This window comes from Salinimicrobium flavum (assembly GCF_042684505.1).
Classification (GTDB): Bacteria; Bacteroidota; Bacteroidia; order Flavobacteriales; family Flavobacteriaceae; genus Salinimicrobium; species Salinimicrobium flavum.
Genome location: NZ_JBHULT010000006.1, coordinates 748,234 through 805,904 on the forward strand (window position 1 = coordinate 748,234; position 57,671 = coordinate 805,904).

The window sequence follows — 57,671 nt, forward strand, 5'->3', positions numbered from 1 at the left end:
TTTCATAAACCTTTATTGTTCCTTTTGTGAAAACTTCTTTTAATTCTGGTGTCGGAACGTGAACCTTAATATTTATATCAGGAAAAAAAGCATCTAGTTTACCATTTACTTGTTCGTCAAAAGTTGTAAGTTCAGGTGCTCTGTGTTGTCCATCTGCATCTAAAATATCCTTAAGCCCGTTAAGAGCATTCCTGACTTGGTCTCCATATTGTTCTTCAATCGGACCAATTTTCTGAAAGTAATTTTCCGATTGTTGAGCTAGTTTTATATTTACTCACATCTTCCTCTGAATTTTCCATTGCTCCAATATGAATGGGGTCAGGAAACAAGGCTTTTATGGCGTTGTCAATTCCAGCTGGATTTGGTTGCCATTTTTCAGCCTCATCTTCTACTTTTGGGTTTAGAACTTCAAGTCTTATTTGTCCAGCAGACGAAGTAGGTAATGGCTGTATTCTTCTAACAGATAGAGTTTCTTGGTCAAGGAATGGTTCTATTCTATTTCTGTGACTTTGATTTAAATTTTCAAGCAATTCTTCTGTTATTCCATCTATTTTGGCAGTAACAATGACTGGAAGTTCAGGGTTATTAAAATCACCGATTTTCAAGGTGCTTTTTTGAAGTACCCACTTAATTGATTCGAGTATGTTAGTTTTACCAGCATTGTTATATCCAACCATTGGTGTGTAATCTGATATATCAAATTCCTCTGATTTAATTGATTTGAAATTTTCAACTTTTAATTCGGTTAGTTTGTGTCCCATTTGTTTGGTTTACATTATGCACAACGTCTTACATATAATATTTCACTTGTCTTTATCATCCCCAGCGGCGGGATAAGACGAGTTTTTGACCTGCAACAGCGGTAGGAAGAAGGAGCAGGATCTTCCTGCTAATATAATGTTAATTTCCTACAAGGAAAGAAATTCCAAGCACCAATTTCCAAATTCCAAAAGGGTTAAATGGGGATTGGTTAATTAGGGATTGGAGAATAATTGTTCTGCGAAGATCTGTGTGATCTGCGGGAAACCTTTTGAGAAAATTCCAAATTCTAAGCACCAAATTCCAAATTCCAAAAAGGTTTATTGGGGATTGGTTAAATCGGGATTGGAGAATGGTTGTTCTGCGAAGATCGGCGTGATCTGCGGGAAACCTTTTCAGAAAATTCCAAATTCTAATCACCAAATTCCAAACTCCAAAAAGGTTTATTGGGGATTGGTTAATTAGAGATTGGGGAATAGTTGTTCTGCGAAGATCTGCGTGATCTGCGGGAAACCTTTTAAACGATCCCCGCTGCCAGCAGCACCGAGAACAGGAGCAGCATAATGCCCACGGCCCGGTGCAGGGTCTCTATGGTCATTTTCTTCAGAATCTTGTTGCCAAGAACCGCCCCAACAAAAGCCGATAAAGTAGCGGCAATGAGCAGGGAGTAATTGATCTCCGAGCTTATTTTCAGGATATCTGTAGCATAGACCGTGAGCCTGGAGATGTCGATAAATACAGAAATCACGATCCCGGTGCCTATAAATACTTCCTTCGTCAACCCTGCCCTTATGAGGAAGGCCGTGCGCAACGCTCCCTGGTGTCCTGAGAGTCCGCCGAAGAAGCCGCTCAGTACCCCGCCAAGGGGCAGGTACCTGGGATCGAAATTCAGCTTCATCAGTTTGGGAACAATATCGAACAGCGCGAACACGAACAACAGCAGGGCGATGATCAGTTTTAGCGGTGTGATGTAAAAGATCTTTCCTGCCAGGGAATAACTTGTTAAAGCTTCAGTTTCAGACAGCAGGGTGAGCAGGTAAGCCCCTGCCAAGGCAGCGAGAATGGCCGGAAGTCCGAACTTTAGAACGACCTTTTTATTGGCTTTCCTGCCAATGAGGCTGAGCTTGAAAAGATTGTTCAGGAAATGCACGATGGCCACCAGGGCTATGGAGATTTCCAGGGGAAAGAACAACGCGAAAACCGGCAAAAGGATGGTGCCCAGCCCAAACCCGGAGAAGAAGGTTAACCCTGATGCCAGCAGGGCGAACAGGCAGATGATAATGTATTCCCACATACGGATCCTAAATTATAAAAGATCCTCGAAAATTGAGATTCTTTTCTTCTTGACTTCGTTTCAGTTTTGTTTTCAAAATTGAACGCTGATCCACGGCAGTAACAGGACTTAAATTTTTTTGTGAAAGGGAAGTGTTAACTAAGGAAGAAGGTTTTTCTCCTTTTCAAAAGAACTCCAGAACTGTTCATCATATTCCACCCGGTCCAGCGCAGCATTCTTTTTCCAGTCTTCCCGAACCAGGACTTCCAGGTTCTCAAACCTGTAATCATATAAAAGGAAATTCTTCTCATAAATAGAATTCCTGAATTCTCCCTGCATATCAAATTTATCATGGTAATTTCTTTCAAAAAAACTACTGGCATAATACTTTCCATCCGACTGTTGGGAATAAGTAATCACCCTGTCCTGGGTCCATTTGAGATCACCCGTATATTCCCCATGCCAGTATTTATAGTCTTCCATTTTCTCCTCCGGAAGGGTGGATTCCCATTTTTCCATCATTTTCACCACGGCAAAATCTTTCTTATTAATGTAGATTTCTCCCGAATAGGTTGAAGGAAACCAGTAGTTGGTAAACCCAAACCTGGTCTTGTCTGTGCTGAATTTTATCACGTAGAGTCCTTCATTCTCAGGTTTCCCTGAAGTGATGAATTCAAGATCAAATTTTTTGTATTTCCTTTTATGGAGCAGGCTGGAGAATTGAATTGGATTTCCTCTGAAAATGTCCATTCTTGTTGAGTATTCCGGGGATTTTGCACTGTTGGATCTGTGGTTCCATTTCACCTGCTCCAGCTTTTGTTCGGGAAAGTACTTTTGCCGGTAACCCTGGTAATATTCTTTAGTGACAAATTCAATATCTCTTAGCAGGGTATCATTTAGAAACAATACCACCTGTCCATACTTTTTGTAATTAAAGGGATCTGTGGGATGATTTTTTTCTATCTCCTTTATGACTCTCTTCATTACTTTTTTTGGCGTAGTGCCGAAGCCGTTTAAGACCACCTCATTCAGCTGTTCAAAGGCCGGAACGAGGGTTATGGTTCCATTAAGATCATTAACAGGAATTTCTTTTGACTCATAACCCAAGGCGGTAATACTCGCCTGGATGCCTGTAGAAGTTGCCTGGGGGATTTTAAGCTGAAAACGACCCTCCTTATCAGAAATTCTGTAGATCCCCTGTTCCTTCAGGTTGATGTTGACAAATGGTATCGGCTGTTTGGTTTCGGAATCAACGATAAGACCCTGTATGCCAGAAGCGGCACTTTCTTCGGCTGAAAGTTTTTCAGAAACTTCCGGGAATTCCTTTTCTTCCGAAACAATGATCTCAAAAGCCTCTTTCTTCGGGATTGTCGCTTTCCGCAGAAAAATATAGCCATCATGCAGCTGATCCATCCGGGCTTCAGAAAAATATTGAAAGTTTAAAAGCCGGTGCTGCTGTGGCTCCCGAAGTGCCTCCTGGGAGGAGCTTATAAATAGGTAAGGTTCCCCGATGGCAGCCAGCCTGTCCTCAAAAGAACCTTTTAAGACAGGGGTTTGATGCCAGGTTGTATTCTCCAACAGGGAATCGTTCGCGTGAATGGTAGCGAGACTGTAAACTTTATCTCCCATCGCCTTCTTAATATGACTTCCCATGGGAGCGAATTCCCGGAGCACAGGATCTTTCACGCTTGACATGTCATTAACCACATGAATATTGTCTGCCCAGGCCACCACTTTCTCATCAGGGTTTCTCGCCAGATAGGTCAGCAGGTTATCGGCCATTTGTTCATCCCTGAAGTTATGATTCTTATTCGCCATTTCTGATTTGTACGGAATCTCCTTACTGTAGAAAGCATCCCTGGAGGAGGCAAGCATGCCTTTTGTGCATTGCAGCCAGTAATAATTACTTTCTGTCTCTTCCAGCTCCTGCATCTCCTTAATGATACGTTTCAGTTCCTTTTCAAAGGCTTTAAACGTGATGTCATCCCCGGAGTATTCAACCTCGTCAAGCACCTCTTCCATGGCGATCCCCATATCGTCCTCATCAAGCTTTATCCCGATATTCTGCTCCCCGCAGTATTCGAAAAACCCATCAATGAATTCCGGGACATTATTTATGATCTGGGAATCAAAACCTACGACCTTAAGATCATTTTGTTCTATGTAGTTCACAAGTCTCTGGAACTCGGAAGTATTGGACCAAACATTAAAAACAGCCTCATTGAAAGCTTCCGGATCAAATTCCACATGTTCAGAATTCATCAGCCACAAGTCGTACATTGAAGATTCCATGGCAATTGTGATATATCCAAGTTCCTTATGCAGATATTCTATTACCCTGGTCTTCATTTCGAAGATATTGCCGTACATGTGGGTCAACTCTCCCAACATCACCAATTGCTTCCCTTCCAATTCTTCTTTCAGAAAATGAAGATCTGAATGATCCTGTGATTCAGGAGGCAATAATGAATGTGTTTTGATCTCCTGGGATTGCAGTAGCTGGAACGATAAGAAAGTGAACAGGAGAAAAAGGTTTCGGGTCATAGAATTCATATTAGAAAAAATACATCTCGCCAATTAAGACTTGTTTTCAAGAACTGCCAACACCTACTGGCTACCATCTTCCTCATTTTTTAAAGCACAGGATATATAATGGCACTGCCAAAAAGTATGGAGAATGGTGATATCAGCCTGATATATCCTGGTGTTAGAATGTCAGCCCACCACAGGGCATATCTGTGATGAATTTTTCGAGGCACAAAATAAAGTATGAGAGAGGTTGTTACATAAACCATCCAAGAACCCTGAAAATTTCAGGATACTTCGAAAATTCTGCATAGATGACCAGTCCTGCCGCAGGGATCATACGGATGGTTATTTCAGCGTAGTTGATAAAGTTGGTGCTTCCTGCCTTTCTCAAAAACTCCCGTGCTTTTGCCGGATTAAAAAGCATTAGAATACCTGCACCAATGAGAAAAATCCCGAAAAGGATCACGATATATTTGGCGATGATTGTCATATTTACTGATTTGAAATGCCAGGAGCTTAAAGTTTATTTTCCATAGTCGTAAAAGAGGTTTTTCCGGTTCAGGAACTACCTGCCTATCTATTCAATGGTTCCACCTCAACCGCAGTTTCTTTTTTTTCCGATATTTTGATTACAGTTGTTCCGGCCCACAGATCTCCCAATCTCTGATTTCTTTCTGTGGATTGAATAGCAATAATCGCAGGAATTCCGAAAAAGAATAGGTCAATCGGGTCCAGTAAATGCCTTTTAAGAGAATGTTTAACATCGATTTCACGGCCATTCAATTGCACCACTTTTAAATAAAATAGCTGATGACCCGGGGTTGCAGAAGATGAATAGAATCCTTCCTGAAAGACGAAGTAAAAAAACCAGAATATAATAACCGGCAAAGTTAAAAGTCCGGTTACTTCCTGACCTCCGTCTGGAGTTGGTTCGCCAAAAAACATTAAATAAGTATAGATGATCAGATAAAATAACCCATAATCAACCAAAGTGGCTAAAACCCTTTTTATCAGATTGGAGTTGGTATTGTTTACTACTATCATTCCGGGGTAGTATTTAGTCCAGAGCCTGATAAATTGTTCTTGCTATTTGATCCTGTCCTGCCTCACTGTTTAAAATTTCCCTGTCGTTTTCATTGGTTAGAAATCCCAGCTCGATCATCACTGCAGGACAATTGCTGTTTTTCAATACCAGGAAATTTGCATTTTTAATATCAGAGACTGAATAATTTGTTGATAACAGGTTTTTAATGCTTTCTGCTACTGCAGAAGATCTTTCAGACATCTTGTTTTCATTGCTGACAAAGATTTGATGTCCGCCTGGTGTGCTGGTTTGATGGGCATTTGAATGGAGAGAGATCATAAGATCTGCATCTAAGGAATTAATGAATTTAACCCTGTCTTCCAGGGAAATGAATTGATCTGTATTTCTGGTGAGGATTATTTCAAGATCCTCATTTGTATTCAGCTCTTTGATTTTTTTCGCGATGCTTAAAACAATTTCTTTTTCAGTCATACCATTGACAGTATTTCCTGCGTCATGACCTCCGTGACCCACGTCAATAATGACCGTTTTTTTATCGGGATTTGTAAATGACAGGCTGATGGTTATTAAAAGCAATCCGAGAATTTTCATTAGGTGTCTCATAAATATCCGGTTTTAATTATCAATCTTTTTCAACAGGAATTCTCCTAAACCTAGTTTCAGAACTAATTCATTTTCGGTGGAGCTTAAAATCTTTAATTCCATGGGACTTTCCTCCATGCCGGTTAAAACTATAGACTTAGAATCTGAGGTTAATTTCCATTTTCCCGTTCCTTTTTCATCCATTATGTAGGTTTCAAATTCCCCATTGGGTTTAAACACAAATTTCCATTTGTCTATTACCTCTGCCTTAATCTGAGCTAATCCTGCTTCATCAATATTTTCATTCAATGCTTTTTTAAAGATCCAGTCGCCAACGATAAGGTCTGTGGATTGAGCATTGCTGTTAATGGCTACCAATAAAAAAAGTAAAGTAATTAATGTTTTCATTTTTGTTTTTCCTTCGTTAGACGTAACGGTCTTGTATATTCGTTGGCGGAGTAGAAACGCGGACTTTTCAGCTTAGACCTGATATCCTGATCTATCTGCGAGATATGCTGTTGTTTCAGGATTTCATTAAACGTCATACAAATTAAGCCTTATTTACTTCGAAAAGGAGATAGGATTGACTGGTAATTTGTTCAGCTTCTGTGGATGGGTCTACTTCGAAAGTAACGTGAATCTGACCTTGATTCCTGTAAACTTTGTTTATTTTAATCTCTTTACAACAAGTATAATCATACTCTGAGGTAATTATCAGTAAAGTTTTATCGGTGAAGTTAAAATCCAGATTTTCGAATTCTTTACCTTTTTCAGGACTTTTAAATTCCATTAGACTCAAAAAAACTGACCACTCTTCCTGATTTTTAAAAACCAAATACTGTTCATTTATAGTATTATCATCTGATACTCTAAAACTTCCGCTTTCCAGGATGTTATACTGGATTTCAGTTTCTTCCAGAGTTATGGGATCTTTATCCTCTTCACAGCCATAAAATGGTATTATCAAAATTAGTACGATTAGAAATTTTTTAAAGCTCATTAGATTGTTGATGTTTGGTTACTAATATTCTGATTAAAATTTGCTGTAAGGTGTTATATCAATACTGACTCTGCAGGTTCGCTGATAACAGATCTTCAATTTTCTGAATAGTTTCCTCGGGGTATTCCCTTAATGTCATGATATGTTTGGTGTCAGTTTCCCAGAATTCTTTGGGCTCCTTTGCAGCTTCAAATAGGTTCTGTCCTTGTTTAAAGGACACATCCCGATCTACCTTGCTGTGAATGATCAATTTTGGAATATCCTTAATGGCCCTGATATCTTCGAGTGCTACATAATCCTGATTGAAGTTCCCGGGGTGGTCCCTGGTTTTCTCTTTGAGGAAATCCATGGGTGCATAATCAATCGCCATCTGTTGAGCAGATTGTATACTTCCGTCGAGAACCAGTGCGTCTACTTTGGTTTGATTATCCCTGGTGATCTTTACGGCAAGTTGCCCACCAAGGGACAAGCCGTAAACTATTGTTTTAAGACTGTCTGCCCGGGTTCGGCTTAGGAAGTCCTTAAAACCAGCCTCAGTATCTTTTAAGACCCCTTTGTAGTTCGGCCTTCCACCAGATTTTCCGTAGCCCCGCCAATCCACAGCATAGACTCCGTACCCATTTTCGACAAGCGGTATAATCAAAGATTTATATTTACTCACATTTCCCCCTGCACCATGAAGTAAGAAAATGTTTCCTTTAGGTTCTATTGTTGCCGATGGAAAATAGTAAGTGTATATATCCAGGGAATCTTCTACTGTGAGAACAGTTTCCGAATATTGAAGATCATCCATACTATCCATCTCCTTTACCGGATAATAATAAAGCCTGGATTCATCATTATTCACCATGGCTTTTATCATAGGATCGGTTTGATAGAAGTAAAAACCTGTACCAACTAAGACCAGGATCAATAAGAGAATGAACGATCCGAAAATTTTAAGTGCTTTTTTCATTTTTCTAAGGCTGGCGGGCTATTATGCCAAAATTAGTTTTGATGTTACTCAACCATGCGATGGAAGTAACAAACTATTTATTTCTACCGCCTGAAGTAGGGAAGGAGCGGCAGGTTTCGCTAATATATTAATAATATTTTAACAGCTTTACACGGACTTTAGAAACGACAGCCAAATAGCATAAAAACCGAACGCCACTAATATCAGCGATAGCATTAGCCAGTCTATTTTGTAATCGAAATGGGTATGCTTCAATTGATTAAAGTTTTTCTGCTTCCAGTTCGGCAGTTCTCTCTTTATGCTTTTCTACATCCCAGGTCATATCCCAGTTGGAGATATAATCGGCGATGGGACCGAGGCCCACTTCAGCACGTCTTTTATCCACATTTTCAGGATCTACCATTGGCGAAACATAGAATTCCCCCGTTACCTGGTCCCTTCCTATCTGGCTTCCGTAGATCTGCCGGTTTCCTTTTCTTAAAGCCACCCGGTCTTCCAGTAAAGCCAAAGCAGAGGCATCTGCATTTCCTTTGGAGACAGCTTCGCGCATCATGGGAAGGTATTTTTCCTGTACTTCCAGGGGCGAATGCTGGATCACTAAAAACAGGGTCATATTGCCTCTTCTGCCAATGACATCTTCCCCTAACCAGCCGTGCTCATCAAGTATGGCCTGGATCTTTATGAGGTTGACAGAATCCTTTTCAGCAATGGTTTTCCAGTGCGCCTTCATTTCAGCCGACTCCCGGCCATACTTTTCTTCAACTTCATTAATCTGCCTTCTTAATCCCTGATCTTCTTCATAGATAGTATCAAGGATAGCTACCAAAGGTTTATTGAGGTGAGCCTCCTTCTTCTCTTTATTTTCCCTCACTATTTCAAGCACTTCCTCCCATCTGCTATCTGAATGTAAACCTGCAAGATCCGGGTCTCTGGTAATATGACCGTAGTTGGAGTAATTTGCTTCCTCAGCAGCTTTGAATAGCTGGACGAAAGAGGAGTCGATCTCCTTTGCCAAAGCCCAGGAACAGGCGGCATTGTACCGGTCTGTAGCACCGGCTTTTCCTCCCGTGGCTTTAAAAGCTTCGGAATATTTCTGTGCAGAACTTAAATAGTCTCCGGATTCATATAACTTCCAGGCCTCATTCTTTAATGCGGAATATTCCGCTTTTTGTTCAGCGGAAGGCTCCTTTGAACCGGTCTCTTTTTGGGCGTGGGCGTTGTGAAAGGAGGCAAGAACTATGAGCAGTGCCAGAAGAAGATGTTTTTTCATTTGATTTTTAATTACTGTATTAATGAATCAGGCAACTTTGAGGAAAATCAAGGTTCCTCAAGTGCCACTTTTTTATTTTTTTAATCCGAAGCCGAAAGGTGCTTTTAACTTGCCGGAATCGTACATATTGATGAAAATGGAAACGGTATCTTTTGAATTTTCCCAGGAAACCCTGTAGTTATCCAACATAGCCTTTCCCATAAATCCGTTCTCACTATTGACCGGGCAGCAACTTCCAGCTCTGAAATAGGAGATTTTTTCCCCATTCGGGCCGGTTAGGGCATTCAAATATCTTCTCTCGTTCAGGGGGCCTTCAGAATCTTTAACCCCACCAACTTCCACAGGATTTTCGGGGGTCAATCCATAGGTTTTATCATTTGAAATTTCAGTTATCAGGAATGTATTATAGTCTCTGAGTATTTGTGGCTGAGCAATGGCAGTTTCTTTAGTTGTTCCGCAGGAGGTAAAAATAAACAGTACTCCAAGAAGTGTAATTGTAATTTGTTTTTTCATCTGATTAGTTATTGCCGACGTTCCCGATTAACGCATGTGGCCGGGGACGTGATAGTTTTTAGCCTCAAATACCTTTATTTCAGTAGTTCTGTCAATTTTTCGTCGAGTTTTTCTCCACGTAAATTGCGTCCTATAATAAATCCTTTTTCATTTATTAAAAAGTTATCCGGAATACCGTGAACACCATAAATAAGTTTCGCTTCGTTAGCGCTACCTGCCAGATCACTCACGTGTTCCCAATTTAAGCTATCTGTTTCCACGGCCTTTTTCCAACTGGTTTCGTCTTCATCTAATGAGACTGCGAAAATCTCAAAGCCTTTGGGATTGAACTCCTCATAGGTTTTCACCAGGTTAGGATTTTCCTTTCGACAGGGACCACACCAGGATGCCCAAAATTCAAGAAGTACAGCTTTTCCCTTTAAATCAGAAAGCTTTTGAAGATTTCCATTTATGTCTTTCATTTCAAAGTCTGCAAATTGTTCTCCAATGTCCGGATCTTTATTGAGCTCAATGTATTTTGAGATCTTCTTCCCGTATTCTGAATTTCTATTCTCTTCAGAAAAATTATCAAACAATTCTTTTGTTTTTTCTTTTCCCCAGGTGGTAACATAAACTGCCAGCATTTTTGCACTGACAATACTGTTTGGGTTATCTTCTACAAATTCCATTTCCCTTTTTTGGTGTTCTTGCCTTGGAAGAGAATCCAGGCCTTTCTGTAAATTTTGTGCCAGATTTTCAGTTTCAGAACCTGTGACATTTGCCCGTCTAAAATCAGATTGAGTTTGATTGAATAACATTGGATTGTTCTCTAACCATAAGAACCGGTAATGAGAATAGTCTTTAGTGCGCAACACAACCTGATCTGGTGAACTGGTTAGTCTTGTATTGAAACTGAAAGTGTTATTTTGTACTACTGCTGAATCAATAAGGCTATTGGTGGAAACATGATCTAAATAAAGTACAGTTCCGTTATCAATACCACTGGTGGTGCCCGTTAACTCAAATTCTCCTTGTGGTTTTTCATCGCAGGAAACCAACAATACTGTGAGTATTCCAAAAAATAATTTTTTCATCATGTTTGTTTAGCTTGTTGCCGATGTGTTATATCAATACTGATTTAATTGATCATTATTCCTCAATATGGGATAATAACAACTAATTCTACCCGCGAGGTGTAGGGAAGGAGCAGCGGGTTCGGCTAATATACTGTTAATTTTTTAACAGATTTACGGGAAGCCATAAAAAAGTCTCCTGCATGGGAAGAGATTTTAAGCCGGACAATCAGAGATCAATGGAAGTTATCTTCTTTCCAATTCACCGGATTGTTTTTAATATAATTGGAAATATTATAATATGAAATGTCATTTCTGATTATATGATCATGAAAACGGGTTTGCCATTCAAATTCATATCCAAGTCGATGGGCATGTTTGGTAGTGGCAGATTTATATGATCTTATAATGGTGGAAATGGAATTGGCTTTAGGGGATATTTTTGCCATTTGGGGATTTTTTGGGGGATTTTGCAGGTCCTGTGGAGATTGTGGAGACGTTGCATGCAACGTCTGTACATTCTCCTTCCCATCTTTCTCCTTCCCATCTTTCTCCTTCTCATCTTTCTCCTTCCCTTCTTTATTCTTCAGATCATTTCCATTTTCATTATCTTCAATGGGAATTTCAGGATTATTTAAAATGAGGATGCCATGAATGTGATTGGGCATCACCACAAAAGCTCCCAATTGAACATGTGAAGTGTGGTGAGTGATTTCATGCCACATGATATCTGCAATTATGCCCACAGGAGAAAATTCCATTTTGCCTTTAATGATCTCGCCAAAATAATGCTTTCTATGGGCAGTGCAGATAGTAATAAAATAGGCAGCATTCCATCTGTAATCCCAGTTTTCCAGCCGGGCTGATTTTATGCGGTATTTATTTTTGAAACGATCAGCCATTCTTATTGGTTCTCCCTTCCGAAGGAAGAGTTTTCAATCATCTATTTCATTTTCAATAGTAGCAATGATATCTTTTATCTTTTGTTTTACACCTTCGGACTGCTCATTGGTATAGGCGGTATAACTGATCATTTGCAAGAGGTAATCTTCAAAATCGGGATGTTCTAAAAGAGGTCTGAAGTCGGCCTCGGGCACCAGGGCCTTCATGTTTTCGTATTCCTTCAAGGCGCCCATGGTAAGTTTGGCCCTCAATTCATCATCGTCCAGAAGCACCATCATCATGCGCCCCACCTGGTAATGCTCGGTAAGGAATGGGATGAGACGTTCTTCGGTCAGATTAAATATGGCCACTTCCTCTTCCTTTAATTCACTTAGGGAACTCGAGAAGGCCGAGACTTTATTCCTCAGCTCGAGGTTCTCCAGTAAATACAGTTTACCCGAATTTATCAATTCATTACTAACGCTGAGTTCGGGGTCAAAGGTGGGCCTAATAGAGATCCTGAAAAGATGCGCATCAAGACTGTCAACAGATATAGTGGCCGGATCTTTCTTTTTATATTGCAGCAGACTGAAGCAGGAATTAAGCACCTCATTCCTTATTTCTATCTTGTCCTCGATCTGAGAGAGGTTACTCCTGTACTCTTTTGACAGCTGCGACAGGATTTGCTGCTCCTGCCTTCGATTCTGCCGATCCTGGTTCCAGCTATTGATCTGTAAAGCGATAAGGATCCCAATGACCACAAGGAGTATTTCCCCAACAGCGTACAGCAGGTAAGCGGTGAATTTATTTCGGGTCAATAAGGCCTGTCGAACCTTTCTAAAGATAGTTAGCACGCTTCCAATAGATTGATCCTTTTAAAGATAGAACATAAAATTTAATTGATAATCAGGTTTTTACAAGAACAAAAAAGCCCCTTCATAAGAAGAGGCTTTCAGTATTATATGAGATTCCTCTCCCTACGGGAATCAGATTAAAAATGAAATTAACAGATCTTCATCTCGCATCCATTATTGCAGGTTGAACGGGAAAACAGGTCCTTTCTTTTCAGAAACTGAAACCATAATTCTTTCCGATATCTATACTTTGATTTTTTCTTTATGGATAATCATATTTCAAAACATGTGTGCCCAGGCCCGTCAAATATACCTGCTCCCGATCATGGGACCAGAATATTCCGGTTAAAGGATCGGCCAAAGGTTTCCACATATCTGGGTGATATGCCTCGCCTACAGTTTTCCCTTGATGATTATTTTCAGTCCATTTCATTTGCATTTGCGCATTTATTTCTCCAGGGGCATTAAAGACGGTATGGATGCTTTTGTCAATTTTATCGATTGCAAAGATCTTATTCTGCAAAAGTGAAGCGACCCATATATTTCCATTTTTATCTCTTTCAAGATTATCGGGAGTCAGGATATATGCATAGGGCTTTTTCTCCACGAGCTTATCTTCTTCCCGATCTACCTTAAAACTTGTAATTCTATCCATACGATATTCTGAAATCAACAAATGCTCTTCTTCGGCATCCATGGTTATTCCATTTGCAAAATAAAGACTGTCTGCCATCAACCGGACTTCTTTTTCTGCCCCGTCTGTATTAGATTTTAACCTGTAAACTGCGCCTGAAGGAGTTGAATGATAAAATGCAGCATCTAAAGCCTCGGTTGTGCCCGACTGGTTATTTGCAGACTGTGAGATCCAGATGTCCCCCCGCCTGTCTCGATAAATATTATTGATGCCGTAAGGATGATTGTAAATAAGTTCTGCTTTTTCGGTCTCTGTATTGACGCGGAATAATTCGCCGGAATAAATACAGGATACAAGGACATACTTTTTGTCATCTTCCAGAAAAACCCCTCTAGCCCCGCCGTCTGTATATCCAGCTTCCCTCATGTTACCGAATGGACGGTGTTTACCGTCTTTCCCGATAAGTTGCAAACCATATTCATCATGGGATACAAGAATATTTCCGTCTGGAAGGCCTACTCCATCCTCAGGTACTAAAAGAGAGTCTGATGGGAAGATATGTTCAGATCCATAGGAATAATTCGGAAATGAGGTCTGGTCTGATTGAGGTTTTACCTCAGATTCAGTCTTGGGTTGAGGTTGAGATTCTAAACAAGAAAAGTGAACAAAGAAGGAAAGGAATAAAAAATTTCTTACAATTATTTTCATAAAAAGCTTGTTAGTTTGGTTAGTAAAAAGCCTGTCAACCAATAGATATTCATGAAAAAATAATGAAGGTCAACAAAAGATATATTCAATTCCGGATAGGCATAGAAGGGAGAAAGCCTGGTAGGGAATGTCCGGATACTTTCAATATAATGTTAAATTCTTACAAATAAAAATTTAAAGATTACAAATAAAAAAACCCCTCCAAAAGAGGGGCCTAAAAATTTTGTTCTATTAAAGATTCCTCTCCCGAAGTCTCGGGGTCGGAATGACTGGAGAAAGTCTTACCAGATCTTCACCCGGTTCTCAGGCTTCACATACATTGGGTCACCTTGTTGAATATTGAAAGCTTCGTAGAAAGCATCAATGTTCTGGAGTGGCACGTAAGCTCTGTATTCTCCCGGAGAGTGTGGATCTGTCTTGATCCTGTTCCTTAGGGCTTCTTCCCTCATCTTGGTTCTCCAAACGGTAGCCCAACTCATAAAGAAGCGCTGCTCGGGCGTAAAGCCGTCGATCTCGCCCGGGTTTCCGTGCTCTTCAAGGTGGATCTGAAGTCCGTCGTAGGCGGCATTCACGCCTCCAAGGTCTCCAATGTTCTCACCTAAGGTGAATTTTCCGTTGATATAAACTGAATCCAGCACTTCAATGGCGCTGTATTGGTCGGCCAGTCTTCCGCCCAAACCTTCGAACTGCTCAAGATCCTTGTCAGACCACCAGTTGTTCAGGTTACCTTCAGCATCAAAGCGTGAACCGCTGTCATCGAAACCGTGAGAGATCTCGTGACCTATCACTGCTCCAATTCCGCCGTAATTTACGGCAGCATCAGCCTTATAATCATAGAAAGGTGGCTGCAGAATGGCTGCGGGGAACACGATCTCGTTATAGCTTGGGTTGTAATAGGCGTTCACAATTTGCGGGGCCATGAACCACTCGCTCTTGTCAACCGGCTCTCCCAGCTTCGCCATGTTCTCCTCCACGTTCCATTTGCCGGCATTCAGCATATTCTGGAAGTATGATCCGCCGTCTTCCGGCTTTTCCACCACAAGGCTGCTATAGTCCTTCCATTCATCCGGATATCCAACCTTGATGGTAGTGGTGTTTAGTTTTTGTTTTGCCTTCACTTTAGTGCTGTCGCTCATCCAGCTAAGGTTGTCGATCCTGTTCTCAAAGGCTTTGACCACATTCGCGATCATTTCTTCAGCCTTTTCTTTGGCTTCTGCCGGGAAATGCTCCTCTACATACAGCTTACCAAGGGCTTCCCCAATGGTACCGTTGATGGTAGCCAATGCACGTTCGTTGCGTGGAAGTTGTTCCTGCGCCCCGCGAAGGGTTTGCTCATAGAATTCCCAGTTGGCTCTTTCGATCTCTGTGGTCAACAGGCCTGCGGCGCTATTGAACAGGGTCCATCTAAGGTATTCTTTCCAGGCCTCTACATTATTTTGGGCAAGTACTGTCTGCATGGCTTCCATGTATTTTGGCTGGCTCACGATAATAGTGTCGACCTCTTTGGCGCCTATCTCATTAAAGAAGGTATCCCATTTTACTGCGGGTACTTTTTGTTGCAGTTGGGTAACCGTCATAGGGTTATAAGTTTTACGTGCATCGCGACGCTCTACTTTGTCAAGCCTTGGCTGTGCCATTTTTGTCTCCAAAGCAAGGATGGTCTTCGCGCTCTTTGCAGCATCTTCAGGGGTATCTCCAAGGTACTGAAGCATCCTGGTAATATGAGCCTCGTATTTTTCACGTTTTTCTTTTGAATCGGCATCTTCAGCGACGTAGTAATCCCTGTCTGGCATTCCCAATCTTCCCGGAGAAAGATAAGCTGCGTTCATATTGGAATTCTTGGCATCTGCGCCTACGCCAAAGCTAAAGAATCCGCCGCCGCCATACATATGCATTTCGGTAAGGTATTGCTGCAGGTCTTCTTTGGATTGGATCGCTTCGATCTTTTCAAGGTAAGGCCTCATGGGTTCGATGCCCTGTTCGTTACGGGTCACGGTATCCATAATGGTCTTGTACAGATACACGGCCTTGGCCTGGTCACCCGAAAGGTCTTCACTGGTAGAAGCACTTTCCAGAAGGGCAAGGGCATCGGCATCGGTCTTTTCCCTTAATTCATTGAAACTTCCCCACACCGTCTTATCGGCGGGGATCTCGTTGGTATCCAGCCAGCGCCCGTTAACGTATCTAAAAAAATCTGTACGTGGGGTTACGGTGGTATCCATATTGGCAAGGTTGATCCCCCTGCTTTCATCAGCCTGGGCTATCTCCTTGTCATCTTTGCAACTTGTAACAACAGCGGTTGCTACCAAAGAAACGAGGATCGTTTTGGTCATTCTCTTCATAGTAGTATTAAAAATTAATTGTTTTAAAATAGAAATTTAGGATGGGTTTATTCTTTTTGGGATCTTATTCCGGAGATAAATTTCTCGTCGAATTCCTTTTTCAGGAGGGTAACCTCATCCACATTCTCATTGGGGATCTGGATGGAGAGCACATAATGCCTGATCTTCCAGCTTCCGTTTTCCCAGGTCACTACTCCGGAACCGCGGCAGATACCCATCTGGGTGTCCAGCAATTCATCAAACCAGCCGATCTCCCCATCTTCAGAAAGGAAAATATTTCTTTCAAGAGTAGAAAAGCTCCAGGCTTTTCCCTTCTCAAAATAGGGTTTTGACCACTCCATGAAAGCAGGTTTTTCCCAATTTTCGGTTGGGTCCGTACCAATGAAAACAGATTCTTCGGCCATCATGCCAAAGTAATCTTCATAGTCTGCGCGGGCCGCGGCATCATGCCAGTCGTTAAGCAGGCTGTTGATCTCTTTTTGCTCTGTCTGGGCAAGAGCGATATTTCCGAAGAAAAGGGCGATAAATAATATTCTCAGGGTCTGCATATTAGAAATTTTGCCTAAGATACGCTTTTTCAGGATGTAGAAAACCGTCAGTTCACCGCAATCAGGAAATCATTTATAAGGCTTTTTCCTATCTTATTTTTGGGCACCTTCCTCGGGCTCATCAGGTTGCAGGGAGGTAAATTTTTTGATCGCTGCATTGGGTTCCATGATGTTGTTCCCCTGCCAGAAGTTGGGATTATAGACCCTGAATGTCTCATACTGAAAGTTTCCTGATGCTGTCATTGCCTGGAAAGCTGCATTATCAAGCGGTTGGTTCTCATACACTACCAGCTGGACCTTTTCGACCTGGCTCATGTTTAGACGAAGGTCCAGGTCAAGCTCATTTTGTTTGCGCCTGCCTTTGACGTGCTTGTTCTTTTCAATGATGGTGAGCGGCCGGTCAAGCCCGAAGCTCTCCCCGCGCTCCTGCTCCAGGTAGTTAAGGGTATACTTGTTATTCACGTCCTTTACAAAGATCATCTTGCCGCGGTGTACGTCATCTGCGGTACTTATGCCAAAAAGTTTGAATTTCTTAAGCGGTTTCACATTGCTGAATTCCAGGCGGTGAACCCCGTAATCCAGGGTGTTCACATAGATCTTTCCCTTATAGTCTGCCCCTCGCTTTGGCTCAAAGCTCAACACATAAACAGTGGAATTATCAAGCCAGGCATAACCGTCCAGGCTGAAATTGTACTTGTTGGACTTCTCAAAAAGGTTGAAAGTGATATCCTCTTTCCAAAACATACTACCCAACAGGGAATTTATTTTTTTGGTGGTTCTCTTCTGAAGGTTCTCCTGGTCTTTCGCATGCTCTTCCTCCTTTTCGGCCGGGGTTTTTTCTTTTTTTTCTGCGGAAGATTCTGCAAGTCCCTCCTGAAGTTCTTTGGAATCTACCTTCACCCCGATGATCCCCGAACGTATTTTGAGGTAGGATTTCTCCTTAAGGCTTTGTTTGAAATGCATCTCCAATTGGTCTGTAAGTTCTTCCAGGGAGCGGGTGCTTTGCGGATCATAAAGGTTGGCCGCTTTGATGATCTCCAGTTTCTGACTGTCGTAATTACCATAAAGATCAGCCAGCACCTCCTTATAGGAATCAGACACCTTGGGGATCTTTTGGGAGATCTGGTCCATAAGGTTCTGGTCAATTCCTTCAATGGTGCTTTTATCCACCTCCAGGTCAAACTTTTTTACATAGCTGGTATTGGATTCCCGGTAAAAGACCCTTTTTTTGCTGAGGTCCAGGTCGTAGTTGTTATCGATCTCTTCTTTCACCTTTGCGATGATCTCTTTTGGCGACAGGTTCTTGTTGCTTAGGTAGACTTCCCTGAGCTCAATAGAAGCCGGCTTCAGGTAGACAGTGCCATTGATGATCTCTTCGGGCTTCAGCTCTACCGTCTCATAACCCATAGAAGATATCTTAAGGGAGGATGGTGGGTTTTCCGCAGTAAAACTAAAAACGCCTTCTTCATTGGTGACCACGCCACGATTTTCACCAAAAAGCACGCTCGCATAGGGGATAGGCTGTTTATTCCCGCTATCAAGGACCTGCCCCCTTACCTCCTGTGCATTTACTGCATATATTCCGAAGATGAAAAAAGCCAACAACATTAAAAATCTCATGAAAACAATTTTAAGTTTAGACGTTTTGATTGACATTCTGTTACATTATAGGTAAAAAATAGCCATTGATTAACAAAATACTAACGTAACGGCTTTGGCTGCTCCCTCTTAGATTGTTTAATTTTAGGTAAAAAGCTCATGTTATGACGACATCTATCTGGAAAGCCACTGCTCAAAAATCGAATTTTCCACCTCTGCAAGGTGACATAACTACAGACATTGCCATTGTTGGTGGTGGAATAACCGGGATCACCAGTGCGTACCTACTGGCCCGCTCTGGTCGCAAAGTAGTGGTGCTTGAAAGCGGCGAAGTAGGTGGGGGGACTACCGGTGATTCAACGGGGAACCTCTATTCCATGATAGATAAGCGGCTTCACCATATACAGTCAAAGTGGGACAAAGAAACCGCGGGCAAGGTGGCGCGATCACGTACCGCCGCAGTTGACCTCATCGGGGAGCTGGTGAGAAAGTACAGTATAGATTGTGATTTTAAAAGAGTGCCCTGGTACCTCTTCAGTGAAACCAATAAAAAGGATGAAACCATTGAAAAAGAGATCAAGGCAGCAACAGATTATGGGTTGCAGGTAGAAGAGTTGCAGGAGCTTCCCCTTCCGTTCAGTGTGAGTAAGGCGATTAAAGTTGAAGGGCAGGCGCAATTTAATCCGGCGGCTTTTGTAAAAGGACTTTCTCAAAATATTAATTCAGGAAATTGCAGCATTTACGAGCAATCCCCGGTGCACCATATTGAAAAGGGGGACAAACTGGTACTTTCTACCCCGGCAGGAAAAGTGACTGCCAATAAAGTGATCATGGCCACGCATACCCCCAAAGGTATTTACGCGCTTCAAACTGCCCTATATCCTTACCGGGAATATGCTATCGCTGCCAAATTGCGCTCAGGAGATTTCCCTGACGGGATCTTTTGGGATACCGAGGCTGAAAACCACCAGTCTATGCGGGTTTACCGTAAAAACGGTGAAAATTACCTGCTGTTACTGGGAGGCCACCACAAGGTGGGGCAGGAAGATCATTATGAGAAATTTTTCCAGAGGCTGGAGCAAAAAGCCCGCAAATATTTTGATATTGACCGCATAGACTACAAATGGTCAGCACAGCATTACAAACCTTCAGATGGGTTACCATTCATAGGTGAAAGTGCAGATGACAATATCTTTGTCGCAACGGGTTTCTCTACAGACGGACTTACCTACGGGGTACTTTCAGCAATGATCTTTGATGACCTGCTCAACGACAGGGGGAACAGATGGGCAAAGACCTACGATGCCGGCAGGTTCACTCCCATAAAATCTGCCAAAACCTTTATTAAGGAGAATATCAATGTCGCCAAACAGTACCTTAAAGATCTTCCCGGTAAAAGTGAAGTTGATTCTTTAACTGAGGTAAAACCCGGGGAAGGCAAGGTGATAGAAATAGATAATGAGAAATGGGCGGTGTACCGGGATGATGAAGGTAAAGTTCACAGCCATTCTGCCGTTTGTACTCACATGGACTGTATCGTAGACTGGAATGATGCAGAAAGGACTTGGGACTGCCCCTGCCACGGTAGCAGGTTCAAAACAACCGGGGAAGTGATCGAAGGCCCTGCTTACTCGCCGCTTGACAAAAGGAAAATGATATCAAAAGAATAGCCATGTTAATAACTGCTGTAGTTCTAATATGTATTGCTGTTTTCCTGGGAGCTTATCTGCTCAGTTATGTTTTAAAACAAAAGATACCCCCTAAGGCCATAGTTTTTGCACATGGTGGAGCCGCGGTAATTGGGTTATTGGTTTTATTGACCTATGCCCTTACCACAGCAAGACACCATAAGCACTGGGATAGTATCATTGTGTTCTCCATAGCTGCTATTGCAGGATTATATCTTTTCTCCCGCGATATAAGACATAAAAATGTTCCCAGGTGGCTGGCTGTCGTACACGGAGGGGTAGGACTGGGAGGTTTTACCTGGCTCCTTATTCATGTTCTTAATTAATCAACCTGTTATGATTTTGGTCTTATCCTGTACGGATTGCACTGGGTGGCCTGACTTTAGCACCGGAAGGGCTGCATCGTATGTTAAAAAACCGGCCGAATAAACACGATCTTTAAAAAACTCATTGCCGGGCAGGCATTGCGGGAAGGGTATCCTCTGAACGGGCTCTTTCAAATTCTTCATCAAGTTCCATTTCAAAATCTCCGGGAGCTTTCAGGTAAAGTTCGTTGAGCTGCAGTTTAAAATTATCCCACTCCACGATGAGCTCATTAGCCACCTGGAAAACCTCTGATGCATCCTTTTCTTTTTTTGTGGCGTGCTGGTGCAAGACGTGTGCCTTGGTAAGCAACACATTGGCCCTGGCTTCCACAGCCGGACTCCTCAGGGTGTCTGGAAGTGTGGTATTCAGAGATTCCATGATTTGTAACAGGCTGTTTGAAGTGTCGAGGATATCATTGCCGGTGCCCTTCTTCAGGGATTCCATTTCGTTTTGAGCCGTAATATAAGCCAGCCATTGACTCACCTCGGTCTGGGCTTCAGGCAGGAGGCTGACCCTTCTGTTTGAGGTTACCTGTATTTCTTCGGCAAAACTCATACGACCGGCTTCAGAGTTCTGTTCCCGGTCTGCGGTTTTCTCCTGGCAGCTTATGAAAGCCAATGAAACCGATAATATCAGGAGTATTTTTTTCATTTTTTAAAGGTATGATTTTGTGACATATAAAACTGAAGACCTCCGGATTTTTGAGGAGAAGAAAATCCCTGTTTTTCCAACGGATTTTACAGCTCCTTAATTTCTCAGCCTTTCCTGAATTAGATATCTTTGCCTAACTTAAATTTGACATACTTATGGCTTCAAAGATATTGATTATTGGTGCTTGTGGACAAATAGGCACAGAACTTACCATGGCACTGCGTGAAAAGGTTGGAAGGAATAATGTAATTGCCAGTGATATTAGGGAAGGAAATGAAGAACTTATGGCTTCCGGCCCTTTTGAGATCGCAGATGCCACCAGCTTTGAACAAATAAAAGAATTGGTTGAGAAGTATGGGGTAGACGAGATCTACCTAATGGCCGCCATGCTTAGTGCCACTGCAGAGAAACACCCAATGAAAGGTTGGGCCCTAAACATGGAATCCCTTTTTCATGTTCTGAATCTTGCAAAGGATAAAAAAGTTTCAAAAGTTTTCTGGCCATCGAGTATCGCCGTTTTTGGACCTACTACCCCAAAACAGAACACTCCCCAGACAACCGTTATGGAACCTTCCACGGTTTATGGAATTAGTAAGCAGGCAGGGGAGAGGTGGTGTGAATATTACTTCAATAAATATGGAGTTGATGTAAGGAGTATACGCTATCCCGGTCTAATCAGCTATAAAACGCTGCCCGGTGGCGGAACAACAGATTATGCGATAGAGATCTATCACGAAGCCCTTAAGAACCATAAGTACACCTCCTTTTTAAAGAAAGATGCTGAGCTGCCCATGATGTTCATGGATGACGCTATTAGAGCTACTATCAGTCTCATGGAGGCACCGGCAAAATCGGTGAAGATTCGTTCTTCCTATAACCTCTCAGCCCTTAGTTTCACGCCACATACCCTGGCTGAGTCAATTAAAGCTCACATCCCGGAATTCGAGATAGATTACGCACCCGATTTCAGGCAGGAGATCGCAGATTCATGGCCTTCAAGTATAGATGACTCCCGTGCGCGTGAGGATTGGGGCTGGAAACCTGAATTCGACCTCAGGAAGATGACCTCTGCCATGCTTGAAGGAATAAAAGATGTACATCATGTCTAAAAGGCAAATTAGAGCATAAAAAAAGGTCCTGCATTGCAGGACCTTTTTAATTCGAATAAGAACTCTTTATTATCCATTGATAACACGCACCTGAGCTGCGGTCAATCCTTTTCTTCCTTCTTCTTCAACGTACTCCACTTTGTCACCTTCATTAAGAGTTTCCCCATTTAATCCGGTAACGTGAACGAAGATGTCTCTTCCTGTTTCGTCGTTTGTGATGAATCCGTAACCTTTAGACTCATTGAAAAATTTAACTGTACCTTCCATTGTAAAAAAAATAATAATTAATAAAGTACAAACATACTGGATTATTTGAAACGGTTGTTAATGAAAGTGTTATTTATTTCTAAAAATTTTATTTGGTGATAGTTAGTGTTTATTTCTCTCTTTCATTTTTTTCAAATTTTCATCTGAAAGGGTGTAATCTTTTAATCTTTTTCCTTTCCAGCGATGGTACAGGAACAGGGGCATGAGGATAAAGGTACTTGCCAGTACCGAAATCCCGATTATGCGGTCTCCCAAGGGGAGATTGTCATTCAACCTGTAATAAAAACCAATGGCTATGGCTATGGCTATCAGGAGGGCTATAATTTTAATTATATTACTCATAATTATACGGTTACTTCAATTATCTTTTTCTTACCCGGCATACGGTCTAAGATAAATAAAAAGATCCTGCATGGCAGGATCTTAAGGTTATGATTGAGAAGTGATCTTTAAATTCAACTCTTTTAGCTGCTCATCGTCAATTTTGGAAGGAGCATCTATCATCACATCCCGCCCTGCATTGTTCTTTGGAAAGGCAATGTAATCCCTTATAGTTTCCTGTCCGCCTAAAATTGCAACCAACCTGTCGAAACCGAATGCGATCCCTCCGTGAGGTGGGGCTCCATATTTAAAGGCATCCATAAGGAAACCGAATTGAGCTTTTGCTTCCTCGGGGGTAAAGCCCAGCTGCTTGAACATCATGGACTGGGTTCCTTCATCATGGATCCTGATAGAACCCCCGCCAATTTCATTTCCGTTCAACACAAGGTCATAGGCGTTTGCCCGTACTTTTCCCGGCTCTGTGTCCAAAAGTTTGATGTCCTCAGGTTTTGGAGAGGTGAACGGGTGGTGCATGGCATGGTAACGGTTGGTTTCCTCATCCCATTCCAGCAGAGGGAAATCTACTACCCATAATGGGGCGAATTCGTCTGCTTTTCGCAACCCCATTTCGTTCCCTAAATGCATGCGCAGGGAACTTAACTGTGTTCTGGTTTTATCGGCATCCCCGGCCATCACCAGGATAAGATCTCCGGTTTTGGCTCCTGTTCTTTCTGCCCAGGCCTTAAAGTCTTCTTCTGAATAGAATTTATCAACAGAAGATTTCAGGCTTCCGTCTTCATTGTATTTCACCCAAACCATTCCGTTGGCCCCTACTTGTGGTCGTTTTACCCACTCGATCAATTTATCGATCTCTTTCCGGGTGAAAGACGCGGCTCCAGGAACAGCGATTCCCACTACCAGTTCCTGCTGATCAAAGACGTTGAAACCTTTGTCTTTCGCAAGATCGTTCAGTTCGCCAAACTCCATTCCAAACCTGATATCGGGTTTGTCATTACCGTACTTCTGCATGGCTTCAGCATAGGTCATTCTTGGAAATTCCTTTACTTCCACTCCTTTTACGGCTTTAATGATGTGTGTAGTGAAATCTTCAAAAATATTCAGGATGTCCTCCTGTTCCACGAAAGCCATTTCACAGTCGATCTGTGTGAACTCAGGCTGCCTGTCTGCCCGCAGGTCTTCATCCCTAAAACATTTTACGATCTGGAAATATTTATCCATACCACCCACCATCAGTAATTGCTTGAAGGTTTGCGGGGATTGCGGCAGGGCATAGAACTGCCCTTCATTCATACGGCTTGGCACCACAAAATCACGGGCACCTTCGGGCGTACTTTTTATAAGCACCGGAGTTTCGACTTCGATAAAACCCTGGTCTGAAAGGAATTTCCGTACTTCCATGGCTACCTTACTCCTGAAGATCAGTTTGTTCTTTACAGGGTTCCGACGGATATCAAGATAGCGGTATTTCATTCGCAGGTCTTCACCCCCGTCGGTTTCATCCTCAATAGTGAAAGGAGGTACTTCCGCAGCATTTAAAATATCGAGTTTGGAGACCAGGATCTCTACATCACCGGTAGGCATATTAGGATTTTTAGACACCCTTTCTATCACCGTACCCGTTACCTGAATGACGAACTCACGTCCCAAACGGGAGGCTGTTTTCATCATCTCTTTGGGCGTGCGCTCTTCATCAAATATGAGCTGGGTAACCCCATAGCGGTCCCGAAGGTCAACCCAGATCATGAACCCTTTATCCCTTATCTTTTGAACCCATCCGGAGAGGATGACTTCGCGATCTTTATCTGCTATCCTTAATTCACCACAGGTGTGACTTCTGTACATATTTACCGGTTTTTCAAGAGGCAAAAATAAGAAGAACTGGTGGGATTGAGGATTAGATTGGAAAAAGTTAATGGTAAAAATTTGATGAAGAGCAGGAATGGGTTTAAGAAGGACTATAAACTCAGGGTTAATACCCGGTTATGAGTTCCGAAAGATGAAGTAGGGTATGAAGCCATTGACCTTAAGGCTGGTGACTATTGTTAATGGAAAATGTTTCCCGCTCATCTCTCAGATTTTTGCAGATAAATTTTGAAAGGTTTTCCGCAGAGGCCGCAGAAGAAACGCCGGGCAGGCAGAAATGATAATGCTTAAGCTTAGGAAGGTAGATCCCTGGAATTTAGCTTAAAAAAAGGCTGCGCATTTCTGCACAGCCTTTACTATCTATAATATTCCCTTAGATCCTAATGTTGGATTTTGGTGAAATGCACCTTGTCATTAATTGAATTCAGGATGAAATTATCATCCAGGCCATTTACGATCCAGGTTTCGATCTTCGCTTTTTGCGTGATCTCTGCTGCTGAAACTTTCGATCCCATTCCGCCGGTACCATGAGCAGATTTCGATCCACTCATCACCTCTTTCTTAAGCTCATCCAAATCATTCACATTACGAATGGTTTCCGGAGTTTTGGCTTCTATAGTACCTTTTTTATAAACCCCATGAGTATTAGTAGCGATGATAAACAGGTCTACATTCAGTAAAGCTGCGGTTTGAGCCGCCAGGTTATCATTATCTCCAAATTTGATCGCATCTGTAGATGAGGTATCATTCTCGTTGATGATTGGGATATAATCGTTTTCCACCAGGACATTAACCGTGTTAATAATGTTCTGCCTTGACTCTTCATTGCTAAAGTCGTTTGGCGACAGCAAACACTGCCCTATTAAGAGTCCCAGTTCCCTGAAACTTTCCTGAAAGATCCTCATCAAGTGCGGCTGACCAATAGAGGCTAATGCCTGTTTTACGTCAATATTCTCCCCACTGCGCTCCAGGTTCACAAATTGTTTGGCTACGGCCACCGCACCCGAACTAATGATCACGAATTCGTAATCATCTTTAAGGGTAGCGATCTGCCGACCTATATCTTCAATTTTTCCTCTTGAAATATGGTCGGTTTCTTTGGTTAGGGTATTTGAGCCTAACTTAAGAAGTATTCTTTTTTTCCTTTTTGGAGTTTCCATTTCGATATTATTCTGTTGCAGTATTTTATCTAGTTTGTCCATTTCCGTGTATATACCATTTATTGGTTACTAAATGCTGCAGACCTATTGGTCCACGCTGGTGGAGTTTATCTGTACTAATGGCGAGCTCCCCACCGAGTCCTAATTGCCCTCCATCTGTAAACCGGGTAGACGCGTTGTGGTAAACGGCAGCATTGTCTACGGTTTCCATAAATTTCTTTGCTGCTTTATCATCTCTGGAGATGATGGAAGCCGAATGGCCTCCTGAATATTTATTGATCTTCGCGATCGCTTCTGAAACTGAATCTACTTCCCCAATAAGGGCCTTGTAGTCCAGGAATTCTTCATACCACTCGTCTTCACTCTTCACAGGACGACTTCCTTCTACATTTTCCAGAGACTTGTCTGCAATGATCTCTACATTATTGTCTGAAAGTGCTTTCTGAAGTTGCTTCAAAAATTCTTCTTTATTCGGAAGTGCCGAATCTATAAGCACCTTGTCTATTGCATTACAAGCCGAGATCTTCCCGGTTTTCCCGTTAAGGATCACGTCCAGGGCGATATCTGTATCTGCATTCTTTTCTACAAAGACAAAATTATTTCCGCGGCCACTCACGATCACCTGTGCCGAAGAGTTGTCTTTTACAAATTTTATAAGTCGCTCCCCGCCTCTTGGCACTACAAGGTCTACCTGCTGATTTGGGCTAGCAAGGAACTCCTGCGTTTGTTTTCTGTCAAACTGAAGGTATTCCACCCAGTTTGGAGACACATTGTTTTCCTCCAGGGCCCGGTGCCACAGTTCTACGATCCTTAGGTTAGAGTTAAGCGATTCCTTACCCCCTTTAAGGAGTATCTTGTTACCCGATTTAAAGGCTATACCCGCAGCTTCAACCGTAACATCAGGTCTTGATTCATATATGATCATCACCGTTCCAAAAGATGCGGTCTTGTTGTAGACCTGCATCCCGTTCTCATGCGTAAAGCTGAATCGTTCTACTCCCACAGGATCATCCTGGGAAGCTAAATGTTTTAATGAATGGACCATTCCTTCAATTTTGGAATTGTCTACTTTTAGCCTGTCTTCCATGGCCAGATCTTCTCCGGAATAGTTGTCGAGGTCGATCTTATTTGCTTTTAAAATACTTTCTCTTTCTTCTTCTACAAGTTTGGCCATTGAAAGTAACACGGCATTGCGTTCATCAATGGTTAATAGAGTATTCATTCGTTAGTTTTTAATTAATATTAATTGAACTTCGGTACTAGGGGTTCAAACACTCTGCCATAGTCCCATTTAAAAAGAAAACCTCCGGAATCTTTCCGGAGGTTCTTAAATAAGTAAAATTAGAAATTTAGTTAAGTGCTCTTCTCCTGTTGCGCAACTTTACCCTGGCTCTGTTCACTATGTAAAGCATAGCGGGCACTACCACAAGGGTAAGGAAAGTCGCGAAGATCAAACCAAAGATCACCGTCCACGCCAATGGCCCCCAGAAGATCACGTTATCCCCACCCATATATATTTGGGGGTCATAATCTGTGAAAAGGGTAAAAAAGTCAATGTTCAGGCCTATGGCAAGGGGAATAAGCCCAAGAACTGTCGTAATGGCAGTTAGCAATACCGGTCTAAGCCTTGATTTTCCGCCCTCTACGATTGCTTCAAAATACTGCTCCTTTGTCAGGACATCATGTACGTCTATTCCCAGGGCTGCTTTTTTACGGTCAATTATGATCTGGGTATAATCTACCAGTACAATAGCATTATTTACTACGATCCCGGCCAGCGAAATAATTCCCATCATGGTCATAATGATGATAAAATCCATCCTGAAGATCACCATTCCCAGGAACACTCCCGCCAAACTAAGGAAAACGGCCATAAGAATGATTAAAGGTTTGGGAATAGAGTTGAACTGTGCTACCAGGATCAGGAGTATTCCTCCCAGACCAATCAGCAGCGCTTTTAAAAGAAAGGACATGTTTTCAGCCTGTTCTTCCTGTTCTCCCGTGAACATAAGATTTATATCTTTTGGAAGCTCATAACCCTGCAGTTCATTCTTTAGTTGTTCTACTATGGCGTTTCCGTTATATCCTTCCAGAACGTTTGAATAGAGAGTGATCACTCTTTTCAAATCTTTCCTTTTTATAGAACTAAAGGCTGAGGTTAACTCCTTACTGGCTACCGAAGAGATAGGCACCTGTATAAGCTCCCCGGTATTTTGATCCTTAAAGGTGATTGGTTGATTGAAAAGTGCATTTTCATCATACCTGAAATTCTCATTGAACCTGATGTTGATCTCATAATCTTCATCTCCCTCTTTATAGGTGGATATTTCCTCCCCGTAAATTGCCCGTCGCAGGGTTTGACCTACCGCTGAAGTGGATACCCCCAGCTGCCCTGCCTTAACACGGTCAACGGTAACATTGAGTTCGGGTTTTGACTTGTTGACATCAATATTCAATTCTTCAATTCCTCCAATGTTCAGGCTGTTGATATGGTCCCGAAGGTTTTCGGCTTCGATCAACATCTTCTCGTAATCATCCCCCTGTAACTCCATATTGATAGGGTAACCTGTTGGCGGCCCTGCCGCATCTTTCTCTACAATAATGGAAACTCCCGGAAATCCCTGAACAGCATCACGCACCTCAGACAATACATGGCTGGATCTCACTCCACGCCGGTCCTTGAACTCCCGCATGGAGAGAGTGACCTTTCCTTTGTGGGGCATCTCGTTCTGTTGCCCCCCATCTGTTTGTGGATTTCCGGCCCCCTGTCCTACCTGTGAGATCGCCGACTCAACCATGAAGTTATAGCCGTCTTCATCTTCATATTTTTTGATCACCTCATAGATTTGTTCCTCCACTTTTTTAGTGAGTTCATTCGTCTTTCTAATGTCTGTGCCTTCAGGAAATTCAATATAGGTGATGATTTGGTTCGGCTGGTTCTCAGGGAAGAAAAGCACCTTGGGCTGTATGATCCCTATCAGTACAAAGGAGAAGATCAGCAATAATAAGGTTCCGAAGAAAACAAGGAAAGCATTTTTGCCCCCCAGGGAAAATCTTAGGGTTCCTTCGTATTTTTTCTCCAGTTTTTTAAGGGCCTTGAACTGGAAATAATCTACCCAGGGACTGAGGAAATATTTGTATGCCCAAAGCATGATAGCTGCCAAAAGGGAAAGGTTCCCAATAGCACGCATCGCTCCCATATCCATAATAAACCCTGCGATGACCAGTAACAACCCAACCCCTCCTAAAATGGCACTAATTCGAATAAGTCTCTTTTTGGAAAGGGTTTTTTCCTCTGTCTTCATGTATTGGGAAGTAAGCATGGAGTTGATGATCAATGCCACAAAAAGTGAAGACCCCAGTACGATAGATAAGGTTATGGGAAAGTAGATCATGAATTTTCCTATAGTTCCCGGCCAAAGTCCCAAAGGGAAAAAGGCAGCCAGGGTAGTAGCAGTGGAGGCAATGATGGGCCAGGCGATCTCGCCCACGCCTTGTTTGGCGGCCTTGATCCTGGATACTCCCTGGTCCATTAGACTGTAGACATTCTCAACCACCACGATCCCGTTATCTACCAGCATCCCAAGACCCATCACCAGTGCGAAGAGCACCATGGTATTAAGGGTAAAGCCTATACTGGAAAGTATGATAAAGGAAAGGAACATGGACAACGGAATTGCGAAACCAACAAAGAGAGCATTCCTGAACCCCAAAAAGAACATAAGTACCAAAACCACCAGGATAACCCCAAAAATAATGTTGTTCACCAGGTCATCTACCATATTCTCTGTGGTGGTAGACTGGTCATTGGAGTAGGAGATCTTCAGGTTCTCGGGAAGGTATGTTTCCTGTTCGGCCTCGATGATCTTTTTAATATCTTCGATCGCTTCGATCATGTTCTTGCCGCTTCGTTTCTTGATATCAAGCATCACCACCGGCTCCCCGAATTCACGGGCGAAGGTGGTGGGTTCTTTTTCCTGGAACCTTACCTCAGCGATATCACGCAAAAAGACGTTCCCTTCTTCGCGCTTTACGATGACATTTTCCAGTTCCCGCGGATTCGAGATCTCTCCTATGATCCTGATGTTTTTCTGCATTCCGCCGGTGATCACGTTCCCGCCCGAAATGGTTTGGTTCTCCATGCTAACGGCACTAATGATATCTCCAAAACTCACTTTTGAAGACGTCATTTTATGAACATCTACGGCTATCTCCACCTCCTTCTCTTCGGCTCCCCGAATAGCGGCTTCCTTGATCTGTGGTAGCAATTCGATCCTGTCCTGCAGGTATTCGGCGTATTCCTTTAACTGCTGCACGGGAAAATCCCCCGTAAGGTTAACATTGAGAATGGGCATCTCTTCGGAAAGGTTGAGGTCAAAAACATTGGGTTCCACCTTCGCACCATTATCCATCGTAGGCCAGGTGGTAGCTGCTTTTTCCTGGTCAACCTTGTCCTTTACCTTTTGCTTTGCCGCATCAACCGAAATATCCTCATCAAACTGAACGATAATAAGGGAGTAATCCTGAAGGGTAGTAGAGGTAATCTCATTTACCCCTCCTATATTGTTGAACTCTTCCTCTAAAGGTTCTGTGATGAACTTTTCAATATCCTCGGCCGAGTTTCCGGGATTGACCGAGCTCACGTAGATTTTCGTTTCGATCACCTCGGGAAAGGATTCCCGGGGCATACTGTAATAGGACATCAAACCGCCAATCATGATAATGGCAATGATCACATATACCGTCATCCTGTTGTCAATGGCCCAGGAGGAAAGTTTGAAGTCCTTATCTAATTTTATCATACCTACTGTAGTATCTTATTGTTTTAGTTGGAGATCTTAACCTTTTCTCCTTCATGAATATTTTTCGCTCCCCGGGTGATCAGGAGTTCCCCTGGTTTTATGCCCGAAAGGATTTCGATCTTCTCATCATAGGTAAAACCGGTTTCCAGGATCCTTCTTTCCGCAACCCCTGTACTGTCATTTTCGGGTTTCACTACATAAGCCACACTTTCTCCTGCCGCATTTTTCTGAATGGTATTTTCAGGAATGGTGATGGCATTTTCTGAAGTGTAATCATTCAGTTTAACGGTCGCGATGAGATTAGGCTTTACCAGTCGCTCCCGGTTATCTGGAACATCTACTTTGATCTCGAAGGTTCGGTTATTGGGATTTACAAAACTCCCTACCTGACTTATCTGACTGCTGAATTCTGTTCCGGTTGCGGCAATTTCCACCATAACTTCAGTCCCTTTTTTTATCTTTCCTAAATAAGATTCGGGCACGGCGGCCGTGATATACATATCAGAAAGGTTGATGAGCCTGAACAGCCTGCTTTGTCCCGGGGCTACTACTTCGCCCTGGTCTGAGAACTTTTCATCTATCATTCCTGAAAAAGGTGCCCGTACCACTGTTTTTCCCAGCTGGCTCTTCAACTGGTCCACCGAGTTCTGTACAGCTTCAAAATTGCTTTTTGCTTCCAGGTATTGTATCTCAGAGCCAATGTTCTGCTCCCAAAGGCGTTGCTGGCGTTCAAAAGTTGTCCTGGCCAAAGCAGCCTGTGTTTCCAGTTGGGCCAGCTGGCTTGATAATCCGCCGTCATCGATCCTGGCCAGGATCTGTCCCTTCTGGACCTGCTCGCCTTCTTCCACCAAAACCTGTAAAAGTACTCCCGAATATTCGGGGTAGATGATGATATTTTGATCTGTCGCCACATCTCCCGGTAGTTCTACATAATGCTTGAAAAGGGAATCTTTCACCTGTATAGCAGACACTAATGTATATTGTTCAGAAGCATCCAGACGTTTTATGGCTTCATCAAGCTTTGCGATCTTAGAACTAAGATCACTCTGCTGTTTGCTTAGTTCAGCTTTTTTAGCTTTTATTTCTGAAAGATTCCCCTTCTCAATGACATCTTCAACAGAAGTATCTTTATTTCCGCAGGAATAAAGAGTAAGGAGGCTGAATAATACGAGACTTATTTTTTTCATTTTTTTCAATTTCAATTTTTTTATTTGCCGGAATAGGAAGTGGTGTCCAAAAGATTCTCAAGTTCCACCTTGGCATTGATAACTTCAAGCATTGCTTCCAGCAGGTCTTGCTGGGCGATATAAAGTTGCCTTTGAGCTTCACTGAGTTCAAAACTGCTTGCAAGACCCTCAAAGAACTTGATCTGGTTTTTATTTTCAATCCTTTCTGCCAGTCGCAGACTTTCCTGCCGGGTTTGATAGTTTTCAAGGCTGAACCTGTAGTTTGTCTTTGCCGATTCTATTTCAAGTTTGATCTGGTTCCTGGTTTCATCAAGGTCAAGCAGGGCCTGTTCATGTTCCAGTTCCATTTGCCTGGTGCGGGAGCTGCGCATACCACTGCTAAAGATTGGGATGTTGAGGTTTACCCCCAAAATAGACTGCCCGTAATATTTCTGATCATCATTGAAGAAGGTGAAATCATCGCTGTAAGCCGATGCTCCATAATTGAGAAAACCGGTAAGAATGGGCAGGGCTTTGGCTTTTTCGAGCCTCACAAAAATGGCCGCTGCTTCGGCTGAATTCTCTGCTATTCTTACGTCGATATTCTCTTCGACGGGGATGGTTTGTTGAAGTAATTCCAGATCAAAGAACTGCATGGCAAGGGCATCAAGATCTTCTGTTAGTTGTATCGGTTGTTCCACCGGGATGCCTAATACCATGTTGAGCATCTGGTAGGAGATATCGCGCATTCGCTTACTGCGACTCAGGTTGTTCTCCAGGCCAAGGCGGGTGATCTTCAGTTGTTCCACATCCTCCTCTTCGGCCATCCCATTCTCATAGATTTTTTCAGTATCGTTCAGGTTCTTATCGACGGTTTGCAGGTTTTTCTTTAGAATCTCTACACTTTCCTCGGCCATAAGCACATTTCCGTAGGCATTGATCACGGCTTTTCGTACCTCGAGATCTGTTTTCATTTTGGCATTTCGGGAGATCTGCAAAAGGGTTCGGGCAGACTGTACCCCCACAATATAGGAGCCGTCAAAAATTAGCTGGTTCCAGGTAGCTGTTCCCGCCAGGTTTTGTTTGGTCCCGAATCTTACCGGGACGAATGTTCCCGGTTCCCCCCCACCCAATTCTCCGGGGATTATGGTAACGGGTTGTTTAAGGAAATTCTGATAGTCTACATTTCCGCTTATTTGCGGAAGTCCCTGCGAAATGATTTCCCACTTTCGTTTAAGGGCAATTTCCACATCTTTCTCAGATCTAAGCGAAGTGTAGTTATTTTCCAGACCCATTTCTATGGCCTCTTCCAGCGAAAGGGAAAGCGGTTGTTGAGCTTCAGGTGTTTGAGCCAATAAGCCGGCACAAAATAATCCTAAAATCAGGTTGCTGAAGTACTTCATGGTCTAACTGTTGGTTTTTAAAAAATTTGTGAGGAATGCAAGGCCCTTTTCTGTTACAATGGCTCTAAGATGGTATTCCAGGTGCTTCTCAATAAGGTCATTGGTGGTGTAATCACTTTCAGGAAAAAGATCACGATCTTTAATTCCTACCATTCCCACCAAATAGATCCGACTTATAAAGTCGAGCGGAAGCTCTTTCCTGTAAATTCCTTTCCTGATCCCTTTTTCGAGGTTGGCCCTTATTTGGGTTTCCATTAACTGTTGTTGCCTTGCTTTTATCGTCACGAAGATCTTGGGGTAATATTTTTGTAACTGGTATTGGGGGGAAGATTTCTCGTTCCTTAAATGTGCCATGGCAAAATCCTTGATCACATAAAGTTCTTCAATAGGATCATTGTCCTCTTTCCTTATTTGTCCAATACCTTCAGAGATCTTCTCAAAAATGAAGAAAGCGGTGGCTTCTATCAGTTTTGTTTTGGTAGAAAAATGCGTGTAAATGGTCTTTTTGGAGATTCCCAGTTCAGCCGCTATCTCGTCCATAGTGACACTCTTAACGCCGAGGTTAAGGAACATCTCTGCCGCTTTAATTAATATAGTCTCCTTCACTGCGAGAAAAAATTTAGGGCGCAAAGATACGGAAGGAAACTTTTAATACAATTAAAGTTTCCATAGTTTTTAATTATAAAATTATAGTCTCTGAAAAATCTTTGTTTCTCCCTGTTTTGGTATTTTAGCCGGAAAATTCAATTCTATGCACTCAGTAGACCGGTACCGGGAAGAATTCGTAGCCTATCTTTCCCAGAAGGTAGAGACCAAAGAGCCTGAAAACCTTTACGATCCCATGGTCTATATTCTGGGGTTGGGAGGCAAGCGTGTAAGGCCCGTATTGGTGTTGATGGCGGCAGAGATATTTGGTGCAGATTACAGGAAAGCTCTGGATGCCGCCCTTGCCATAGAGATCTTTCATAATTTTTCCCTTATCCATGACGATATAATGGATGATGCCCCCTTGAGAAGGGGGAAAAAGACGGTCCATGAAAAGTGGGACATCAATACCGGGATTCTTTCCGGGGATGCGATGTTGATCAAGGCGTATCAGTTATTCGAGAATTATGAGGGGGATACCTTCCGGGAGCTGGCCAGGCTTTTTTCAAAAACCGCTATTGAGGTATGTGAGGGGCAGCAGTATGACATGGATTTTGAAACCCGGGAAGATGTCACCATTCCGGAATATCTCAGGATGATAGAATATAAAACGGCCGTACTGGTTGGGGCTTCTCTTCGAATGGGTGCCATTGTTGCCAATACTTCCGAAGAGAATAAGGAGAAGATCTTTGAATTTGGTAGACTGCTGGGCATTGCCTTTCAACTCCAGGATGATTATCTCGATGCTTTTGGCGATCCTGAAAGCTTCGGAAAACAGGTGGGCGGCGATATCATTGAGAATAAAAAGACATTCCTTTACCTTACCTCTTTAAATGCTGCCGCGGAGAATGTTGCGGTGCAACTGGAGCACCTTTATTCTATTAATCCGCTTGATGCTACCGCAAAAATAGAGGCCGTCAAAAATCTTTTTGAAAGCAGTGGTGCAGCTGAACTAACCCGTAATGAAATAGAAAAATATACCAATCGGGCGTTTGGGGTGCTGGAAGAACTCGATGTGGAGGAAAGCCAAAAATCTTTACTGCGTAGCTTTGGGCACAACCTGATGGAGCGGCAGGTGTAAATTAGAAGAAGATGCTAACAAAAGGCATCATCGCATTACCATAGATACTTTTTTCTTCGTCATATAGAACGTCATATCTAATTCCGGCGGTGACATTGCCCGTAGTATAACCAATTCCCAGAAAAAGAGCGGGATACCAATAAGAATCTGTAATATTTCCACCTTCCAGCTCGAGTTCCCTTGAGACATAATTCTCCTCCAGTTCCGTAGAAAATTCCAGTCCCTGCAACGGCCTGAAAAGGCCTATAAGACCCAGGTTAAGGGAGTAGGCCGAATAGTTGGATGCATTAGTGTAAGTGCCGGCAGTACCAATCCCGGCAGAGGCAAAAAGGTTGAAGTCATAGATGGCTTTAGGCGCGAGGTAACCGCTAAAGTACCCGTCCCCAAAATTCACTCCCAGGCTACCTCCCAACCTGACATTGTCCATAAACCTGTTTTCAGCAGTTTCTTGTGCAAAAATGTAATTATGAGCACTTAAGAGGAACAGGATAAAAAATGAAATAAAAGTTTTATTGCTAATTTGAAGGTTCATGTTGTTAAATATATTCTAAGTTGAAGGATAAATATACGAATTGCTTCTACCTATCTTTTTTAAAAATTGTACTTTTGTAGAGTTTTAAAAAATAGGAACAGTAGTTTCACCTTATGGATAAATTTTCATTTTTAAATGCCGCACATACAGCATATTTTGCTGAACTATATGATCAATATTTACAATTTCCCGATAGTGTAGAGCCCAGCTGGAGAGCATTTTTTCAGGGTTTCGATTTTGGTGTCGAAAGTTCGTCAAATGGCCAGTCTACTTATGTTGAAGTTCAAAAGCAGGGGGAGCCGGTTGAAATACCTGAGTCTGTAAAAAAAGAATTCCAGGTTGTAAATCTTATAGATGGTTACCGTACCAGGGGCCACTTGTTTACCAGGACCAACCCTGTGCGTGAGCGCAGAAAATATAGCCCTACCCTGGATATTTCCAACTTTGGTTTGGAGGAAAGGGATCTTGATATCACCTTTAATGCGGGGGAGATCCTGGGGATAGGTCCCGCTACCCTGAAGCAGATCATCATCCACCTCGAGAAGGTGTATTGTGATTCGATCGGGATAGAATATATGTATATCAGGAAACCTGAAGAGATCCAGTGGATCCAGAGCAAACTGAATATCAACGAGAATCAGCCTGACTTCAATCCTGATCAGAAAAAACATATTCTTAAAAAGCTTAATGAGGCCGTTTCCTTTGAAAACTTTTTGCATACAAAATATGTAGGGCAGAAACGGTTTTCTCTGGAAGGAGGGGAAAGTCTTATTCCGGCTCTTGATGCAATCATAGAAAAAGCTGCAGATATGGGAGTGAAGGATTTCGTGATGGGAATGGCCCATCGTGGAAGACTGAACACTCTTACTAATATATTCGGAAAAAGCACTAAAGATATTTTTAGTGAGTTCGACGGAAAAGATTATGAGCAGGATATTTTTGACGGGGACGTGAAATACCATCTTGGATGGACCGCCTGCCGCAAAACCGATAACGGCAAAGAGATCAACATCAATATCGCACCCAACCCTTCACATCTTGAGGCAGTAGGAGCCGTGGTTGAAGGGATAGCACGAGGAAAGCAGGATCGTCGTTACAGGGAAAATTTTTCACAGGTGTTGCCTATCATCGTTCACGGTGATGCTGCTATTGCAGGACAGGGTATCGTTTATGAGATCGTACAGATGGCGCAGCTTGATGGCTACAAGACCGGAGGTACCATTCACATTGTAGTGAATAACCAGGTAGGTTTTACGACCAATTATCTTGACGGCCGCTCATCAACTTATTGTACAGATGTGGCCAAGGTCACACTTTCACCTGTACTACATGTAAATGCAGATGATCCCGAGGCTGTGGTACACTCAGTACTTTTTGCGCTTGATTTCAGAATGACCTTTGGAAGGGATGTTTTCATTGATCTTCTGGGTTACAGGAAGTATGGCCACAATGAAGGTGATGAACCAAGATTTACCCAGCCTAAACTTTATAAAGCGATTGGAGCCCATAAAAATCCGCGTGACATTTATGCCGAAAAGCTGAAGTCGCAGGGTATAATAGAAGATGGTCACGTAAAAGCGCTCGAAGAAGAGTACAAAAAGAAACTGGAAGAGAACCTTGATCTTTCACGTCAGGAAGAAACTACAGTGATTACTCCTTTTATGCAGGATGAATGGGAAGGTTTTGAGCATGTTGACGAGACCCGGATGATGGAAAAAGTAGATACCACGGTTGACATGAAGATCCTTACCGAGGTTGCGGAGGCTATTTCCCAACTTCCTGAAGACAAGAAGTTCATGCGAAAGATCAAAAAGATCGTGGAGTTGCGTCATAACATGTTCTTTGAAAGTAATAGTCTGGACTGGGGTATGGCCGAATTGCTTGCCTACGGAACCCTCTTAAAAGAAGGCTATTACGTGAGAATGAGCGGGCAGGATGTGGAAAGGGGAACTTTTTCCCACCGGCATGCCGTGGTTAAAGTTGAAGATAGTGAGGAGGAGATCATTCTTCTCAACCAAATAGAAGGAGCAGTATGTGACTTTAATGAAGGGACTTCCTGCGATTTCCAGATTTATAACTCATTACTTTCAGAATATGGGGTGGTTGGATTCGATTACGGTTATGCCATGGCGAGCCCCAACTGCCTTACCATTTGGGAGGCCCAGTTCGGGGATTTCAGCAATGGCGCCCAGATCATGATCGACCAGTACATCTCTGCCGCCGAAGATAAGTGGAAACTGCAAAACGGTCTTGTTATGTTGCTGCCCCACGGGTACGAAGGCCAGGGAGCCGAGCATTCTTCGGGACGTATGGAGAGATACCTCCAGCTATGTGCTAAAGACAATATGTTCGTGGCAGATGTTACCACACCGGCTAACATGTTTCACCTGCTGAGAAGACAAATGAAGGTGAAATACCGAAAACCTTTGATCGTTTTTACCCCGAAAAGTTTACTGAGACATCCTAAGGTCGTTTCTACCAAAGAAGAGTTTGCAAACGGAACTTTCCAGCCCCTGCTCGATGATCCAACAGCATCTCCTGAAAAGGTAAAATCTTTGGTGTTCTGTACCGGGAAGTTCTACTATGACCTCCTGGAACGCCGGGAAGAAAAGGACCGGGATGATGTAGCGCTGGTAAGGATCGAACAGTTGTTCCCTCTGCCAACAGGGCAGATCAAAGAGGTGATGAGCAAATACAAAAATGCCGACGATATTGTCTGGGCACAGGAAGAACCAAGAAACATGGGAGCTTACGGGCACCTGTTGCTACATATGGAGGAAGCCAAATCTTTCAGGGTTTGTAGCCGTAAATTCTATGGTTCACCGGCCGCGGGTAGTTCAGTAAGATTTAAGAAACGTCATGAAAAGGTACTTGAATCTGTTTTTGACAAAACCACCGAAAATCCGGTTTAAAAAGATAACTAATAATCAATATATTTCCCCCGGAATCCATTTGATCCGGGAACACTAAAAATAAAAAGAAGAAATCATGGCTTTAGAAATGAAAGTCCCTTCTCCGGGAGAATCCATAACCGAAGTTGAAATAGCTCAATGGTTGGTTGAAGACGGAGATTACGTTGAAAAAGATCAGGCAATTGCCGAAATTGACAGTGATAAAGCAACCCTTGAACTTCCTGCGGAAGCGAGCGGGATCATTACCCTTAAAGCAGAAGAAGGTGATGCCGTTGCGGTAGGGGAAGTGGTTTGTTTGATCGACACCGATGCTCCAAAGCCGGGAGGTGATAAAAAAGAAGAAAAAGCTGCCGAAATAGAAAAGGAAAGCAAAGAGACAACTTCTGCAAAGGAGGAAGAACCCACTTCTGAAAAGACAGGAGAAAAAGCTGAAACTCCTTCCAAATCAAGTACGTCTTCCAAAAAACAGGAAACCTATGCAACCGGAAGCCCATCACCGGCTGCAAAAAAGATCCTGGATGAAAAAGGAATGGATGCGAAATCTGTGACGGGTACCGGCCGTGAAGGCAGGATCACCAAGGATGACGCAGTAAATGCGCGTCCTTCTATGGGTACACCTGGAAAAGGTAAACGTGGGGAATCCCGAAAGAAAATGTCAATGTTGCGTCGCAAGGTTGCTGAGCGTTTGGTGGAAGCAAAGAACCAAACTGCCATGCTAACTACCTTTAATGAGGTAGACATGTCGGCCATCTTCTCATTGAGAAAACAATATAAAGAGGAATTCAAAGACAGGCATGGAGTAAGTTTAGGCTTTATGTCCTTTTTTACCCTGGCCATAGTTAGGGCCTTGGACCTGTATCCTGATGTAAACTCCATGATAGACGGGGACTACCAGATCAAGTACGACTACAAAGATATTAGTATTGCCGTTTCAGGACCAAAAGGGCTGATGGTACCGGTAATGAGAAATGTTGAGAATATGAGCTTCCGCGGAGTGGAAGCTGAGGTGAAGCGCCTGGCTATAAGGGCCCGTGACGGACAGATCACGGTTGATGAAATGACCGGAGGTACTTTTACCATTTCCAATGGTGGTGTTTTTGGATCTATGTTGTCAACCCCAATTATCAATCCTCCTCAAAGTGGTATTCTTGGAATGCACAACATCGTGGAAAGACCGGTGGCTATAGACGGGCATGTGGAGATACGGCCTATTATGTATGTGGCACTTTCCTATGATCACAGGATCATTGACGGAAAAGAATCTGTTGGGTTTTTGGTAGCTGTTAAAGAAGCACTTGAAAATCCTGAAGAGCTGTTGATGGATAATGATGTTAAACGGGCGTTGGAACTATAAGTTCAACGGCTCCGGAAATATTAAAGGCAACGATCCCGGGATCGTTGCCTTTTTGTTTTTTAGAAGTTTATCAAAGTATAAATGTTTAGCAGGATCACGGCAATGACTGCTAAAGCAACAATAACAGGTAAAACAGGAGTTTGGTGGTCGTGGTTAAATGAGTCCATAGCTTTAGATTTTTTAGGGTTTACCTAAGTTCCAAAAACTATGAAGAGAATGAAATGGGGGAAAGCCCCCATTTTTGAAGTTAAAAATTACTTAAGGAACAGGCTCATCGACTTGTAGTCAATGATTGCTTTTCCTTTTTTAAGGATGTCTGCACCAATGATTCCCTGTACCTTTTCGGCTTTGTGCTTTACAAGGGCATCATTGACATGTTTCAGATCAAAAAGAACCAGGTCCACCTTTTTCTTTTTCCAGCCCTTTATTTCGATCACATTTTTTTGCGCGATCTGGGTTAGCATGTTGGTAGCACCCGCTCCGGCTGCTTTCACATCACTGTCTTCAGCTAAAAGTTTAAAGTGGGAAACAGCCTCGAATCCAACACAGGAGCTTGAAGCCCCGGTGTCAAGTATAAAATTGCCTTCAATTTTATTGATCCTGGCCTTTATTTCAAGGTGTTGGGTAGCGGTGTAGGTGAGGGGGATCCTCTTGTAGCCCTTTTCCTTTAAAAACTTTTTCAGAGATGCCATTCTTTTTCTTTTTGGCAAAGATAGGTGTATAAAATAAATTATTTTTGCAATTATGACAATAACAGATACTCATACTCACCTTTATAGTGAAGCTTTTGAAGAAGACCGGGAGGAAATGATAAAACGTGCGATCAATGCCAATGTTACCCGTTTTTTTATTCCGGCAATAGACTCCACTTATGCAGAGGCAATGTTTGATCTTGAAAAGAAATTTCCCGAAAATGTTTTTTTAATGACCGGTCTCCATCCCACGCATGTAAAGGAGAATTACAGGGAAGAACTTAAGTTCGTGGAAGAAGAACTTGCCAGAAGAAAATATTATGCCGTGGGAGAAACCGGGGTTGACCTGTATTGGGACAAATCAACACTTGGTATTCAGCAGGACGCTTTCAAAACTCAGATAAAATTGGCTAAAAAGTACAGACTTCCCATAGTCATTCACTGTCGTGATGCTTTTGATGAGGTTTTCGAAGTGCTGGAAGAGGAAAAAGGAGAAGGTCTTTTTGGGATCTTTCACTGTTTTACCGGTGACTATGAGCAAGCTATCAAAGCACTTTCCTATAATATGAAACTGGGAATAGGAGGAGTGGTGACCTTTAAGAATGGTAAGATCGACAGGTTCTTAAAACAGATCCCATTGCAGGAGATCGTTCTGGAGACAGATGCCCCTTACCTGGCTCCAGTGCCTTACCGTGGAAAGAGAAATGAAAGTCTGTATGTAGTCGAAGTGCTTAAAAAAGTGGCTGAGATTTACGATCTTTCTAAAGAAGAAGTTGCATCCGTTACAACCGCTACTTCCAAAGAGATATTTGGAATATGAGGGAAAAAATTCTATTTAATTTTGTTCTTTTGCTAACCTTAAGCTAAAAACAGTGACAAATTACGATGATATTCGGTTTTATAATGATGATGAAGTGCAGCAGGCACTAAAGGATTATGTGAAACATCCTATGATAAAAGCACTCCTGCAATTCACTTTTCCGGATATTGCTTTTGCTGAAATAGAAAAGAAGGTTCTTGCCTGTCACTCTATCCGGGATTTCCAGACCCATGTCATCTACCTCACCGTTCAAAAGGTGCTTGAAAAAAGTTCTGAAGGCTTGTCGTATTCGGGGTTCGATAATTTAAAGAAAGACGAGGCTTATATGTATATCTCCAATCACAGGGATATCGTTCTGGATACTTCGCTGCTAAACTGCGTGCTCTACGAGTCAGATCTTAAGATGACAGCTTCAGCCATTGGCGACAATCTTGTGCAAAAGCCGTTTCTGCTGGCTCTTTCCAGGCTTAACCGTAATTTTCTGGTGAAAAGGGGGCTGGGGCCAAGGGAAATGCTTAAGAGTTCCCAGAAACTTTCCGAATATATCAAAATGCTGTTGCTTAAGGAAAAAAGATCGGTGTGGATGGCCCAGCGGGAAGGAAGGACCAAAGATGGAAATGACCATACCCAGCAAGGAGTTCTTAAGATGCTGGGCATGGCGAAAAATGACAAGACCGTTCTGCAGTATCTTTCTAATTTGAAGATCGTGCCGGTTTCCATTTCCTATGAGTTTGATCCTACAGATGTTTTAAAAATGCCTGAAGTCCTTGCTAAAAGAATGGAGACGATCTACATCAAGTCTGCCAATGAGGATTTCAAATCAATCCTGAAAGGGGCACTCGGCAACAAAGGCCGCATCCATATAAGTGCAGGGAAACCCATAAGTGCCGATGAAATGCACAAGCTGGAGGAACGGTCGGGTTCGGTTAATGAGCAGTTACAGTTATTGACCTCTTATATTGACACAGAAATACACAGGAATTATAAACTGTGGCCCGCCAATTATATCGCCTGTGACCTGCTTAACGGGGACAACGGTTATGAGCAACACTATACCATAAAGGAGAAGAGACAGTTCGAGCGCCGGCTTAGCCGAAGAATTGATGTAAAGAACGCTCTCGAGGTGAACAGTTATCTTTTGATGTACGCCAATCCTGTGATCAACAAAAAAGCCATTAATGAAAACCAGCTCTAATATCTTATTGATCTATACCGGTGGAACAATCGGTATGATTAAAGATTTTGAGACGGGGGCGTTGAAGGCTTTTAATTTTGATGAGTTGCTTCAGAATATACCAGAGTTAAAGCTTCTTGAACACAATATCGATACGATAAGTTTCACTAAACCCATTGATTCTTCGAATATGAAACCGGATTTCTGGTTGCAGATGGCCGATATTATCGAAGAAAAATATGAAGACTATGACGGGTTTGTAGTGCTGCATGGCAGTGATACCATGTCTTATAGTGCTTCTGCTCTAAGTTTCATGTTCGAGAACCTTTCTAAACCCGTCATTTTCACAGGCTCCCAACTTCCTATCGGGGATCTGAGAACAGATGCGAAAGAAAATCTTATTACCAGTATTCAGATCGCCGGACTTCAAAAGAACGGCAAGCCGGTCATCACCGAAGTGGGATTGTATTTTGAATACAAATTATACAGGGGTAACCGTACCACGAAGATCAATGCCGAGCATTTTCAGGCTTTTGCTTCTATGAATTATGCGGCGCTTGTAGAATCGGGGGTGCATTTGGCGGTAAATTATTCTGCCTTATGGAAACCCAACCGAAGAAGGAAAATGAAACTTCACCGGGGCCTGGAGGATCGTATCGCCCTGGTAAAGATCTTTCCGGGGATAAACCGTTCTCTGCTCGAGCACATTTTTGCCAAAGAAGATCTTCGGGGAATTATACTGGAAACCTATGGCAGTGGGAATGCTCCAACAGAAGAATGGTTCGTGGAGCTGGTGAAGGAAACCATCTCACGTGGTGTACTGGTGGTCAATGTTACCCAGTGTATTGGCGGGAGTGTGGCAATGGGTCAATATGAGACCAGTACCCAGTTAAAAAAGGCAGGTGTGATTTCCGGCAAGGATATTACGACGGAAGCAGCAGTGGCAAAAGTGATGTACTTACTCGCAAAGGATCTTTCACCCAAGGTTTTTAAAACTATTTTCGAAACCTCCTTGCGTGGGGAAATAACATAAAAATTAAGGCCCGTACTTGACCAGCTAATAAATTTTTTCGTTATTTGGCGGATCGTTGTAAAAAGGCGGTATATTATTCTTAATAGAGAGGTGGCCGAGTGGTCGAAGGCGCACGCCTGGAAAGTGTGTATACCCCAAAAGGGTATCGAGGGTTCGAATCCCTTCCTCTCTGCGATTTGTTTTTATTTGAATAAATATTTATATCTTTAACCCGTTAACTAATTAATTAAGACAAAAAGTAATGAAAAGATTTTTTTCAATTTTGGTAATCGCTACAATTATGGTGTTCGGAGCCGTAAATGTTAACGCGACAAATAACGTGAACGCTTTGCCAACTACCATGATGAACTTTGTTCAGGATGAAGATCAGGCAGCTTCCGAAGAAATGGAAGAAGAGAGTGAAGGATTTCACCAGGAGCTTAAGAGGCGTTTCATTGAAGGTGGTCCCGGATTCATGGGGATCGTACTTTTATGTTTAATCCTGGGTCTTGCGATCGCTATTGAAAGAATCATATACCTTAATATGTCTACCACCAATACAAAGAGGTTGGCTCAGGATGTTGAGGACGCTTTAAATACCGGTGGTATCGAAGCTGCCAAAGAAGTTTGTCGTAACACAAAAGGACCTGTTGCATCTATTTACTACCAGGGTCTCGACCGTGCAGATGAAAGTACAGAAGCTGCCGAAAAAGCGGTTATCGCTTACGGTGGTGTTCAAATGGGACAGTTAGAGAAAAACGTATCCTGGGTATCTTTATTCATCGCTCTTGCACCAATGCTTGGGTTCATGGGTACGGTAATTGGTATGATCGACGCCTTTGATAAAATTGAGGCAGCCGGAGATATGCAACCATCACTTGTTGCAGGAGGTATTAAAATTGCACTTCTTACAACTGTATTTGGATTGATCGTGGCTATTATTCTTCAGATCTTTTATAACTACATCATCGCTAAGATCGACCGTATCGTTAATGACATGGAAGATGCTTCCATTACTTTGATCGATATGCTTGTAGCTTACAAGAACAAAAGAAGAGTTTAACAAGACGAACTTTATATTATGACGATACATAAAATTTTAAAATATTTAGCGCTCGCTATAGGAGTAATAGGACTCATCCTTTGGGGAAGGGTTCTGTGGACCGGTGACGACGCTATTGAAAGCTCAGCTTCCGTTCAGGCGAGTGTGGTAACCCCATTCTTAATTGTGGCGTATGTGATATTTGCTATAATCGTTCTTCTTGTACTTTTCTTTGTGATCAAAGGATTGTTCTCCGGAAATATTAAAAGAACCCTTATAGCTGTAGGTGCATTCCTCTTGGTCATCGTGATAGCTTATTTATTATCGGGAGGTACTGAGGTGACCATGAACGACGGGGAAGTGATTTCTGCAAATACTGTGCACTGGGTTAGTGCGGGATTGATTACATTCTACATCCTTGCAGCAACCGCAGTCCTGTTGATGGTATTCTCGGGAATACAAAAACTTATTAAATAAAAACAAATTATGGCTAGACGATCTTCACCTGAAGTAAATGCCGGTTCTATGGCCGATATTGCCTTCTTGCTTTTAATTTTCTTCCTGGTGACCACTACTATTGAAACAGATAGCGGGATCAGCAGAAAGTTACCGCCTATACAGGAAGATGAAGTGGAACCGCCGGTGATCAAGCAAAAGAATATTTTTCAGGTTATCGTTAACCGGAATAATCAATTGCTTGTTGAAGATGATCCAATGGAACTGAAAGATCTTAGAGAGGCAGCGATCGAATTTCTTGACAACGGAGGCGGAGTTGGAGAGGAAGCATGTGATTACTGTGAGGGAGCAGGGGATCCAAACTCTTCTGATAATCCCGACAAAGCTGTTATCATGCTTGTAAATGACAGACAGACCGAGTATGGTACTTATATTGCTGTACAGAACGAACTGGTAGCTGCTTACAACCACCTTCGGGATCGTACAGCCCAACGTTTATTCGGAAAATCTTTCGATCAAATGGAAGCTGATTATGATGATCCCAGGTACCGTGGAAACAAAGAGACTCTGAAAGAACAAATTCAGCAGATCAGGGACATGTGGCCACAGAAGCTATCTGAAGCAGATCCGAAAAGTTAAACGTAGAAAAATCTTTAAAAATGGCTAAATTCACAAAGAAAAAGAGTAGTGAGCTACCTGCGGTAAATACAGCGTCCTTACCCGATATTGTATTTATGCTACTTTTCTTCTTCATGGTGGCTACCGTTATGCGGGAAAACACTCTGAAAATTCAAAATGTATTGCCTTATGCAGACCAGGTTGAAAAGCTTGACAAGAAGGACCTGGTGATGTATATCTATGCCGGTAAACCTAGCGCAAGGTACCGTGCCAGCTTTGGTAAGGAAGCAAGAGTGCAGTTAAACGATAACTTTGCCGATGTTAGTGAGATTCAACAATTTATTTATGCTGAAAGGGAATCCAAGCGGGAAGAATTAAGACCGTATCTTACCACTGCCCTTAAAGTTGATAAAGAGACCAATATGGGTCTGGTTTCTGATATTAAACAGGAATTGAGAAAAGCAGAGGCACTTAAGATAAATTATACTACCCGAACAGGGGAAGCAAGTCAAAACCTGGAATAAAATCCGATTTTCATTACTACGGGATATCCCCTTTTAACTGCGGTTGAAAGGGGATATTTTTTTTTGGCTTGCCGCCAACTTAAATTCTATATTTGTGTAAAACCTTTTCATGAGCCAAAAATTGTCTCTCTTCTATCTTTTGGTGTTCTTTCTGCCCTTCTTTATGAGCGCTCAGGAAGGAGAATCTTTGCCAGACAGCCTTTACCGTGAAGATCAGATCTATTTTGGTTTTACTTATAACATTCTCTCCGGTTCCCCCAATGCCATTACCGGCTCCCAGTTTTCCGGTGGTTTTCATACCGGTTTTATCAGGGACTTCCCTTTGAACGAACGGCGAAATGTAGCTCTTGGAATTGGTCTTGGCTGGTCAATTGATACCTATGGTCATAATCTTTTCATTGGTGAGAGGGCTGATTCTGAAGAAACCATTTTTCAAATCCTTAACAGGAATGTTATAGAGTTTGACAAGAACCGTTTCTCTACCCAGTCTGTAGATGTACCCATCCAGTTTAGATGGAGAACCTCCACCCCTGAGTCATATAAGTTCTGGCGCGTGTATACAGGGCTAAGACCGTCTTACGTCTATTACTTCCGCAGTAAGTTTGTGCAGCCCGGAAATACGGTAATCCAAACAGATGTACCCGAACTTAACCGCTTCAGGCTCGGTGCCACCTTTAATTTTGGGTATAACACTTTTAACTTCCATTTCTACTATAGCCTGAATTCCTTCTTCGATGATAAAGCTTTTGTTGAGGGAGAGAATATTGACCTTAAGACCTTCCAGGTTGGCCTAATATTCTATCTTTTATAGCCAGAAAAAGGCGGCGGCTATTTGAGGCAACATCCCCGTAAAGATCCCCAGTACAAGCTCTTTGTTCGAATGGGCATTATAATGCAATCTCGAAGAGGCGGTAAGACCTGTAACGGCTACCAGAAAACTAATGGTATAAATAAGATTGAGGTTGAAATGAACGCTTAGCAGAATAATAAACACAGTCAATCCGCTTAGTCCGGTCATGTGCAGGCTTATCTTTTTTCCGAAGAAAACAAAGAGTAAAGCAATGAAGGTGGAAACGAAAATACCGGCAAAGAAAAAATAGAGTTCGGGATAGTCAAAATAATCGAGCACGAACTTCAGCACGAGCAGAAGCAGGACCGTTTGCAACATTAGGGGCCATTTTCTTTCCCTCACTTCGATCATCAAATGGGATGTGGCTTTGCCCAGGGTTTTCATCATATAATAGAAAACCACCGGGATAAAGATAGTCATGATCGCGATTGCGATTAGCTTGGCTTTAATGACCTCTGCAGGAAAGAAACGGGGTGAGACCAGAAAATACAACAAAGCACCTGCTAAAGGCATCCAGATTGGGTGAAACAGGAGGGAAGCGATCTTCAGCAGGAACTTCATTAAATTTCTTTTCGCAGACGGGCCACGGGAATGTCTAGTTGTTCCCGGTATTTGGCAACCGTTCTTCGTGCAATAGGATAACCTTTCTCCTTTAGCATCTTGGCCAGTTTTTCATCGGTAAGGGGTTTCCGCTTGTTTTCTTCCTCAATGGTCATTTCCAGGATTTTCTTGATCTCGCGGGTGGAGACATCTTCCCCCTGGTCATTTTTCATAGATTCAGAGAAGAATTCCTTGATAAGTTTCGTACCATAAGGTGTATCTACATATTTACTGTTTGCCACCCGGGAAACGGTTGAAACGTCCATATCAATCTCATCTGCAATATCTTTAAGGATCATGGGCTTTAGATTGCGTTCATCCCCTGAAAGGAAATATTCCTTCTGGTAGTTCATGATGGAGCTCATGGTTACAAAAAGAGTGGTTTGTCGCTGCTTTATGGCTTCAATAAACCATTTCGCAGCATCCAGTTTTTGTTTGATGAACATGACCGCATCTTTCTGGGCTCTTGATTTCTCTTTGGAAGCCTTATAACCCTTCAACATTTCACTGTAGTCTTTGGATACATGCATTTCTGGAGCATTCCTCCCGTTAAGACTAAGTTCCAGTTCCCCATCTACGATCTTTATGGTAAAATCTGGGATCACGTGTTCCACGAGGCGGGTACTGCCTGCGTAGGCACCTCCCGGTTTGGGATTGAGATGTTCAATTACATCTATCGCTTCCCGAAGGTCATCTTCGGTTATATCATGTTTGGAAAGCAGTTTTTGATAATGCTTTTTACTGAACTGGTCGAAGGATCTGTCGATGATATCTGCTGCCAGGCTAACTGCCCTGGTGGGTTCTTTTCTATTAAGCTGTATCAACAGGCATTCCTGCAGGCTTCTCGCACCAACCCCTGCAGGATCAAGTTCATGCACATAGGAAAGTACCTTTTCAACGGTTGCTTCATCTGTGTACACGTTTTGAGTAAAGGCCAGATCATCTACAATATCCTGAACAGAACGTCTTATATATCCGCTTTCATCCACACTGCCTACAAGGAATTCTGCAATTTCTTTTTCAGATTCGGTAAGGCGTAAGGTACTAAGCTGGGTCTTTAAATATTGGGTGAAAGAGGTGCCTGAAGCATAAGGTACATGCTTATCTTCATCATCTGCGCTATAATTGTTCGCCTGCAGTCGGTAGCTGGGGATCTCATCATCACTCAGATACTCATCTACATCGATCTCTGCCTCAATAGATTCTGTACCAGGATCATCATCCTGGTATTCATCCTGGTCGTACTCGTCTTCGTACTCATCTTTTTCTTCCTTCCCCCCTTCAAGAGCGGGATTCTCTTCCATTTCCTGTTTAAGCCGCTGTTCAAAAGCCTGCGTGGGAAGCTGTATAAGCTTCATCAACTGGATCTGTTGGGGGGAGAGCTTTTGAGATAATTTTAAATTAAGCTGCTGTTTTAGCATATATATAGGGCTTTCTATAAAAATAAAAAAACAATCTTCAAACGTAAAACTTTGAAGATTGTTTTATGAGTACTTTAGGACAGCATATAATTAGAATTCGGCGTTTTGGGGTGTGCGGGGGAATGGTATAACATCCCTTATGTTAGACATCCCGGTGGCGAATTGCACCAGGCGCTCAAATCCAAGTCCGAATCCACTGTGCACACAGGTTCCGAATTTACGGGTATCGAGGTACCACCAGAGTTCCTTTTCATCAATATCCAGGGCTTTCATCTTGTCTCTTAACACCTCAAGCCTTTCTTCCCTTTGGGACCCTCCAACGATCTCCCCAATACCTGGGAAAAGAATATCCATAGCCCTAACGGTTTTTCCATCCTCGTTAAGGCGCATGTAGAAGGCTTTGATATTAGCAGGGTAATCAAAAAGAATTACGGGGCATTTAAAGTGCTTTTCTACAAGGTACCTTTCGTGCTCGCTTTGCAGGTCTGCTCCCCATTCTTCTATGACATAGTTGAATTTCTTCTTCTTGTTGGGTTTAGAGTTCTTAAGAATGTCGATGGCTTCGGTATAACTTACCCTTTTGAAATTGTTCTCTATGACAAACTTTAGTTTATCTGTAAGTCCCATGGGGCTTCTTTCAGCTTCAGGTTTCATTTTATCTTCACTGGCCTGGCGCTCTTCAAGAAAAGCCAGGTCATCTTTACAGTTTTCCAAAATGTACCGTAGAACGTATTTAATAAAATCTTCGGCGATATCCATATTTCCGGCAAGGTCGCAGAAAGCCATTTCGGGCTCTACCATCCAGAATTCTGCCAGGTGGCGGGAAGTATTCGAATTTTCGGCTCTAAAGGTAGGGCCAAAGGTATAAACCTGTCCAAGTCCCAAAGCGTATGTCTCTGCTTCCAGTTGACCCGAAACCGTAAGGTTGGTCTCCTTTCCGAAGAAATCTTCCTTAAAATCTATTTTTCCATCTTCTGTTTTGGGAACATTGTCGAGATCAAAAGCGGTCACCTTGAACATTTCTCCGGCTCCTTCAGCATCGCTTCCTGTAATGATAGGAGTATTGACGTAATGGAAATTGTTCTGCTGAAAATAACTGTGTACCGCAAAAGACAATTTAGATCTAAGACGCATCACCGCTCCAAAAGTATTGGTGCGCACTCTCAAATGTGCCTGCTCCCTGAGTTTCTCAAGAGTATGTCTTTTTGGGGACAGAATAGTAAGTTTGACCTCTTCAGGGTCTGCATCTCCAAGGATCTCTACTGAAGAGACCTGTATTTCAACTTTCTGGCCGCTCCCAAGGCTTTCCTGCAAAGTACCGTTCACTTTTATGGCAGCACCAACTGTGATACGTTTAAGAAGGGCCTCGTTCATCTTCTCAAAATCAACCACAGCCTGAATGTTGTTAATCGTAGATCCGTCATTTAGGGCAATAAAACGGTTACTTCGGAAAGAACGAACCCATCCTTTGACCTCTACTTCCTGTAAATACTGCGTACTCTCTAAAAGTTCAGCGACTTTGCCTTTTATCATTTCTTCTTGAATTTGGGGAACAAAGATAATTTTTCCCCTGAAGCTTAGCAAGTAAATGAGTTCTTCAAAATTCTATAAAAATTATTCCGGAAAATACCTTTTTTACTATTTTTTGGGATCTTCTTCTTCCTCATCTTCAGGAAAGGAATCTTCTTCGGATATAATATCAATGGCTGGCTCTTTAAGAACTTCCTTATTTGCAATTTCCTTCTCCAGGGAAAGAAGCAGGGCGGGCAGCAATAACAGGTTGGAGAGCATGGCAAACAGTAAGGTGGCCGAAACCAGTCCTCCCAGTGCCACGGTACCTCCAAAACTACTGATCATAAAAACCGAGAATCCGAAGAAGAGCACGATAGAGGTATAGAACATACTTACTCCTGTTTCCCGAAGAGCGGCATAAACAGAGCGTTTTATCTTCCAGTTGTTGGCCTTGAGCTCCTGTCTATATTTAGCCAGGAAATGTATGGTGTCGTCTACAGAGATCCCAAAAGCAATACTGAATACCAGGATGGTAGAGGGTTTGATGGGTACCCCCAGGAAGCCCATCATCCCCGCAGTAACCAGTAAGGGTAATAGGTTAGGTACCAGGGAGATCAGGATCATTCGCCAGGATTTGAACATCCAGGCCATAAGCAAAGCGATGAGGAAAATGGCAAGGCTTAGCGAGATCACCAGGTTCTTCACCAGGTAATTGGTCCCTTTCTGAAAAATGAGGGCCTTCCCGGTCATCTCGACCGAATAACGGTCTTCAGGAAAGATCTTATTGATCTGTGGCCACAGGTCTTCCTCGATCCTTTCCATCTCTTTTGTGCCTATATCTTTCATGAAAGTGGTCATCCTGGCATAACGGCCGGTACTGTCAACATAAGTGCTCAACAAATTTCCGTCCTCCCCGCCTAGACCCTTTGCATAGGGTAAAATGAAGTTCTGTTCCTGGGAAGTGGGCAATTGATAATATTTTGGGTTCCCATTGTAATAAGCCTGTTTGGAATATTTCACAAGGTTCACTACAGAGATAGGTTTTGACAGTTCCTCCTCTTCTGAAAGGCGCTCCTGCAGCTGTTCCATTTTCTTTAGAGTGGTGAGCTTCATGACCCCTTTTTCCCGTTGAGTATCTATAAGGATCTCCAGGGGCATCACCCCGTCAAATTCATCTTCGAAGAATTCTATATCCTTAAAGAAGTCGGCAGATTCCGGCATATCTTCCAAAAGGCTGCCTGAGATCCTGATGTTGAAAATGCCAATTATACTAACCGCCAGAAGAATGACTGAAATAATGAAAATGCTGATCCTGTGATGTCTTACCATTCGTTCCATCCAGTCTACAAAACCTCCTATCCACCGTTTGTTCAGGTGTTTGAGGTGTTTTCGCTTCGGAACCTTCATATAACTGTAAGTGATCGGGATGATCAATAGGCTTAGGATGAAGATGGCGAAGATATTAATAGAAGCTACAATACCGAATTCTGTCAGCAAAGTACTGTCAGTAAGAATAAAGGTTGCGAAACCTGAAGCAGTGGTAAGGTTGGTCAATAAAGTGGCATTTCCAACCTTGGTGATTACCCGCTGCAGGGATTTGGCCTGGTTGCCATGTTTCTTGATCTCCTGCTGGTATTTATTGATCAGGAAGATACAGTTGGGTATCCCAATCACGATGATCAACGGCGGAATTATAGCGGTAAGCACTGTTATTTCGTAATGAAGCAGGCCAAGTACCCCAAATGCCCACATTACCCCAATAATCACAGTGACCATCGAAATTATGGTAGCCCTGAAAGACCTGAAGAAAAAGAAGAAGATAAGGGAAGTTACCAGCAGGGCAGCTGCTATGAAGAGTCCTATTTCATCTATGATGTTCTGGGAATTGAGCGTCCTTATGTAAGGCATCCCTGAGACATACACATTGAGCCCTTGTTCCTTCTCAAAATTCTCTACCAGCGGAATAAGTTCTTCCACGACGAAGTCACGCCGAAGCTCTGAATTCACGATGTCTTTATGGAGATAAATGGCCGTTTGTACGGTATTGCTTTTTTTGCTGTAAACCAGCCCCTCGTAAAAAGGAAGTCGTTCAAATAGTTCCTCTCTGTATTCTTCTACCTTTACACCGTCCGGGTTAGGCTCAGTAATGAAAGGGACCATTTCAAACCTTCCGGGATCTTCAAATTTTTGAAGTTTTTTAAGGTCACCTAATGAGATCGTGAAATCAACTGCCTCGAAATCTTTCAGCTGTTCAGCAAGCCGGTTCCAGGCACTGAATTTCTCAGGAGTGAAAAGTGCCGGATCATTGACCGCCATCACGATCAGGTTTCCTTCTTCGCCAAATTTATCGAGGAACTGCTGATACTGCAGATTTATTTCATCATCATCTGGCAGCAGGTTTGCTTCGGTATAGGAAAATTTCATGTTCTTCCATTGGGAACCAAGGAAGACGGTAATTAGAAAGATCAATATTAGGATTAGGATCCTGTTGCGAAGGATGGTGCGTGCAACAGTATTCCAGAACTCAAAACTCAGAAACTTGGACATTCGTTAGAAATCAAGGCTGCAAAGGTAAGAAAGACTGTTCACTTTCAAGAAAAACGAAGGGGAAGAAATAGGCCGGAAAAACTGTTTTTTAAGTGCAAAAAAAGCGGCCGGGAGCCGCTTTAGGATTATTTGATCTGGAGTGATCACACGGTCATTATCTCTTTTTCTTTAACGGCCAGGATCTTCTCGATCTTCTCGATGTAAGTATCGGTTAACTTTTGAATATCTGCTTCGGCTATTTTCGTAAGATCTTCAGAAATATCCAGTTTTTTGATCTCCTGGTTTGCATTTTTTCGGTCATTACGTACACCTACTTTAGCATCTTCAGCTTCAGCTTTAGCCTGTTTGGCAAGTTCACGCCTGCGTTCCTCTGTAAGCGGCGGAACGTTGATGATCACGCTGTCACCATTATTCATGGGATTAAAACCAAGATTTGCCTGCATGATCCCTTTTTCAATAGCGGTGATCATATTCTTTTCGAACGGCTGGATGCTTAAAGTGCGCGCATCGGGGGTGTTCACATTGGCTACCTGGTTAAGAGGGGTAAGGCTTCCATAGTAATCTACCCGAACGCTTCCCAGCATGGCCGGGGTGGCTTTACCTGCCCTGATGTTCAATAATTGCTTTTCCAGGTGCAAAATGGCGTTTTGCATGGCCTCATTTGTGCTGTCAATAATAAAATCTACTTCGTCGTTCATTTTTTTAAACTAATTTAAAAACTGATTTTCAAAATGCAGACCGGGATCATAAATTGACCTTGGTCCCTACGTTCTGTCCGGTTACCACTTTTTCAAGATTTCCGGGTTTATTCATATCAAAAACTATGATGGGTAACTTATTCTCCTGGCTTAGGGTAAAGGCAGTGGTATCCATTACCTTGAGTCCTTTTGTCAAGACATCATCAAAGCTAATAAAGTCAAATTTAGTGGCTTTTTTATCCTTTTCAGGATCTGCCGTATAGATTCCGTCTACACGGGTTCCTTTAAGGATCACATCTGCCTGGATCTCAATGGCCCTCAGGACTGCTGCAGAATCTGTAGTGAAGTAAGGATTCCCCGTACCTCCGCCAAAGATCACTACGCGACCTTTTTCGAGGTGACGCATGGCTTTACGTCTAATGAAGGGCTCTGCAACTTCGTTGATCTTAATGGCAGACTGCAACCGGGTCTCAATACCGGCATCTTCCAGAGCAGATTGGAGTGCCAATCCGTTAATTACGGTGGCCAGCATTCCCATGTGGTCTCCGGTTACCCGGTCCATTCCCTTACTGGCTCCTGCCACACCTCTAAAGATATTTCCACCTCCTATAACTATGGCTACTTCAACCCCTTTGCTGGTGACAGCAAGGATCTCCTTTGCGTATTCTGCCAGCCGTTCGGGATCTATCCCGTATTGGCGATTACCCATAAGGGCTTCTCCTGAAAGTTTAAGTAAGATCCTTTTGTAGTGCATGTATAAATTTTGAATGGGTTGTGCAAAACTAATGAAATTATTAATGTGATATAGACGGCAAAAAATATAATTGGTACCCACCAGGAGGGAGGCGGGAATTTTATACTTTTATTAACGGAAAATGACGTTTCCGAAGTAAAACAGGATTATGAAAAAAGTATTTATTTTTAAAGGTTTCTTGTTAATGATACTCGTTACGGTGACTTCTTGTGGAAGTGATGAACTTGTCGAAAAAAACCTGCGGGGGGAATGGATAGAAGTAACGCCGGTGGAAGATCGCACTACCCTCATCTTTACGGCAGAGAACCTGATGAGCAGGATAGACGGTGAAGGTAACCAGGAAAATTATACCTACAGGATTGACGGAAATGCTATTTTCTTAAGCCTCGCCGGACAGCAGGGAACCACAGAACTGTATTTTAATAAGATCGAACCGGGAAGGTTCAAAATAGGTAATCTGTACCTTTCTACTCCTGAAAGTGATGAAGTGATCATGGTCTTTGAAAGGATTTAAAGAAGAACCAAGATCGCTGCGCGGTTTAAAAAGATTCAAGACCACTGTGCTTCAAGAATCAAGATCCAGAGCTTTTTCTGGATTTAATCCTTTCGGGGTTCCAAACCCTGAAAGGGTTGATTAAAGTACAAACAAAAAACCCGCTCCTTTTCAGAAGCGGGTTTTAATATGATTTTTTCCGAAGAAATTATCCTAAAGCAACTCTTTCAAAAGCAACAACTTTAAGGTTTGCATCTTCAGACTTCACGTATTCAGCAACAGACATTTTGCTGTCTTTGATGAAATCCTGGTTAACCAAAGTGTTGTCTTTAAAGAAACGCTTGATCTTACCTTTAGCGATATTGTCTAACATTTCTTCAGGCTTACCTTCCTGTCTTAACTGATCTTTAGCGATCTCGATCTCTTTCTCGATGATAGACTGGTCAACACCTTCTTCATTAAGGGCAACCGGGTTCATGGCAGCAGCCTGCATAGAAACGTTCTTGGCTACCTCTTCAGCGTTGGCTGTCTTTGCAGAAAGACCTGTAAGAACAGCGATCTTGTTACCGGCGTGGATGTAAGACCCAACGAAAGGAGCCTCAAGGGTTCTGAAGTCACCAATCTCGATCTTCTCACCAATTACTCCGGTTTGCTCAGTCAATTTATCCTGAACTGTGATCCCTTTGTAATCCTTTGAAAGTAATTCCTCTTTAGAGTTGACATCCATAGCAAGATCTGCAAAATCTTTTGCCAGTTGAATGAAAGAGTCATTTTTAGCAACGAAATCTGTCTCACAGTTAAGAGATATTATTACACCTCTGCTGTTGTCTGCATTTACGTTAGCGATCGCAACTCCTTCAGAAGATTCTCTGTCGGCACGGTTAGCAGCTACTTTTTGACCTTTTTTACGAAGGACCTCGATAGCTTTATCGTAATCTCCTTCAGCTTCAACTAGTGCCTTTTTACAATCCATCATACCGGCACCGGTAGCTTGTCTTAATTTATTTACTTCTGCGGCGGTTATTTTAGCCATAGTCTTAAATGTTTTATTGAATGAATAAGTCGTTTAGCTAATTTGCGGAGAAAGAAACTAAACGACTCATATGATTAACTGTATGTCTTACTATTCTTCTTCGCCTTCGTTAGAACGTGATTTTTCCAAAGTCTCTTTTTTAGACTCCAGTTTTACGTCTTCCTGAGCTTCCTTCATATCTTTCTGATCCTGGGGATCTGTAGAAGGAACTTCAGTTTCTAACTTTGGCTTTCTTTCTCTAGTAACTTTTTTCGGCTTGTCTTCAGCTGGAGAATCCTCTTTAGAATCCTCTTTATCCTTTCCGGCTTTTCTGTCAGACAATCCTTCTACTATAGAATCTGCAACATAAGAAACAACTTTGCTGATTGATTTTGAAGCATCATCATTTGCAGGGATCACATAATCCACATCTCTTGGATCTGAATTGGTGTCGACCATTGCAAAAATTGGAATGTTTAATTTTTGAGCTTCTTTAACCGCGATGTGTTCACGAGTGATGTCTACCACGAATAGCGCACCCGGTAGGCGGCTCATTTCAGAAATAGAACCTAAGTTTTTCTCCAACTTAGCTCTTAAACGATCTACTTGTAAGCGTTCTTTTTTAGAAAGGGTGTTGAAAGTACCGTCTTTCTTCATTCTGTCAATAGAGGCCATTTTTTTAACGGCTTTTCTAATGGTGATGAAGTTGGTCAACATACCACCAGGCCATCTTTCTGTGATGTAAGGCATGTTAGCTCTTTCGGCTTGTTCAGCAACGATTTCCTTTGCCTGTTTCTTGGTAGCTACGAAGAGTATTTTTCTACCGCTGGCTGCGATCTTTGCAAGGGCCTCTCCGGCTTCCTGCATTTTAGCAGCACTCTTATAAAGGTTGATGATGTGAATCCCGTTGCGCTCCATGTATATATAGGGAGCCATGTTTGGATTCCATCTTCTTGTGAGGTGTCCAAAATGTACACCTGCATCAAGTAATTCTTTTACTTCTACTTTGTTTGCCATTTTTGTAATAGTTTACGTTCTGTTGAGATAGCAACCCACAGGTGGCTACTTTCATAGTACGGCCCTGTGCGTTTAGATGCTAAACTAACCCCTGAAACCAGTTCAGGTTAACAACAAAAATCTTATGTTTAAATGAACTTTTTGGTGCCTTACGCACCAGGTAATATTAACGTTTAGAGAACTGGAATTTCTTACGAGCTTTCTTCTGACCGAATTTCTTACGTTCAACCATTCTTGGGTCTCTGGTAAGCAGGCCTTCAGGCTTAAGAGTAGTTCTGTTCTCAGCATCCAACTCTACCATTGCTCTTGACAATGCAAGGCGAATAGCTTCAGCCTGTCCCGTGATACCACCACCGTAAACATTGACTTTGATGTCAAAGTTCTCGTTGTTACCGGTAAGGTTAAGCGGCTGTCTCACTTTGTACTGAAGTGTGCTTGTAGAGAAGTAATCCTGAACGTCTTTTTTGTTGACAGTGATGTTTCCGCTTCCTGAAGAAAGGTACACCCTTGCAACTGCCGTTTTTCTACGGCCAATTTTGTGAA

General features: G+C 42.6%; 54 protein-coding genes and 1 tRNA gene (1 of these 55 running past the window's edge). 16 read left to right on the forward strand and 39 right to left on the reverse strand.

Translation table 11 applies throughout. The annotated features are described in order from the left end of the window. Positions 1-215 precede the first annotated feature (215 nt). The 18 genes from ACFSTG_RS06830 to ACFSTG_RS06915 form a co-directional block, all read right to left on the reverse strand. Complete coding sequence (locus ACFSTG_RS06830) at positions 216-761, reverse strand: AAA family ATPase (RefSeq protein WP_380750075.1); 546 nt, start codon at positions 759-761, stop codon at positions 216-218. A gap of 515 nt (positions 762-1,276) precedes the next feature. Beyond that, entirely contained in the window at positions 1,277-2,053 is a 777-nt protein-coding gene (locus tag ACFSTG_RS06835) for a TSUP family transporter (RefSeq protein ID WP_380750078.1), read from the reverse strand. A gap of 138 nt (positions 2,054-2,191) precedes the next feature. Next, a complete protein-coding gene (locus tag ACFSTG_RS06840) occupies positions 2,192-4,576 on the reverse strand; it encodes an erythromycin esterase family protein (protein WP_380750082.1) in 2,385 nt (794 codons plus the stop codon). Positions 4,577-4,814: 238 nt separating this feature from the next. Next, complete coding sequence (locus ACFSTG_RS06845; protein WP_380750084.1) at positions 4,815-5,051, reverse strand: hypothetical protein; 237 nt, start codon at positions 5,049-5,051, stop codon at positions 4,815-4,817. Between the two features lie 83 nt (positions 5,052-5,134). Then, positions 5,135-5,605 (reverse strand): RDD family protein, encoded by a 471-nt coding sequence (locus tag ACFSTG_RS06850; protein ID WP_380750087.1) that lies wholly within the window; start codon positions 5,603-5,605, stop codon positions 5,135-5,137. A gap of 13 nt (positions 5,606-5,618) precedes the next feature. After that, the gene (locus ACFSTG_RS06855; RefSeq protein WP_380750090.1) at positions 5,619-6,209 is read right to left on the reverse strand and encodes an N-acetylmuramoyl-L-alanine amidase family protein; all 591 of its coding nucleotides are present in this window, start codon (positions 6,207-6,209) and stop codon (positions 5,619-5,621) included. A 12-nt stretch (positions 6,210-6,221) separates the two neighbouring features. Then, positions 6,222-6,596, reverse strand: coding sequence for a lipocalin family protein (locus tag ACFSTG_RS06860; RefSeq protein ID WP_380750093.1), 375 nt, complete (start codon positions 6,594-6,596; stop codon positions 6,222-6,224). A 142-nt stretch (positions 6,597-6,738) separates the two neighbouring features. After that, positions 6,739-7,188, reverse strand: coding sequence for a hypothetical protein (locus ACFSTG_RS06865; protein WP_380750096.1), 450 nt, complete (start codon positions 7,186-7,188; stop codon positions 6,739-6,741). A gap of 58 nt (positions 7,189-7,246) precedes the next feature. Next, entirely contained in the window at positions 7,247-8,143 is an 897-nt protein-coding gene (locus ACFSTG_RS06870; protein ID WP_380750099.1) for an alpha/beta hydrolase, read from the reverse strand. 259 nt (positions 8,144-8,402) lie between these two features. After that, a complete protein-coding gene (locus ACFSTG_RS06875; protein WP_380750102.1) occupies positions 8,403-9,413 on the reverse strand; it encodes a DUF6624 domain-containing protein in 1,011 nt (336 codons plus the stop codon). Positions 9,414-9,485: 72 nt separating this feature from the next. Continuing rightward, positions 9,486-9,926: a 2-dehydro-3-deoxyphosphooctonate aldolase gene (locus ACFSTG_RS06880; protein ID WP_380750105.1), complete on the reverse strand. Its 441-nt coding sequence runs from the start codon at positions 9,924-9,926 to the stop codon at positions 9,486-9,488. A gap of 74 nt (positions 9,927-10,000) precedes the next feature. After that, entirely contained in the window at positions 10,001-10,999 is a 999-nt protein-coding gene (locus tag ACFSTG_RS06885) for a redoxin domain-containing protein (RefSeq protein ID WP_380750108.1), read from the reverse strand. Between the two features lie 215 nt (positions 11,000-11,214). Beyond that, positions 11,215-11,880 (reverse strand): transposase, encoded by a 666-nt coding sequence (locus tag ACFSTG_RS06890; protein ID WP_380750111.1) that lies wholly within the window; start codon positions 11,878-11,880, stop codon positions 11,215-11,217. Between the two features lie 33 nt (positions 11,881-11,913). Beyond that, a complete protein-coding gene (locus ACFSTG_RS06895; protein ID WP_380750114.1) occupies positions 11,914-12,714 on the reverse strand; it encodes a DUF6090 family protein in 801 nt (266 codons plus the stop codon). 262 nt (positions 12,715-12,976) lie between these two features. Continuing rightward, entirely contained in the window at positions 12,977-14,056 is a 1,080-nt protein-coding gene (locus ACFSTG_RS06900; RefSeq protein ID WP_380750117.1) for an SMP-30/gluconolactonase/LRE family protein, read from the reverse strand. Between the two features lie 281 nt (positions 14,057-14,337). Beyond that, positions 14,338-16,398 carry a M13 family metallopeptidase gene (locus ACFSTG_RS06905; protein WP_380750120.1) on the reverse strand — a complete coding sequence of 687 codons (2,061 nt, stop codon included), beginning with the start codon at positions 16,396-16,398 and terminating at the stop codon, positions 14,338-14,340. Positions 16,399-16,445: 47 nt separating this feature from the next. Then, on the reverse strand, positions 16,446-16,946 hold the full coding sequence (locus ACFSTG_RS06910) for a nuclear transport factor 2 family protein (protein ID WP_380750123.1): 501 nt from the start codon (positions 16,944-16,946) through the stop codon (positions 16,446-16,448). Between the two features lie 93 nt (positions 16,947-17,039). Further along, positions 17,040-18,566, reverse strand: a complete 1,527-nt coding sequence (locus ACFSTG_RS06915; RefSeq protein ID WP_380750126.1) for a carboxypeptidase-like regulatory domain-containing protein — start codon at positions 18,564-18,566, stop codon at positions 17,040-17,042. 143 nt (positions 18,567-18,709) lie between these two features. Between ACFSTG_RS06915 and ACFSTG_RS06920 the strand changes: the two genes are divergently transcribed. Together ACFSTG_RS06920 and ACFSTG_RS06925 are read left to right on the forward strand one after the other, a co-directional pair. After that, on the forward strand, positions 18,710-20,215 hold the full coding sequence (locus ACFSTG_RS06920; RefSeq protein ID WP_380750129.1) for an FAD-dependent oxidoreductase: 1,506 nt from the start codon (positions 18,710-18,712) through the stop codon (positions 20,213-20,215). Positions 20,216-20,217: 2 nt separating this feature from the next. Continuing rightward, positions 20,218-20,559: a hypothetical protein gene (locus ACFSTG_RS06925; RefSeq protein ID WP_380750132.1), complete on the forward strand. Its 342-nt coding sequence runs from the start codon at positions 20,218-20,220 to the stop codon at positions 20,557-20,559. Positions 20,560-20,680: 121 nt separating this feature from the next. Here ACFSTG_RS06925 and ACFSTG_RS06930 read toward each other — a convergent pair whose 3' ends face one another. Then, positions 20,681-21,250 (reverse strand): hypothetical protein, encoded by a 570-nt coding sequence (locus ACFSTG_RS06930; RefSeq protein ID WP_380750135.1) that lies wholly within the window; start codon positions 21,248-21,250, stop codon positions 20,681-20,683. Positions 21,251-21,405: 155 nt separating this feature from the next. Between ACFSTG_RS06930 and ACFSTG_RS06935 the strand changes: the two genes are divergently transcribed. After that, positions 21,406-22,359 carry an NAD-dependent epimerase/dehydratase family protein gene (locus ACFSTG_RS06935; RefSeq protein ID WP_380750138.1) on the forward strand — a complete coding sequence of 318 codons (954 nt, stop codon included), beginning with the start codon at positions 21,406-21,408 and terminating at the stop codon, positions 22,357-22,359. 69 nt (positions 22,360-22,428) lie between these two features. Here the strand turns inward: ACFSTG_RS06935 and ACFSTG_RS06940 are convergent, their stop codons facing one another. The 9 genes from ACFSTG_RS06940 to ACFSTG_RS06980 form a co-directional block, all read right to left on the reverse strand. Next, positions 22,429-22,626, reverse strand: coding sequence for a cold-shock protein (locus ACFSTG_RS06940; protein ID WP_380750141.1), 198 nt, complete (start codon positions 22,624-22,626; stop codon positions 22,429-22,431). Positions 22,627-22,728: 102 nt separating this feature from the next. Beyond that, positions 22,729-22,968, reverse strand: coding sequence for a hypothetical protein (locus ACFSTG_RS06945; RefSeq protein WP_380750144.1), 240 nt, complete (start codon positions 22,966-22,968; stop codon positions 22,729-22,731). Between the two features lie 87 nt (positions 22,969-23,055). After that, positions 23,056-24,810 carry an aspartate--tRNA ligase gene (gene aspS, locus ACFSTG_RS06950; RefSeq protein ID WP_380750147.1) on the reverse strand — a complete coding sequence of 585 codons (1,755 nt, stop codon included), beginning with the start codon at positions 24,808-24,810 and terminating at the stop codon, positions 23,056-23,058. 401 nt (positions 24,811-25,211) lie between these two features. After that, positions 25,212-26,033 carry a glutamate 5-kinase gene (proB, locus tag ACFSTG_RS06955; protein ID WP_380750150.1) on the reverse strand — a complete coding sequence of 274 codons (822 nt, stop codon included), beginning with the start codon at positions 26,031-26,033 and terminating at the stop codon, positions 25,212-25,214. Next, a complete protein-coding gene (locus tag ACFSTG_RS06960) occupies positions 26,017-27,213 on the reverse strand; it encodes a glutamate-5-semialdehyde dehydrogenase (protein ID WP_380750153.1) in 1,197 nt (398 codons plus the stop codon). The genes proB and ACFSTG_RS06960 overlap by 17 nt, the downstream gene beginning before the upstream one ends. A gap of 127 nt (positions 27,214-27,340) precedes the next feature. Continuing rightward, positions 27,341-30,793 (reverse strand): efflux RND transporter permease subunit, encoded by a 3,453-nt coding sequence (locus tag ACFSTG_RS06965; RefSeq protein WP_380750156.1) that lies wholly within the window; start codon positions 30,791-30,793, stop codon positions 27,341-27,343. Positions 30,794-30,816: 23 nt separating this feature from the next. Next, complete coding sequence (locus ACFSTG_RS06970) at positions 30,817-31,980, reverse strand: efflux RND transporter periplasmic adaptor subunit (protein ID WP_380750158.1); 1,164 nt, start codon at positions 31,978-31,980, stop codon at positions 30,817-30,819. A gap of 20 nt (positions 31,981-32,000) precedes the next feature. Beyond that, a complete protein-coding gene (locus ACFSTG_RS06975; protein WP_380750161.1) occupies positions 32,001-33,362 on the reverse strand; it encodes a TolC family protein in 1,362 nt (453 codons plus the stop codon). 3 nt (positions 33,363-33,365) lie between these two features. After that, positions 33,366-33,968 carry a TetR/AcrR family transcriptional regulator gene (locus ACFSTG_RS06980; RefSeq protein ID WP_380750164.1) on the reverse strand — a complete coding sequence of 201 codons (603 nt, stop codon included), beginning with the start codon at positions 33,966-33,968 and terminating at the stop codon, positions 33,366-33,368. Between the two features lie 145 nt (positions 33,969-34,113). Here ACFSTG_RS06980 and ACFSTG_RS06985 point away from each other — a divergent pair, with 145 nt between their 5' ends. Next, a complete protein-coding gene (locus ACFSTG_RS06985) occupies positions 34,114-35,088 on the forward strand; it encodes a polyprenyl synthetase family protein (RefSeq protein ID WP_380750167.1) in 975 nt (324 codons plus the stop codon). Between the two features lies 1 nt (position 35,089). Here ACFSTG_RS06985 and ACFSTG_RS06990 read toward each other — a convergent pair whose 3' ends face one another. Then, positions 35,090-35,620, reverse strand: coding sequence for an alpha-ketoglutarate decarboxylase (locus ACFSTG_RS06990; RefSeq protein ID WP_380750170.1), 531 nt, complete (start codon positions 35,618-35,620; stop codon positions 35,090-35,092). A 113-nt stretch (positions 35,621-35,733) separates the two neighbouring features. On the opposite strand from ACFSTG_RS06990, the gene ACFSTG_RS06995 reads away from it, so the two are divergent. Next, complete coding sequence (locus ACFSTG_RS06995) at positions 35,734-38,532, forward strand: 2-oxoglutarate dehydrogenase E1 component (RefSeq protein WP_380750173.1); 2,799 nt, start codon at positions 35,734-35,736, stop codon at positions 38,530-38,532. 76 nt (positions 38,533-38,608) lie between these two features. Then, positions 38,609-39,886: a 2-oxoglutarate dehydrogenase complex dihydrolipoyllysine-residue succinyltransferase gene (gene odhB, locus ACFSTG_RS07000; protein ID WP_380750176.1), complete on the forward strand. Its 1,278-nt coding sequence runs from the start codon at positions 38,609-38,611 to the stop codon at positions 39,884-39,886. A 254-nt stretch (positions 39,887-40,140) separates the two neighbouring features. Here odhB and ACFSTG_RS07005 read toward each other — a convergent pair whose 3' ends face one another. Further along, positions 40,141-40,578 carry a retropepsin-like aspartic protease gene (locus ACFSTG_RS07005; protein WP_380750179.1) on the reverse strand — a complete coding sequence of 146 codons (438 nt, stop codon included), beginning with the start codon at positions 40,576-40,578 and terminating at the stop codon, positions 40,141-40,143. Between the two features lie 52 nt (positions 40,579-40,630). On the opposite strand from ACFSTG_RS07005, the gene ACFSTG_RS07010 reads away from it, so the two are divergent. The 9 genes from ACFSTG_RS07010 to ACFSTG_RS07050 all read left to right on the forward strand — a co-directional run bounded on the left by ACFSTG_RS07010 (position 40,631) and on the right by ACFSTG_RS07050 (position 47,035). Further along, positions 40,631-41,398 (forward strand): TatD family hydrolase, encoded by a 768-nt coding sequence (locus tag ACFSTG_RS07010; protein WP_380750182.1) that lies wholly within the window; start codon positions 40,631-40,633, stop codon positions 41,396-41,398. A gap of 52 nt (positions 41,399-41,450) precedes the next feature. Beyond that, positions 41,451-42,593 (forward strand): 1-acyl-sn-glycerol-3-phosphate acyltransferase, encoded by a 1,143-nt coding sequence (locus tag ACFSTG_RS07015; RefSeq protein WP_380750185.1) that lies wholly within the window; start codon positions 41,451-41,453, stop codon positions 42,591-42,593. Next, positions 42,577-43,605: an asparaginase gene (locus tag ACFSTG_RS07020; RefSeq protein ID WP_380750188.1), complete on the forward strand. Its 1,029-nt coding sequence runs from the start codon at positions 42,577-42,579 to the stop codon at positions 43,603-43,605. Before ACFSTG_RS07015 ends, ACFSTG_RS07020 begins: the two co-directional genes overlap by 17 nt. 84 nt (positions 43,606-43,689) lie before the next feature. Continuing rightward, positions 43,690-43,777: transfer RNA gene (locus ACFSTG_RS07025), tRNA-Ser, on the forward strand. A 69-nt stretch (positions 43,778-43,846) separates the two neighbouring features. After that, positions 43,847-44,647, forward strand: a complete 801-nt coding sequence (locus ACFSTG_RS07030) for a MotA/TolQ/ExbB proton channel family protein (RefSeq protein ID WP_380750191.1) — start codon at positions 43,847-43,849, stop codon at positions 44,645-44,647. A gap of 18 nt (positions 44,648-44,665) precedes the next feature. Continuing rightward, positions 44,666-45,103, forward strand: coding sequence for a hypothetical protein (locus tag ACFSTG_RS07035; RefSeq protein ID WP_380750194.1), 438 nt, complete (start codon positions 44,666-44,668; stop codon positions 45,101-45,103). 9 nt (positions 45,104-45,112) lie between these two features. Then, positions 45,113-45,721 (forward strand): ExbD/TolR family protein, encoded by a 609-nt coding sequence (locus ACFSTG_RS07040; RefSeq protein ID WP_380750197.1) that lies wholly within the window; start codon positions 45,113-45,115, stop codon positions 45,719-45,721. A gap of 20 nt (positions 45,722-45,741) precedes the next feature. Continuing rightward, positions 45,742-46,224 (forward strand): ExbD/TolR family protein, encoded by a 483-nt coding sequence (locus ACFSTG_RS07045; RefSeq protein ID WP_380750200.1) that lies wholly within the window; start codon positions 45,742-45,744, stop codon positions 46,222-46,224. A 109-nt stretch (positions 46,225-46,333) separates the two neighbouring features. Next, the gene (locus tag ACFSTG_RS07050) at positions 46,334-47,035 is read left to right on the forward strand and encodes a porin family protein (RefSeq protein WP_380750203.1); all 702 of its coding nucleotides are present in this window, start codon (positions 46,334-46,336) and stop codon (positions 47,033-47,035) included. On the opposite strand, the gene ACFSTG_RS07055 is transcribed toward ACFSTG_RS07050, so the two are convergent. The 6 genes from ACFSTG_RS07055 to pyrH form a co-directional block, all read right to left on the reverse strand. Further along, positions 47,030-47,635, reverse strand: coding sequence for a hypothetical protein (locus tag ACFSTG_RS07055; RefSeq protein WP_380750206.1), 606 nt, complete (start codon positions 47,633-47,635; stop codon positions 47,030-47,032). The genes ACFSTG_RS07050 and ACFSTG_RS07055 overlap by 6 nt on opposite strands. Then, positions 47,635-49,095 (reverse strand): RNA polymerase factor sigma-54, encoded by a 1,461-nt coding sequence (gene rpoN, locus ACFSTG_RS07060; protein ID WP_380750209.1) that lies wholly within the window; start codon positions 49,093-49,095, stop codon positions 47,635-47,637. Before rpoN ends, ACFSTG_RS07055 begins: the two co-directional genes overlap by 1 nt. Before the next feature lie 90 nt (positions 49,096-49,185). Further along, positions 49,186-50,628, reverse strand: a complete 1,443-nt coding sequence (asnS, locus tag ACFSTG_RS07065; protein ID WP_380750212.1) for an asparagine--tRNA ligase — start codon at positions 50,626-50,628, stop codon at positions 49,186-49,188. Positions 50,629-50,733: 105 nt separating this feature from the next. Next, positions 50,734-53,154: an efflux RND transporter permease subunit gene (locus tag ACFSTG_RS07070; protein WP_380750215.1), complete on the reverse strand. Its 2,421-nt coding sequence runs from the start codon at positions 53,152-53,154 to the stop codon at positions 50,734-50,736. 143 nt (positions 53,155-53,297) lie between these two features. After that, complete coding sequence (gene frr, locus ACFSTG_RS07075; RefSeq protein WP_380750218.1) at positions 53,298-53,852, reverse strand: ribosome recycling factor; 555 nt, start codon at positions 53,850-53,852, stop codon at positions 53,298-53,300. Positions 53,853-53,898: 46 nt separating this feature from the next. Continuing rightward, positions 53,899-54,606, reverse strand: a complete 708-nt coding sequence (pyrH, locus tag ACFSTG_RS07080) for a UMP kinase (protein ID WP_380750221.1) — start codon at positions 54,604-54,606, stop codon at positions 53,899-53,901. Between the two features lie 148 nt (positions 54,607-54,754). On the opposite strand from pyrH, the gene ACFSTG_RS07085 reads away from it, so the two are divergent. Next, positions 54,755-55,120: a hypothetical protein gene (locus ACFSTG_RS07085; protein ID WP_380750224.1), complete on the forward strand. Its 366-nt coding sequence runs from the start codon at positions 54,755-54,757 to the stop codon at positions 55,118-55,120. Positions 55,121-55,307: 187 nt separating this feature from the next. Here ACFSTG_RS07085 and tsf read toward each other — a convergent pair whose 3' ends face one another. The 3 genes from tsf to rpsI all read right to left on the reverse strand — a co-directional run. Continuing rightward, positions 55,308-56,132 carry a translation elongation factor Ts gene (tsf, locus tag ACFSTG_RS07090; RefSeq protein WP_380750227.1) on the reverse strand — a complete coding sequence of 275 codons (825 nt, stop codon included), beginning with the start codon at positions 56,130-56,132 and terminating at the stop codon, positions 55,308-55,310. Between the two features lie 90 nt (positions 56,133-56,222). Next, positions 56,223-57,128, reverse strand: a complete 906-nt coding sequence (gene rpsB, locus ACFSTG_RS07095; protein ID WP_380750230.1) for a 30S ribosomal protein S2 — start codon at positions 57,126-57,128, stop codon at positions 56,223-56,225. A gap of 166 nt (positions 57,129-57,294) precedes the next feature. Beyond that, positions 57,295-57,671, reverse strand: the 3' portion of a protein-coding gene (rpsI, locus tag ACFSTG_RS07100; protein WP_380750233.1) for a 30S ribosomal protein S9. It continues 10 nt past the right edge of the window; only the last 377 of its 387 coding nucleotides appear in the window; its start codon lies off the right edge, out of view — the gene reads right to left on this strand; its stop codon occupies positions 57,295-57,297.

Bases quoted from the DNA above. Each gene is read 5' to 3' on its own strand.
- ACFSTG_RS06835 (WP_380750078.1), bottom strand. From the start codon at position 2,053: ATGTGGGAATACATTATCATCTGCCTGTTCGCCCTGCTGGCATCAGGG.
- ACFSTG_RS06940 (WP_380750141.1), bottom strand. From the start codon at position 22,626: ATGGAAGGTACAGTTAAATTTTTCAATGAGTCTAAAGGTTACGGATTC.
- ACFSTG_RS06900 (WP_380750117.1), bottom strand. From the start codon at position 14,056: ATGAAAATAATTGTAAGAAATTTTTTATTCCTTTCCTTCTTTGTTCAC.
- ACFSTG_RS06995 (WP_380750173.1), top strand. From the start codon at position 35,734: ATGGATAAATTTTCATTTTTAAATGCCGCACATACAGCATATTTTGCT.
- ACFSTG_RS06880 (WP_380750105.1), bottom strand. From the start codon at position 9,926: ATGAAAAAACAAATTACAATTACACTTCTTGGAGTACTGTTTATTTTT.
- ACFSTG_RS06975 (WP_380750161.1), bottom strand. From the start codon at position 33,362: ATGAAGTACTTCAGCAACCTGATTTTAGGATTATTTTGTGCCGGCTTA.
- ACFSTG_RS07070 (WP_380750215.1), bottom strand. From the start codon at position 53,154: ATGTCCAAGTTTCTGAGTTTTGAGTTCTGGAATACTGTTGCACGCACC.
- ACFSTG_RS06840 (WP_380750082.1), bottom strand. From the start codon at position 4,576: ATGACCCGAAACCTTTTTCTCCTGTTCACTTTCTTATCGTTCCAGCTA.
- ACFSTG_RS07045 (WP_380750200.1), top strand. From the start codon at position 45,742: ATGGCTAAATTCACAAAGAAAAAGAGTAGTGAGCTACCTGCGGTAAAT.
- frr (WP_380750218.1), bottom strand. From the start codon at position 53,852: ATGAACGACGAAGTAGATTTTATTATTGACAGCACAAATGAGGCCATG.
- ACFSTG_RS06990 (WP_380750170.1), bottom strand. From the start codon at position 35,620: ATGAACCTTCAAATTAGCAATAAAACTTTTATTTCATTTTTTATCCTG.
- rpoN (WP_380750209.1), bottom strand. From the start codon at position 49,095: ATGCTAAAACAGCAGCTTAATTTAAAATTATCTCAAAAGCTCTCCCCC.
- ACFSTG_RS06845 (WP_380750084.1), bottom strand. From the start codon at position 5,051: ATGACAATCATCGCCAAATATATCGTGATCCTTTTCGGGATTTTTCTC.
- tsf (WP_380750227.1), bottom strand. From the start codon at position 56,132: ATGGCTAAAATAACCGCCGCAGAAGTAAATAAATTAAGACAAGCTACC.
- pyrH (WP_380750221.1), bottom strand. From the start codon at position 54,606: ATGCACTACAAAAGGATCTTACTTAAACTTTCAGGAGAAGCCCTTATG.
- ACFSTG_RS06860 (WP_380750093.1), bottom strand. From the start codon at position 6,596: ATGAAAACATTAATTACTTTACTTTTTTTATTGGTAGCCATTAACAGC.
- rpsB (WP_380750230.1), bottom strand. From the start codon at position 57,128: ATGGCAAACAAAGTAGAAGTAAAAGAATTACTTGATGCAGGTGTACAT.
- ACFSTG_RS07010 (WP_380750182.1), top strand. From the start codon at position 40,631: ATGACAATAACAGATACTCATACTCACCTTTATAGTGAAGCTTTTGAA.
- ACFSTG_RS06925 (WP_380750132.1), top strand. From the start codon at position 20,218: ATGTTAATAACTGCTGTAGTTCTAATATGTATTGCTGTTTTCCTGGGA.
- ACFSTG_RS06970 (WP_380750158.1), bottom strand. From the start codon at position 31,980: ATGAAAAAAATAAGTCTCGTATTATTCAGCCTCCTTACTCTTTATTCC.
- ACFSTG_RS06830 (WP_380750075.1), bottom strand. From the start codon at position 761: ATGGGACACAAACTAACCGAATTAAAAGTTGAAAATTTCAAATCAATT.
- ACFSTG_RS06930 (WP_380750135.1), bottom strand. From the start codon at position 21,250: ATGAAAAAAATACTCCTGATATTATCGGTTTCATTGGCTTTCATAAGC.
- ACFSTG_RS07050 (WP_380750203.1), top strand. From the start codon at position 46,334: ATGAGCCAAAAATTGTCTCTCTTCTATCTTTTGGTGTTCTTTCTGCCC.
- ACFSTG_RS06960 (WP_380750153.1), bottom strand. From the start codon at position 27,213: ATGAATACTCTATTAACCATTGATGAACGCAATGCCGTGTTACTTTCA.
- ACFSTG_RS06850 (WP_380750087.1), bottom strand. From the start codon at position 5,605: ATGATAGTAGTAAACAATACCAACTCCAATCTGATAAAAAGGGTTTTA.
- asnS (WP_380750212.1), bottom strand. From the start codon at position 50,628: ATGATAAAAGGCAAAGTCGCTGAACTTTTAGAGAGTACGCAGTATTTA.
- proB (WP_380750150.1), bottom strand. From the start codon at position 26,033: ATGGACAAACTAGATAAAATACTGCAACAGAATAATATCGAAATGGAA.
- ACFSTG_RS06890 (WP_380750111.1), bottom strand. From the start codon at position 11,880: ATGGCTGATCGTTTCAAAAATAAATACCGCATAAAATCAGCCCGGCTG.
- ACFSTG_RS07030 (WP_380750191.1), top strand. From the start codon at position 43,847: ATGAAAAGATTTTTTTCAATTTTGGTAATCGCTACAATTATGGTGTTC.
- ACFSTG_RS07085 (WP_380750224.1), top strand. From the start codon at position 54,755: ATGAAAAAAGTATTTATTTTTAAAGGTTTCTTGTTAATGATACTCGTT.
- ACFSTG_RS06985 (WP_380750167.1), top strand. From the start codon at position 34,114: ATGCACTCAGTAGACCGGTACCGGGAAGAATTCGTAGCCTATCTTTCC.
- ACFSTG_RS07055 (WP_380750206.1), bottom strand. From the start codon at position 47,635: ATGAAGTTCCTGCTGAAGATCGCTTCCCTCCTGTTTCACCCAATCTGG.
- ACFSTG_RS07020 (WP_380750188.1), top strand. From the start codon at position 42,577: ATGAAAACCAGCTCTAATATCTTATTGATCTATACCGGTGGAACAATC.
- ACFSTG_RS06935 (WP_380750138.1), top strand. From the start codon at position 21,406: ATGGCTTCAAAGATATTGATTATTGGTGCTTGTGGACAAATAGGCACA.
- ACFSTG_RS06965 (WP_380750156.1), bottom strand. From the start codon at position 30,793: ATGATAAAATTAGATAAGGACTTCAAACTTTCCTCCTGGGCCATTGAC.
- ACFSTG_RS06910 (WP_380750123.1), bottom strand. From the start codon at position 16,946: ATGCAGACCCTGAGAATATTATTTATCGCCCTTTTCTTCGGAAATATC.
- ACFSTG_RS07040 (WP_380750197.1), top strand. From the start codon at position 45,113: ATGGCTAGACGATCTTCACCTGAAGTAAATGCCGGTTCTATGGCCGAT.
- ACFSTG_RS06920 (WP_380750129.1), top strand. From the start codon at position 18,710: ATGACGACATCTATCTGGAAAGCCACTGCTCAAAAATCGAATTTTCCA.
- ACFSTG_RS06870 (WP_380750099.1), bottom strand. From the start codon at position 8,143: ATGAAAAAAGCACTTAAAATTTTCGGATCGTTCATTCTCTTATTGATC.
- ACFSTG_RS06875 (WP_380750102.1), bottom strand. From the start codon at position 9,413: ATGAAAAAACATCTTCTTCTGGCACTGCTCATAGTTCTTGCCTCCTTT.
- ACFSTG_RS07035 (WP_380750194.1), top strand. From the start codon at position 44,666: ATGACGATACATAAAATTTTAAAATATTTAGCGCTCGCTATAGGAGTA.
- ACFSTG_RS06945 (WP_380750144.1), bottom strand. From the start codon at position 22,968: ATGAGTAATATAATTAAAATTATAGCCCTCCTGATAGCCATAGCCATA.
- ACFSTG_RS06885 (WP_380750108.1), bottom strand. From the start codon at position 10,999: ATGAAAAAATTATTTTTTGGAATACTCACAGTATTGTTGGTTTCCTGC.
- ACFSTG_RS06855 (WP_380750090.1), bottom strand. From the start codon at position 6,209: ATGAGACACCTAATGAAAATTCTCGGATTGCTTTTAATAACCATCAGC.
- ACFSTG_RS06915 (WP_380750126.1), bottom strand. From the start codon at position 18,566: ATGAGATTTTTAATGTTGTTGGCTTTTTTCATCTTCGGAATATATGCA.
- ACFSTG_RS06865 (WP_380750096.1), bottom strand. From the start codon at position 7,188: ATGAGCTTTAAAAAATTTCTAATCGTACTAATTTTGATAATACCATTT.
- ACFSTG_RS06905 (WP_380750120.1), bottom strand. From the start codon at position 16,398: ATGAAGAGAATGACCAAAACGATCCTCGTTTCTTTGGTAGCAACCGCT.
- ACFSTG_RS07005 (WP_380750179.1), bottom strand. From the start codon at position 40,578: ATGGCATCTCTGAAAAAGTTTTTAAAGGAAAAGGGCTACAAGAGGATC.
- odhB (WP_380750176.1), top strand. From the start codon at position 38,609: ATGGCTTTAGAAATGAAAGTCCCTTCTCCGGGAGAATCCATAACCGAA.
- aspS (WP_380750147.1), bottom strand. From the start codon at position 24,810: ATGTACAGAAGTCACACCTGTGGTGAATTAAGGATAGCAGATAAAGAT.